General features: G+C 58.8%; 45 protein-coding genes (1 of these 45 running past the window's edge). 14 read left to right on the forward strand and 31 right to left on the reverse strand.

What is annotated here, in order from left to right; all coding sequences use genetic code 11:
- Window positions 1-223: 223 nt before the first annotated feature.
- The 11 genes from ABIE13_RS22450 to ABIE13_RS22500 form a co-directional block, all read right to left on the reverse strand.
- Window positions 224-988, reverse strand: coding sequence for an enoyl-CoA hydratase (locus ABIE13_RS22450; protein WP_354447617.1), 765 nt, complete (start codon window positions 986-988; stop codon window positions 224-226).
- A gap of 215 nt (window positions 989-1,203) precedes the next feature.
- Window positions 1,204-2,073: an acyl-CoA thioesterase gene (locus ABIE13_RS22455; RefSeq protein ID WP_436278458.1), complete on the reverse strand. Its 870-nt coding sequence runs from the start codon at window positions 2,071-2,073 to the stop codon at window positions 1,204-1,206.
- Window positions 2,074-2,147: 74 nt separating this feature from the next.
- Window positions 2,148-3,356, reverse strand: a complete 1,209-nt coding sequence (locus ABIE13_RS22460; protein ID WP_354447619.1) for an acetyl-CoA C-acyltransferase — start codon at window positions 3,354-3,356, stop codon at window positions 2,148-2,150.
- Window positions 3,357-3,382: 26 nt separating this feature from the next.
- Complete coding sequence (locus ABIE13_RS22465; protein ID WP_354447621.1) at window positions 3,383-3,880, reverse strand: endonuclease domain-containing protein; 498 nt, start codon at window positions 3,878-3,880, stop codon at window positions 3,383-3,385.
- Between the two features lie 54 nt (window positions 3,881-3,934).
- The gene (locus ABIE13_RS22470) at window positions 3,935-6,352 is read right to left on the reverse strand and encodes a 3-hydroxyacyl-CoA dehydrogenase/enoyl-CoA hydratase family protein (RefSeq protein WP_354447623.1); all 2,418 of its coding nucleotides are present in this window, start codon (window positions 6,350-6,352) and stop codon (window positions 3,935-3,937) included.
- A gap of 28 nt (window positions 6,353-6,380) precedes the next feature.
- Window positions 6,381-6,755 carry a DUF2147 domain-containing protein gene (locus ABIE13_RS22475; RefSeq protein ID WP_354447948.1) on the reverse strand — a complete coding sequence of 125 codons (375 nt, stop codon included), beginning with the start codon at window positions 6,753-6,755 and terminating at the stop codon, window positions 6,381-6,383.
- A gap of 92 nt (window positions 6,756-6,847) precedes the next feature.
- Window positions 6,848-8,644, reverse strand: a complete 1,797-nt coding sequence (locus ABIE13_RS22480; RefSeq protein ID WP_354447625.1) for an acyl-CoA dehydrogenase C-terminal domain-containing protein — start codon at window positions 8,642-8,644, stop codon at window positions 6,848-6,850.
- 37 nt (window positions 8,645-8,681) lie between these two features.
- Window positions 8,682-9,341, reverse strand: coding sequence for a TetR/AcrR family transcriptional regulator (locus tag ABIE13_RS22485; protein WP_354447627.1), 660 nt, complete (start codon window positions 9,339-9,341; stop codon window positions 8,682-8,684).
- A 269-nt stretch (window positions 9,342-9,610) separates the two neighbouring features.
- A complete protein-coding gene (gene slmA, locus ABIE13_RS22490) occupies window positions 9,611-10,282 on the reverse strand; it encodes a nucleoid occlusion factor SlmA (RefSeq protein ID WP_354447629.1) in 672 nt (223 codons plus the stop codon).
- A gap of 108 nt (window positions 10,283-10,390) precedes the next feature.
- Window positions 10,391-11,284, reverse strand: a complete 894-nt coding sequence (gene argB, locus ABIE13_RS22495) for an acetylglutamate kinase (RefSeq protein WP_354447631.1) — start codon at window positions 11,282-11,284, stop codon at window positions 10,391-10,393.
- 263 nt (window positions 11,285-11,547) lie between these two features.
- Window positions 11,548-12,657: a glycosyltransferase family 4 protein gene (locus ABIE13_RS22500; protein ID WP_354447635.1), complete on the reverse strand. Its 1,110-nt coding sequence runs from the start codon at window positions 12,655-12,657 to the stop codon at window positions 11,548-11,550.
- A gap of 327 nt (window positions 12,658-12,984) precedes the next feature.
- Between ABIE13_RS22500 and ABIE13_RS22505 the strand changes: the two genes are divergently transcribed.
- Window positions 12,985-16,881 carry a methyltransferase domain-containing protein gene (locus tag ABIE13_RS22505; RefSeq protein WP_354447637.1) on the forward strand — a complete coding sequence of 1,299 codons (3,897 nt, stop codon included), beginning with the start codon at window positions 12,985-12,987 and terminating at the stop codon, window positions 16,879-16,881.
- Window positions 16,882-17,041: 160 nt separating this feature from the next.
- Here ABIE13_RS22505 and ABIE13_RS22510 read toward each other — a convergent pair whose 3' ends face one another.
- The 19 genes from ABIE13_RS22510 to ABIE13_RS22600 all read right to left on the reverse strand — a co-directional run bounded on the left by ABIE13_RS22510 (window position 17,042) and on the right by ABIE13_RS22600 (window position 41,634).
- Window positions 17,042-17,605 carry a hypothetical protein gene (locus ABIE13_RS22510; protein ID WP_354447639.1) on the reverse strand — a complete coding sequence of 188 codons (564 nt, stop codon included), beginning with the start codon at window positions 17,603-17,605 and terminating at the stop codon, window positions 17,042-17,044.
- A gap of 273 nt (window positions 17,606-17,878) precedes the next feature.
- Window positions 17,879-18,757 (reverse strand): class I SAM-dependent methyltransferase, encoded by an 879-nt coding sequence (locus ABIE13_RS22515; RefSeq protein WP_354447641.1) that lies wholly within the window; start codon window positions 18,755-18,757, stop codon window positions 17,879-17,881.
- A gap of 62 nt (window positions 18,758-18,819) precedes the next feature.
- Complete coding sequence (locus ABIE13_RS22520) at window positions 18,820-20,124, reverse strand: ABC transporter ATP-binding protein (RefSeq protein WP_354447643.1); 1,305 nt, start codon at window positions 20,122-20,124, stop codon at window positions 18,820-18,822.
- Window positions 20,121-20,921, reverse strand: coding sequence for an ABC transporter permease (locus ABIE13_RS22525; protein WP_354447954.1), 801 nt, complete (start codon window positions 20,919-20,921; stop codon window positions 20,121-20,123). Before ABIE13_RS22525 ends, ABIE13_RS22520 begins: the two co-directional genes overlap by 4 nt.
- A gap of 100 nt (window positions 20,922-21,021) precedes the next feature.
- The gene (locus tag ABIE13_RS22530; RefSeq protein WP_354447645.1) at window positions 21,022-21,960 is read right to left on the reverse strand and encodes a peptidylprolyl isomerase; all 939 of its coding nucleotides are present in this window, start codon (window positions 21,958-21,960) and stop codon (window positions 21,022-21,024) included.
- Between the two features lie 309 nt (window positions 21,961-22,269).
- Entirely contained in the window at window positions 22,270-24,018 is a 1,749-nt protein-coding gene (locus tag ABIE13_RS22535) for a hypothetical protein (protein ID WP_354447647.1), read from the reverse strand.
- A gap of 178 nt (window positions 24,019-24,196) precedes the next feature.
- Window positions 24,197-24,634, reverse strand: coding sequence for a hypothetical protein (locus tag ABIE13_RS22540; protein WP_354447649.1), 438 nt, complete (start codon window positions 24,632-24,634; stop codon window positions 24,197-24,199).
- Between the two features lie 1,775 nt (window positions 24,635-26,409).
- Window positions 26,410-28,863, reverse strand: a complete 2,454-nt coding sequence (gene gspD / locus ABIE13_RS22545) for a type II secretion system secretin GspD (protein WP_354447651.1) — start codon at window positions 28,861-28,863, stop codon at window positions 26,410-26,412.
- A gap of 148 nt (window positions 28,864-29,011) precedes the next feature.
- Window positions 29,012-29,749 carry a hypothetical protein gene (locus ABIE13_RS22550; RefSeq protein ID WP_354447653.1) on the reverse strand — a complete coding sequence of 246 codons (738 nt, stop codon included), beginning with the start codon at window positions 29,747-29,749 and terminating at the stop codon, window positions 29,012-29,014.
- A complete protein-coding gene (gene gspM, locus ABIE13_RS22555) occupies window positions 29,746-30,321 on the reverse strand; it encodes a type II secretion system protein GspM (protein WP_354447655.1) in 576 nt (191 codons plus the stop codon). The genes ABIE13_RS22550 and gspM overlap by 4 nt, the downstream gene beginning before the upstream one ends.
- On the reverse strand, window positions 30,318-31,418 hold the full coding sequence (locus ABIE13_RS22560; RefSeq protein ID WP_354447657.1) for a PilN domain-containing protein: 1,101 nt from the start codon (window positions 31,416-31,418) through the stop codon (window positions 30,318-30,320). The genes gspM and ABIE13_RS22560 overlap by 4 nt, the downstream gene beginning before the upstream one ends.
- 24 nt (window positions 31,419-31,442) lie before the next feature.
- Entirely contained in the window at window positions 31,443-32,282 is an 840-nt protein-coding gene (locus tag ABIE13_RS22565; RefSeq protein WP_354447659.1) for a general secretion pathway protein GspK, read from the reverse strand.
- Window positions 32,279-32,962, reverse strand: a complete 684-nt coding sequence (locus ABIE13_RS22570) for a prepilin-type N-terminal cleavage/methylation domain-containing protein (RefSeq protein ID WP_354447661.1) — start codon at window positions 32,960-32,962, stop codon at window positions 32,279-32,281. Before ABIE13_RS22570 ends, ABIE13_RS22565 begins: the two co-directional genes overlap by 4 nt.
- Window positions 32,959-33,378 carry a type IV pilus modification PilV family protein gene (locus tag ABIE13_RS22575; RefSeq protein WP_354447663.1) on the reverse strand — a complete coding sequence of 140 codons (420 nt, stop codon included), beginning with the start codon at window positions 33,376-33,378 and terminating at the stop codon, window positions 32,959-32,961. The genes ABIE13_RS22570 and ABIE13_RS22575 overlap by 4 nt, the downstream gene beginning before the upstream one ends.
- Window positions 33,375-33,866, reverse strand: coding sequence for a pilus assembly FimT family protein (locus tag ABIE13_RS22580; RefSeq protein ID WP_354447956.1), 492 nt, complete (start codon window positions 33,864-33,866; stop codon window positions 33,375-33,377). The genes ABIE13_RS22575 and ABIE13_RS22580 overlap by 4 nt, the downstream gene beginning before the upstream one ends.
- A 142-nt stretch (window positions 33,867-34,008) precedes the next feature.
- Window positions 34,009-34,473 carry a type II secretion system major pseudopilin GspG gene (gspG, locus tag ABIE13_RS22585; RefSeq protein WP_354447665.1) on the reverse strand — a complete coding sequence of 155 codons (465 nt, stop codon included), beginning with the start codon at window positions 34,471-34,473 and terminating at the stop codon, window positions 34,009-34,011.
- A 24-nt stretch (window positions 34,474-34,497) separates the two neighbouring features.
- Window positions 34,498-35,733, reverse strand: coding sequence for a type II secretion system F family protein (locus ABIE13_RS22590; protein WP_354447667.1), 1,236 nt, complete (start codon window positions 35,731-35,733; stop codon window positions 34,498-34,500).
- Window positions 35,726-37,447 carry a type II secretion system ATPase GspE gene (gene gspE / locus ABIE13_RS22595; RefSeq protein WP_354447668.1) on the reverse strand — a complete coding sequence of 574 codons (1,722 nt, stop codon included), beginning with the start codon at window positions 37,445-37,447 and terminating at the stop codon, window positions 35,726-35,728. Before gspE ends, ABIE13_RS22590 begins: the two co-directional genes overlap by 8 nt.
- A gap of 308 nt (window positions 37,448-37,755) precedes the next feature.
- Entirely contained in the window at window positions 37,756-41,634 is a 3,879-nt protein-coding gene (locus tag ABIE13_RS22600; protein WP_354447958.1) for an FAD/FMN-binding oxidoreductase, read from the reverse strand.
- A 510-nt stretch (window positions 41,635-42,144) separates the two neighbouring features.
- On the opposite strand from ABIE13_RS22600, the gene ugpB reads away from it, so the two are divergent.
- The 5 genes from ugpB (at window position 42,145) to ugpQ (ending at window position 47,520) form a co-directional block, all read left to right on the forward strand.
- The gene (gene ugpB, locus ABIE13_RS22605; protein ID WP_354447670.1) at window positions 42,145-43,461 is read left to right on the forward strand and encodes a sn-glycerol-3-phosphate ABC transporter substrate-binding protein UgpB; all 1,317 of its coding nucleotides are present in this window, start codon (window positions 42,145-42,147) and stop codon (window positions 43,459-43,461) included.
- Between the two features lie 349 nt (window positions 43,462-43,810).
- Window positions 43,811-44,692 carry a sn-glycerol-3-phosphate ABC transporter permease UgpA gene (ugpA, locus tag ABIE13_RS22610; RefSeq protein WP_354447672.1) on the forward strand — a complete coding sequence of 294 codons (882 nt, stop codon included), beginning with the start codon at window positions 43,811-43,813 and terminating at the stop codon, window positions 44,690-44,692.
- A 5-nt stretch (window positions 44,693-44,697) separates the two neighbouring features.
- Window positions 44,698-45,552, forward strand: a complete 855-nt coding sequence (ugpE, locus tag ABIE13_RS22615; RefSeq protein WP_354447960.1) for a sn-glycerol-3-phosphate ABC transporter permease UgpE — start codon at window positions 44,698-44,700, stop codon at window positions 45,550-45,552.
- A gap of 67 nt (window positions 45,553-45,619) precedes the next feature.
- Window positions 45,620-46,642 (forward strand): sn-glycerol-3-phosphate ABC transporter ATP-binding protein UgpC, encoded by a 1,023-nt coding sequence (ugpC, locus tag ABIE13_RS22620; RefSeq protein ID WP_354447674.1) that lies wholly within the window; start codon window positions 45,620-45,622, stop codon window positions 46,640-46,642.
- A gap of 140 nt (window positions 46,643-46,782) precedes the next feature.
- Window positions 46,783-47,520, forward strand: coding sequence for a glycerophosphodiester phosphodiesterase (gene ugpQ, locus ABIE13_RS22625; protein ID WP_354447676.1), 738 nt, complete (start codon window positions 46,783-46,785; stop codon window positions 47,518-47,520).
- A 16-nt stretch (window positions 47,521-47,536) separates the two neighbouring features.
- Here ugpQ and ABIE13_RS22630 read toward each other — a convergent pair whose 3' ends face one another.
- On the reverse strand, window positions 47,537-47,800 hold the full coding sequence (locus ABIE13_RS22630; protein ID WP_354447678.1) for a hypothetical protein: 264 nt from the start codon (window positions 47,798-47,800) through the stop codon (window positions 47,537-47,539).
- A gap of 72 nt (window positions 47,801-47,872) precedes the next feature.
- Between ABIE13_RS22630 and hemA the strand changes: the two genes are divergently transcribed.
- The 8 genes from hemA to prfA all read left to right on the forward strand — a co-directional run.
- A complete protein-coding gene (gene hemA, locus ABIE13_RS22635) occupies window positions 47,873-49,156 on the forward strand; it encodes a glutamyl-tRNA reductase (RefSeq protein ID WP_354447679.1) in 1,284 nt (427 codons plus the stop codon).
- Window positions 49,157-49,251: 95 nt separating this feature from the next.
- Complete coding sequence (pilV, locus tag ABIE13_RS22640) at window positions 49,252-49,887, forward strand: type IV pilus modification protein PilV (RefSeq protein WP_354447681.1); 636 nt, start codon at window positions 49,252-49,254, stop codon at window positions 49,885-49,887.
- Window positions 49,874-50,887, forward strand: a complete 1,014-nt coding sequence (locus tag ABIE13_RS22645; RefSeq protein WP_354447683.1) for a PilW family protein — start codon at window positions 49,874-49,876, stop codon at window positions 50,885-50,887. The genes pilV and ABIE13_RS22645 overlap by 14 nt, the downstream gene beginning before the upstream one ends.
- Before the next feature lie 15 nt (window positions 50,888-50,902).
- Window positions 50,903-51,565, forward strand: a complete 663-nt coding sequence (locus tag ABIE13_RS22650) for a pilus assembly PilX family protein (RefSeq protein WP_354447685.1) — start codon at window positions 50,903-50,905, stop codon at window positions 51,563-51,565.
- An 11-nt stretch (window positions 51,566-51,576) separates the two neighbouring features.
- Window positions 51,577-55,956, forward strand: a complete 4,380-nt coding sequence (locus ABIE13_RS22655) for a pilus assembly protein (protein WP_354447686.1) — start codon at window positions 51,577-51,579, stop codon at window positions 55,954-55,956.
- Between the two features lie 15 nt (window positions 55,957-55,971).
- Window positions 55,972-56,439, forward strand: a complete 468-nt coding sequence (locus ABIE13_RS22660) for a type IV pilin protein (RefSeq protein WP_354447688.1) — start codon at window positions 55,972-55,974, stop codon at window positions 56,437-56,439.
- Window positions 56,439-56,996 (forward strand): GspH/FimT family pseudopilin, encoded by a 558-nt coding sequence (locus tag ABIE13_RS22665; protein WP_354447690.1) that lies wholly within the window; start codon window positions 56,439-56,441, stop codon window positions 56,994-56,996. The genes ABIE13_RS22660 and ABIE13_RS22665 overlap by 1 nt, the downstream gene beginning before the upstream one ends.
- 57 nt (window positions 56,997-57,053) lie before the next feature.
- Window positions 57,054-57,671, forward strand: the 5' portion of a protein-coding gene (prfA, locus tag ABIE13_RS22670; RefSeq protein WP_354447692.1) for a peptide chain release factor 1. It continues 465 nt past the right edge of the window; only the first 618 of its 1,083 coding nucleotides appear in the window; it begins with the start codon at window positions 57,054-57,056; the stop codon falls past the right edge of the window.

The following is a 57,671-nucleotide window of genomic DNA, read 5'->3' on the forward strand; positions in this document are numbered from 1 at the left end:
CGTGGGCGCGCGGCGACCCCCCCCCCCCCCCCCCCCCCCCCGCGCGGGCCCCCCCCGGGCGCCCCCCCGGCTAGGGGAGAGGGCGAAAAACCCCTACGGCCGCGGAGCAGGCCATGCGGGAACGCCATGGACGGACCTGCGCCGGCCATCGGTGTTGTCCCCCCGTGGGGGAAGGCACCGAAGGTGACTCAGGGGGAGACCAATCCAGTGACTCAGGGGGGGATCAAAGTCTGCTGAAATCCGGATACCTTTTTTCCATGAATGCCGTCATAGCTTCCCGTGCTGCGGGTTCGCCCAGCATGCGGCCAAAGCTGGCAGCCTCTTCACCGATGCGCTTGAGCACTTCTTCCTGCTGGGCGCCTTTCATGAGGCGCTTGGTTTCGATCAGGCTGGCCAAAGGCTTGACCGCGAGCTTGCGCGCCTGTGCCTGAGCCAGACCATTGGCCTCCGAAGGCGGCACGATTCGATTGACCAGACCCACCTCCAGCGCGGCTTCCGCAAAGAAGGGTTCGCCCAACAGCAGCGCTTCAGCCGCCCGTTGATAACCGAACAGGCGCGGCGCAAGCAAGCTCGAAGCCGCCTCTGGGCACAGGCCGAGGTTGACAAAAGGCATGGAGAACGCCGCGTTGTCACCTGCATAGACCAGATCGCAATGCATCAGCATCGTGGTGCCGATGCCCACTGCGGGCCCACAAACCGCTGCCAGCAGAGGCTTGGGGAACGTGGCGATGCCTTTGAGGAAGCGGAACACTGGCGCATCCATGCCTTGTGGTTTGTTCGCCAGGAAATCCTGCAGGTCATTGCCTGCCGAAAACACGGTTTCGTGGCCCTGAATAACGACGACGCGGGTTTGGGGATCGCTCGCCGCGGCCTCTATGGCGCTGGCCAGCGCGTCGTACATGGAAGCATTGATGGAATTCTTGCGGTCCAGCCGGTTGAATGTGAGCGTCAATACGCCGGCGTCGTGATGGGAGAGGATTTCGGACATGGAAGAGCTCTTAGGGGTGGTTGAACATACCCGGTCGGGCCGGGCGAAATAGAGGGTATGGGCAGAAAGCCGGGCTGGCGTGGACTGAAGCGAATTGCGCAGCGGTGAAACCGAATACCAATGTCCAGCTCACGACACTGGGTGACCATAACCCAGGCAATCCTAAGCGATTGCGCGAAGAAAATGCGGTCGCGCTGCGTTGCCCCCGAGCAGCCTCACTCCTTGTAATAGACGATCTGGTGCGTGGTGGCCAGAAGATGGCCTGTCTCGCTCCATAACTGGGCGCTTTGATCAAAGAAGCCGTTGAAAAAAGATTGGGAGCGGGCCTGGCCGAACAGAAAACCTTCTCCCGTCGCCGCCAATTCTTCCGGGCCCGCGTGGTAGTAGACCGTCATGGATACGGTGCCGATAGGCGTCATACGCGCCCTGCGTCGCCAGATGCGAGGAAAAAATGCGTCCGCCAACGCCGTGAGGCTGGCATAGTCCAGCGAACGAGGCGGATTGTCACGTAGCCAGAGCTGGGTGAGGCTATCTGCTTCTGCGCCATCCCATTGCTTGGGCAGAGTCCCCGCCACCAAGCGCATGTCGTAGGAACTTACCCAGCGCACGCTGTCCGTGAAAGGTACGCTGGGCACGCTGGAAGGCGGCAGCGCAGACGGCATGGCTTCATCCACAGCGCCCCAGGTAGCCCTTCGAACAGCGGTCACGGCCGTTGCGGTGAGCATGACGGTATCAAGGCCGTCAGTGCCGGTTTGCCATAGAGTCACTGTCCAGTGTTGCGTCGATCGGTTGGTGCGCACTGGTGTCGCTTCGATGCGAAACGGACCATCGGCCAGCCCCGCAGCGAAATTGACCGTGAGCGAGATCGGATCGCCCAGGCGCTGTGGATGGCGAAGCACCGCCTGCAGCGCCTGCGCGGCGGTCACACCCCCAAACGGCCCCACCATGTTGGCGTAGGCCGGATGGGTACGCCCCTCGAACTCTCGAGGCGGTTCGCTGCCATGTTCGTCGGCACGTGGCGCCAGAGGCACCAGCGCCATGGCTTCATCAAATGGATGGCTGCTGGCCTGAGATGCGTGTGCCATGGTGCCCTTTCCGACTTTATGAATATTGAAGTGAGTGAATTACCGGAGATGAGCCATTCTGAGCCTCTTGAATCTCAAACTCTCTCGAAGATACCCGCAGCGCCCTGCCCCATGCCTACACACATGGTGACCATGCCGTATTTCTTGTTATGCCTGCGCAAGGCATGCACCACTGTGGCCGAGCGAATGGCGCCTGTGGCTCCCAGCGGATGACCGAGCGCAATGGCACCGCCCATGGGGTTGACCTTGGTTTTGTCCAAGCCCAGCGAGTTGATGACGGCCAGAGACTGGGCAGCAAAGGCTTCGTTCAATTCGATCCAGTCGATGTCGTCTTGCTTCAGGCCGGCATTGCGCAGTGCTGCTGGAATGGCCTCAATCGGGCCAATGCCCATGATCTGTGGCGGCACGCCTTTGGCAGCAAAACTGACAAAGCGAGCCAGCGGAGTGAGACCAAAGCGCTTGACGGCGGCTTCGCTGGCCAGGATCAGTGCGCCCGCGCCGTCGCTGGTTTGCGAGCTGTTGCCGGCAGTGACAGATCCGCGGGCAGCGAAAACCGTACGCAGTTTGGCCAGGCCTTCACGGCTGGTGTCTGCACGCGGGCCTTCGTCGATGCTGACAGTTCGCTGTACCTTGGAGACTTCGGCCGTCTTGAGGTTCACATTGCTCGAAGTGACTTCCACCGGCAGGATTTCATCTGCGAATTCTCCGGCCTTGATCGCTGCCAAGGCCTTCATGTGTGATTCGTAGGCGAATTCATCTTGCTGATCGCGAGAGACTTTCCACTGCTGCGCGACTTTCTCAGCCGTGAGACCCATGCCGTAGGCAATGCCATAGTTGTCCACGTTGCTGGTGTCCGCAAAAATCGCGGGCGACAGGGAGGGCGAGTTACCCATCATGGGCACCATGCTCATGCTTTCAACACCCGCTGCAATCATCACATCGGCTTCGCCCACGCGAATGCGATCAGCCGCCATCTGAACCGCTGACAGACCAGAGGCGCAGAAACGGTTGACGGTGATGCCTCCCACACCGTGGGGCAGTCCGGCGAGGACGGCGCCAATGCGCGCGATATTCAGGCCTTGCTGGGCTTCCGGGATCGCGCAGCCGCAGATGATGTCTTCGATAGCCGCAGGATCAAGCCCAGGGGTCTGGGCTACCGCGGCACGCAGGACATGACCCAGCAGATCGTCAGGCCGGGTTGATTTGAAGTAACCCTTGTGCGAGCGACCGATGGGGGTACGGGTGGCGGCGACGATATAGGCGTCTTGGATTTGTTTGGTCATGTTGGTCTCGACTATTTGGATTTTCTCTACCGCGTAAGGGAGAGGGAGAGGACACCCGGCTGAGGGGCGAGAGCAGCGGCGCGCATCTCAGCGACTTGCCTGATTTTTTCCATAACGGATTGCGTTTCTCTTAGCACCTCGTTGCTCCAGAATCGAAGCACGTCGAAGTCTTCTTGCGACAGAGCTCTGCTGCGTTTTTGATCACGAAGGACTGCATCAGGAGCGGCATGCTGACCACCGTCGATTTCAATCACAAGACCGATTTCCAAGCAAGCGACGTCGGCGTAATAGCCCACGATGGGGCGCTGGCGCCGAAACTTCAACCCCATTAGACGGCGATCGCGTAATTTGCTCCAAAGCAAGGCTTCTGGGTCGGTTTGAGTGTGGCGCAGCGCGCGAGCGCGCTCCCTCACCCCAACCCTCTCCCGCACGCGGGAGAGGGAGCTTTTTGGCTTCGTTTGAACTTCTTGAACTTCTTGAGCCGTTTGACAGTGGGGCTTGGGCGATCGTTTTGTGGGTTGCATAGAGCCTCCTGCTCCCTCCCCCACTTGTGGGAGAGGGTTGGGGTGAGGGTGCGCTCAATTCCTGACCGGCTTACCCGTCGCCAGCATGCCCATGATCCGCTCATGCGTCTTGGGATGGCCCAGCAATGAGGTGAAGGCTTGGCGTTCGAGCGTCATCAGGTACTCCTCAGTCACCATGGTGCCGGGATCGACATCACCGCCGGTCAGCACATTGGCAATCAGGCTGGAGACATGGAAATCATGTTGGCTGATAAAACCACCGTCTCGCATGTTCACCAATTGCCCCTGGATGGTCGCCTTGCCGTCCCGGCCGGCTACCGCAAACTGTTTCCGGTGTGGAGGCCGGTAACCGGCGCGGTACATGGCCTTGGCTTCATTGGTCGCCACGTAAAGCAGTTCGTCCTTGTTGGGCACCACGATGTCACTCCAGAGCAGGTACCCCAGCTTCCGGCTCTCAAGCGCGCTGGTGCCCACCTTGGCCATCGCGGCGGCGGTAAAGCCTTCGGTCAGGAAGGGCAGCAAATCCTTGCCAGCGCTGGCTTGAGAATTCTCATAGGCGCGGCGCGCGAGATAGGTCAAGCCACCTGCACCGGGGATCAAGCCGACACCTACTTCCACCAAGCCGATATAGCTTTCCATGATGGCCACGCGCCGCGAAGAATGCACTGCCAGTTCGCAGCCACCGCCCAGGGCCATGCCACGAATGGCAGAAATCACCGGCACATTGGCATAGCGGATGCGCAACATCAGGTCCTGCAGTTCCTTTTCCATGGAGTCCACGAGGCCTGCGCCACCAGCCACATAGCCAGGGAGCATGGCTTGAAGATCGGCACCTACCGAGAAGGGGTCATCACCAGGCCAGATGACCAGGCCCTGGTACTGGCTTTCAGCCAGGTCAACCGCCTGCATGAGGCCTTCGCCTGCTTCCGGACTGATGGCCCGCATCTTGGTCTTCAATGTCGCGATGACGACTTCATCATCGAGCGTCCAGATACGAACAGCATCAGTTTCCTGCAAGGTCTTGCCCGCAGTCGCCGGACGGGGACCGCCTTCTCCCAACAGCAACTCGGGAAAGAGCTGCCGCTCATACACAGGCAGTTGGCGACGAGGCTCGAAGCGCGCACTCGAAGGATTCCAGGAACCTTGCTCAGTATGCACGCCACCGGCTTGCGCCACAGGGCCGTTGAAAACCCATTCAGGCAATGGCGCTTTCGATATCGCCTTTCCTGCATCAATGTCTTCCTGGATCATCTTGGCTACTTCAAGCCAGCCCGCTTCTTGCCAGAGTTCGAAAGGACCCTGTTTCATTGCAAAGCCCCAGCGCATCGCCTGGTCGACATCGCGCGCGGTTTCTGCAATGGATTGCAGATGCACCGCCGCATAGTGAAAAGCGTTTCGCAGGATCGCCCAGAGGAACTGACCTTGAGGGCCTTCTGCGTTGCGCAGCAGCTTCAGCCTCTCTCCCGCCGGTTTTTTCAGCATGCGGCCATAAACCTCATCAGCCTTCTGGCCTCCCGGCACGTACTCGCCTCCGGACAGATCAAAACGCAAGATGTCACGACCCACTTTTTTGTAAAAACCTGCACCCGTTTTCTGGCCCAGGTTTTTCAACTCCAGCAGTTTGGCCAGTACAGCCGGTGTGCCATAAGTTTCGTAGAAAGGGTCGGTCTCAGGACTGAGGCTGTCTTGCAAGGTCTTGATGACGTGGCCCACCGTATCGAGGCCCACCACGTCGATGGTGCGGAATGTGCCGCTGGGTGCGCGACCCAGGCGTTTGCCAGTCAGGTCGTCCACGACATCGAAGGTGAGTCCGAATTTGTCGACTTCTTTCATGGTCGCCAGCATGCCGGCGGTACCGATCCGATTGGCGATGAAGTTGGGCGTATCTTTGGCGCGCACGACGCCTTTGCCAAGTGCGGTGGTGACGAAGGCCTCCAGGTCGTCCATGGCCTGAGGTTGGGTTGCGGGCGTGGCGATCAATTCCACCAGGTACATGTACCGTGGGGGATTGAAGAAGTGGATACCGCAGAAACGCGGACGCAAAGCTTCTGGCAGCGCCTCGCTCAGTTTGGTGATGGACAGGCCGGAAGTGTTGCTTGCCAAGATGGCATGCTTGGCTACGAAGGGGGCGATCTTGTGATACAGATCACTCTTCCAATCCATACGCTCAGCAATGGCCTCAATGATCAAATCACAGCCTTTGAGCTTCTTGAGATCATCTTCGTAGTTGGCCACCTCGATGAGATCGGCGTCGTCTGCCAGCCCCAAGGGCGAAGGCTTGAGTTTTTTCAAGTTGGCAATCGCCTTTTCGACGATGCCATTTTTGGAAACCGGCTTGCCGTCCTCACCCGGTTTAGCGGCCAGATCAAACAGGACGACAGGCACTTTGACGTTGACCAGATGCGCAGCTATTTGCGCCCCCATCACACCTGCGCCGAGCACGGCGACTTTTTTCACATTGAATCGGGACATTTTCAGCAATTCTTTCTAAGGTGACGCTTCACTGGACCCTGGTCCAGGTCTGGGTGCGCCCGAATGGACCGATAGAGCCTCGCACCTCCAATTTCTTGCCGGCCTCAATGGGCGTCAGGCGCAGGCCATAGTCGCTGCCTTTCTCAGGGTCAAGAATTCGGCCGCCTTCCCAGACTTCCTTGCCTTCCGCTTTCTTGGCGCCTCGAATGATTTCGAGACCAACCACCGGTTTGTCCTTGCGGTCGCCGCTGCATTTGTCGCAGATACTGTTGGGGTCGGCCTCCTTGCGCAGGAGCTTTTCGATCCTGCCAGTGAGCACGCCAGCAGATTCAGAGATGACGATCTGTGCCTTGGCTTGCCCTGTGGAATCATCAATGCTTTGCCAGGTACCTACGGGCGTCATCTGCGCCCATGCCGTACTGCCTGCAAGTGCGAGGCCAGCAATGAACAACCTGGCGAGCCTGGTTGGCTGAGAGCCGAGTGCGATGGGGGAGCTCATGCCAGCGCCTCATCTGTTTCCAGCAGATTGGCCACGCCCGAACGCGCCGTGCGCATGAGGCTCGCGGTCTCGGGGAACAGGCGCGCGAAGTAAAAGCGCGCGGTCTGCAACTTGGCAGTGTAGAAGGGGTCTGTACTGCCTTCGGCCTGCTTTTTCAGGGCCACACTGGCCATGCGTGCAAAGAAGTATCCGAACACCAGGTGGCCTGCCACGCGCAGATAGTCCACACTGGCACCGCCCACCTCGTCAGGGTTGATAAACCCCTTGAAGCCGATTTCGGTGGTGAACTTGGTCATTTGATCTGCCAGATAGCCCAGCGGATTGATGAACTCGCTCATCTTTTCGTTGACACCCTCTTCCTGAACCAGGGCCGCAATCAACTTGCCGAACTTTTTCAGCGTCGCCCCCTGATTGCCCAGAATCTTGCGGCCCAGCAGATCCAGAGACTGCACAGTGTTGGTGCCTTCATAGATCATGTTGATGCGAGCATCGCGAACGTATTGCTCCATGCCGGTTTCATGGATGTAGCCGTGGCCGCCAAACACCTGCATGGCGTGGTTGGTGGCTGCAAATCCGTTGTCGGTCAGGAAGGCTTTGACGATGGGCGTGAGCAGCGCAACCAGTTCGTCACTGTCCTTTCGCACCTTCTCATCAGGGTGGTAGAGAGCCTTGTCGAGCAGCATGGCGCAGTAGATGGACATGGCTCGACCACCTTCAGCGTAAGCCTTGGCAGTGAGCAACATCTTGCGCACATCAGGGTGCACGATGATGGGGTCTGCAGGCTGGTCTTTGGCTTTGGGGCCTGAGAGGCTGCGCATCTGCAAGCGATCCTTGGCATAGATGAGCGCGTTCTGATAGGCCACTTCGGTCAGGCCCAGGGACTGGTTACCCACCCCCAGACGGGCTGCATTCATCATCACGAACATGGCTTGGAGCCCTTTGTTCGGCTCGCCGACCAGCGTACCCACCGCACCTTCCAGGCTCAGCTGGGCGGTAGAGTTGCCGTGGATGCCCATCTTGTGCTCAAGTCCTGTGCAAAAGACCGGGTTGCGCTCACCCAGGCTTTCGTCGTCGTTGACATGGAATTTGGGAACCAGGAACAGGCTGATGCCTTTGCTGCCTTTTGGCGCATCTGGAAGCCGAGCCAGCACCAAATGGAGGATATTGGACGCCATGTCATGCTCGCCGGCGCTGATGAAGATCTTGTTGCCGGTGATCTTGTAGGTGCCATCGCCCACAGGCTCGGCCTTGGACCGCAAAAGACCCAGGTCTGTGCCGCAATGCGGTTCGGTCAGGCACATGGAGCCGGTCCACTCCCCGCTGGTCAACTTGGGCAGATATTTCTTTTTCTGCTCCGGCGTGCCATGAGCATGCAGGGCTTCGTAGGCGCCATGCGATAGACCGGGGTACATGGTCCACGCCTGGTTGGCAGAGTTGAGCATCTCGTAGACGCATTGGTTGGCCACAATAGGCAAGCCCTGCCCGCCGTACTCTGGATCGCAAGACAGCGCTGCCCAGCCCCCTTCAACATATTGTGCGTAGGCATCTTTGAAGCCCGTGGGGGTTTTGACCTCGTGAGTCGTCTTGTCCAGCACGCAACCCTCGGTGTCTCCACTCAGGTTCAAAGGCTGCAGCACTTGCGAAGCGAACTTCCCACCCTCTTCGATGACTGCGTTCAATGTGTCGGTATCCACGTCAGCATGACGAGGAATTTCCTTGAGTTCATCGACGACGTTGAGCACCTCGTGCATGACGAATTGCATATCGCGCAGAGGGGGGTTGTAGGTGGGCATGGGGACTGGCTCCTTGGAAAATGTCTAGTGAATTAAATTAATTGCTGACGCAATAGCGCGAGAGAATGCTTTCGAAACCCCGTGTCGTACGCTCAATGGCGCCGGGCATCTGCAGGAAGCGCGCCTCGTAATGGAGTGCGAGGATCAAGGCATGGACCTCAAAGGTGACTTGGCGCTCGTCCACCTCTTGGGAGAGATGGTTTTCTTCACGCGCTTGCCGAACGGCACGCGTCATGGCATCCAGCCAGGAGCTCACGGCCTGTGCAAGCGCATCACGCACCGAACCAGGCCTGTCGTCAAATTCGACAGCACCACTGATGAAAATGCAGCCCGAATCGAGTTCGGCGCCGGTATGCCGCATCCAGTTCGCAAACATGGCTCGCAAGCGAGGCAAGCCGCGCGGCTCCTGGAGCGCGGGGTAAAAGACGTCGCGCTCAAAACGCGCGTAGTACTCGTTGACCACCGAGATCTGCAACTCTTCGCGCGAGCCGAAATGAGCAAATACACCAGACTTGCTCATGCCCATGACGTCTGCCAATGTACCGATGGACAGACCTTCCAAGCCGACTTGGGAAGCCATGCGCAGCGCAGCATCGACGATAGCCGCCTTGGTCTGCTGCCCCTTGGGCAAAGCGCGCGCCACCGTCGGCCCCTCTGAAGGGGCCTTTCGCTGGGCAAAAGGAGGAGTGGAGGACATGGGTCAAATAAAACGAACGGTCGTTTTATTTTCTACCATCCCGATGACAACGCCAAGTCAGCCAGACGTGTTTGACGTAAGTATTTACCCGTAAATCTTAAGATTTCTTTTTTACGAGCACTTTTAATCAGGCGAGGTTTGCGCCACCTGACCTGGCAAGCAGAGTGCCCTCCAGCAGGAGCCGCAGGCTCAGCGAACTTGTTTGCCTGACTGTTGGAAACAGCCGAGCGTAAGCGGCTTTGCCAGCCAGGTGCCCTGCTCGAAATCCCTCAAAGGGCCAGAAGACTCAGACTCTCGTCGAGATGCTCAAGTGGAGAGCGCTTGAAATCCGATCGTGCAAAACGTTGCAGACGTCCCAAGACAAAGGAAGAAAGAACCGAGGCTTTCACTTGCGCGTCACGGTCTGGCGTCAGAGCAACACCCGCATCAGCTGCCCCATCGCGAAGCGTCTGGCGCAACGCAGCTTCCAGCTTGTCGAACAGCAAGATCATGCGCCGCTGCAAGCGCTCGTGCTCGTAAACCAGAGCGTCGCCGACCATGACACGGGTCATTCCCGGATTCTTTTCGCCGAACTGCAATATCATGGCCACCATCCGGGCGGCTCTGACCCGCCCCTCAGGTTCGCGCTCAGTGATCTGATTGATCAAGCCGAACAAAGTGGCTTCAATGAAGTCGATCAAGCCCTCGAACATCTGCGCCTTGCTGGCGAAGTGTCTGTAGAGGGCGGCCTCACTCACCTCAAGGCGCGCCGCCAGGGCCGCCGTGGTGATGCGTTCACTCTCTGGACGCTCCAGCATTTGAGCCAGCACTTGCAAGATCTGCACTCGCCTTTCGCCGGGTTTAGGGCGTTTACGAATAAACCCGGCGTGCTTATGCTTAGGCTGATCGGGGTCTTCGGCATCCCGGACAGGCTCTGGTGCGGTTTCGTCAGCTGAGTGCATGATGAATCAATTGTGACTAAATGATTCTCGCACATTGTTCCAATTAAACCTAATACATCAGAAGTCTGACGGAAGTCGCTGCCTCCGCCAGATTACAGAGTCAAGCGCTCAGGCGCTTTTGATCATGGTTCCGAAAGCCTGGTCGGTGAGCACTTCAAGAAGCAGTGCATGCGGTACGCGGCCATCAATGATGTGCACGGCATTGACCCCGCTTTTGGCGGCATCCAGGGCGCCAGCAATCTTGGGCAGCATGCCACCACTGATAGTGCCGTCTGCGATCAGATCGTCAATGCCGGCCGGCGTAAGTTCCGGCAAAAGCTGACCTTGCTTATCCAGCACGCCAGGAATGTTAGTGAGCATCAAGAGCTTTTCCGCTTGCAACTCCATCGCAAGACGGGCCGCCACGACATCGGCATTGATGTTGTAGCTCTCGTTGTCTTCACCAAAGCCGATGGGGCTGACGACTGGGATGAAGGCATCATCCTGTAACGCCTTGACCACGCTTGGATCAATGCGTTCGATATCGCCTACCTGGCCCACATCATGTTCAAGGGTGGGATCTTTCTGATCCACCATCTTGAGCTTGCGAGCGCGGATAAGGCCGCCATCCCTGCCCGTCAGCCCTACAGCCTTGCCACCGGCCTGATTGATCAGACCCACGATGTCCTGCTGCACCTCGCCAGCCAGCACCCATTCGACCACTTCCATGGTCTCCGCATCTGTGACGCGCATGCCCTGGATGAAGCGACCTTGCTTGCCGAGCCGCTTGAGCGCCGCTTCAATCTGCGGGCCGCCTCCGTGAACCACAACGGGGTTGATGCCGACTAATTTGAGCAAAACAACGTCTTCAGCAAAATCCTGCTGCAAACCAGGGTCAGTCATGGCGTTACCGCCATATTTGATGACCATGGTCTTGCCGTGGAACTTACGGATGTAGGGCAAGGCCTGGGCCAGGATCTCGGCCTTGTCTCGCGGAGGAATTTGAACTTCTTCGGTATTCATGGCGGACTCTGATTGGAGAATGAATCGGTGATGATAATTTCACCGGGCTGTTGCTTGTTTGCAGGAGATGGGGGCTGGTAACGCCCACAGGATTTCCCTGGAAACGTAGGCTATTAGAACCTGCTCACGGCACAAATCGGAGAATGCCTGCCCCATAGGCTGCTGCGCATTGGCGGCTACACATTACCCGCTGCTTTTCCTTATGGTTTATTGCTTACTGCTTATGACCTGTCGCCTGCAACCTGTCCCTTAATGCCTAATAGCTATTGCCGCGGCGGCTGCAATACGCGCGGCACCTTGAATCGCACAAGCATCACATAAGCAACTACGTAACTCACGGCAAACAATAAGCAAAACGCCAGCAAGACGCTGCTATAGCGCCAAAACAGCGTAGCCGGCACCACCGTCAGTACGATAAAGCTCCAGAGATAGGGCGACGTGCGGTTGTTGCGCTTGAGCATATTCTTGACTTCATCTTCATGAAGCACACTGCGCACCAGCCGCCGATAAACCAATTGATGGAGATGCAACGCGTCCGCCATACCTGGCGAAACCCCTCGCCAAAGCTTGCGGTAGATCGAGAATATGGTCTCCCAGACCGGGTAGATCAGAAGCAGCAAGGGAAACCAGGGTGAAACTGATGGGTGCCTGTGGACCAACAGCAGGCTGATGGTGGCAATTAACAAGCCCCATACATAGGCACCTGCATCGCCCGCAAAAATGAGCCCACGCGGATAATTCCAGACCAGAAAACCCGCTGTGGCCGCCGCAAGTGCAATGGACATGGCAGCAAGTTCGCGATCACCCACCTGTATGGCCACGTGAGTGAGGGCCAGGCACACGACCAGCGCAACAGCGCCCGCCAGGCCGTTATAGCCATCAATGATGTTGAATGCGTGAGGCAAGCCGGTCACAGCCAACACTGCCAGCCCCACGCCCAGCCAGGGCCAGCGGCTCCAGAATCCATCAACCCAGGCAAATCCCAGGCTGGGTACTGTGGCGCCCAGGAGCCACCATGCGAGCAAACCCGAACTCAAGGTGAGCAGCAGACGCCAGCGCACCGTAAGCCGCTGCGTAAGGTCTTCCAGTACACCCCCAGCCACTGCGGGAAGCAACATGAAGAGCCATCGGTGCAGGCCAGAGTCAAGTTCGATGTTCCCTGCCATACCGGCCCATTGCAACAAAGGCAACGAAGCCAGAGCCAGCGTCCACCCCATCAGCAACCCCACCCCGCCCATGCGGGGAACGTGGCCGACATGAAACCGCTGTGGCGCGTCCGGTGCGTAGTGGGAAAAAGAACGGATAAACACCCTGCGCACCCAGACGGTGAACACAAGGGACATCACGAAAGCGAGCAGCGCAAGGGAAATCATGGGTGTTGATCACCGAATCCGGCGGTGCTCAGTTTAGGCGTGTAGCTGTGCTTTTTTTTAACGATGGACAGCTTTATGTTTTGTAACAAACGATGCGCCAAACTCCCTTGGCTAAATCGCAGGCAAAAAGCCGTGCATGGTAGCATCACGCCCTCATCTTCGGGGAATAAGGCAAGATAGATCGTGAACACGTTCTTAGAAGTCGCCGTGCCCCTAAGAGTCTCACGGAGGAGCCCACAGAGCGACATCGGTACCAGCGATTAGTTTCGCTGGATTGAATATCCCAGGCTCCTGGACGTTCTCCGCTCTTCGGCATTGAAGATTCTCATGGCGCCAACTGCTTCCCCGCTGCATATCTATGAGCGGCATATTGATTCCCGCGAACGAACGTCTTTATCTGTTCTTGCCGGCCACATTCCTCAGAACGCTCGAGTGCTCGACCTCGGCTGTGGAAGTGGCGCGGTCGGAAGGTATTTGAAGGAACAAGATAGCGGCGTCACCATAGATGGACTCACCATCAGTGCGGACGAGGCCCAACTCGCTTCTGCGCACTACCGCCGAGTCGAGGTGGCTGACCTGGACACCGTGAAGCTGGGAGAAGTGTTCGAGGCCGCCAGCTACGACATCATCATTTGCGCGGACGTCCTGGAACATATTCGACACCCGGACCGCGTTCTGGGGGAATGCAAGCAGTTGCTGGCCCCTGGCGGGCGGGCCTTGCTGTCCATCCCGAACGTGGCCTACACCGGCCTGATCGCCGAATTGATGGCTGGGGAATTCCTGTATAGGCCAGAGGGCCTGCTGGATGAAACCCACGTCCATTTCTTCACCCGGCTCAGCCTGCAGAGATTTCTGGCGGAGCAAAACTGGGTGGCCGAGCACCTGGAAACCGTTGATCGCGAGTTGCCGGACTCCGAATTCAGGTCGTCGTTTGATGCCCTGCCGCCCAGTGTGGCGCGGCACCTGCTGGCTCTGCCAGATGCTCTGACCTATCAGTTCATTGCGATTATCCGGCCCCTGGCTGCGGGCGAACAACTGAGCACGGTCAGCCGTGAGGTTCATTCCTCTGCCCTGCCCGCGCGCGCGTTTTTCACCGCCGAGCTTTTCCTCGGAACGGAAGGTGGTGAATCCAGCCATGCTTTCACTCAGGAAGGCAAGATCAGCGCTGCGGGGGTCGTAGGCACTCCGCGCCAGACGCTGCGCTTTGATTTGCCGGCTGCCCCCACAGCCCGCACACTGCGCCTCGATCCGGCGGACCGCCCTGGCTTCGTCCATTTCCACGCCATGAGACTGTATGCCGCGGACGGCACACGCCTTTGGCAATGGCAAGGCCAAGACGGCGCGCTGCTCGCAAGCGCGCCTCATCAGGAAATGCTGTTCCGTCCACTGGGCGATGTTTCATCGACCGTGCTGGCACTGCTGCATGGAAACGACCCCTGGGTGGAGTTGCCTGTCACGGCGCCCGTCGTGGCTGCGGCCGCAGGTGGCCATCTTGAGGTTGACATGGGTTGGCCCATGTCGGCGGACTATCTGGCGCTCGCAAGCGCAGTCACGGAGTTTGAGACTCGAACACAGCTGGCGGAACACCGGATTGCGCGGACCAGGGAAGAGCTGCAGGCGTCCCACCAGCTTGAACTGACACGCCTTCACAGAGAATTAGGCGAACAGATTGAGGGCGAACGACTGGAAGTCGCAGAGCGCCATCATCAGGAACTCAGCCGACTCCATCAGCAATTCGGTGCTCAGCACGATCAACTGGCCGTCAATCATGCGGAGGAGCTGGCCAGATTCCGGCGCGCCCTCGCAGTCCAGTCCAACGACCTTCGCCACCATAAATTGCAGTTGCAAGAGGCCATCCAGCACATTCAATTCCTGGAAAATTCCACCGTCTTTAGAGCCAGCCGACCTCTGGTGCGCGCCAAAATGAAGTTGGATCAATTGCTGGGCCGAGGCCCCGTTTCGGCGGACCCCAGCCAGGTCAAGTTGGCGCAGCCCCTGACTCCACCCGATCACCCCGTTGACGTCATCGTCCCCGTCTACCGGGGTCTGGCTGACACCCAGTGTTGCGTGCTTTCCGTGCTGCGCTCCGAATGCCGCACTCTCTGGCGGCTGATTGTCATCAACGATGCCAGCCCAGAGCCGGAAGTGACGGCCTGGCTGCGCGAGATTGCAAAGACGGATTCGCGGATTGAATTGCTCGAAAACGAAACCAACCTGGGATTCGTGGGCACGGTCAATCGCGGCATGGCGCTTTCGGGCACCCATGACACACTGCTGCTCAACAGCGATGCTGAGGTGGCCAACGACTGGCTCGACCGCATTCGCGCAGCCGCCTATTGCGACCAGAAGGTTGCGTCGGTCACGCCTTTTTCCAATAACGCCACCATCTGCAGCTATCCCCGGTTCTGTGCTGACAACGAACTGCCAGAAGGCTGGGACACTGCGCGGCTTGACGCCCTGTTCGCTCGTACCAGCGCGGGCCAGGTCGTAGATGTTCCCACGGGTATCGGCTTTTGCATGTACATCCGGCGCGACGCTTTGCAGGCCATAGGCTTGTTCGACGTGGAAAATTTTGGCAAAGGCTACGGGGAAGAAAACGATTTCTGTGTCCGTGCCTCCGACGCGGGCTGGCGAAACCTGCACGTGCTGGACACTTTCGTGCGCCACGCCGGCGGCGTCAGCTTCGGCGCGGCCAAGAGCCCCCGCGAGCGCGCTGCCATGGAGACCCTCCGGCGGCTGCACCCCCGCTATGAAGGCGATGTCATGCGCTTCTTGCAGGTCGATCCGGCCCAGCCGGCGCGCCTTGCCGCAGACATCGCTCGCATTCAGGACGGGCACCGGCCGGTCATTCTGGCCATATTGCATGATCGCCAGGGTGGCACCGAGCGGCACGTTCATGAACTGGCGTCCGCTTTGCGAGAGCAGGCGCAGTTCCTGGTGCTCAGACCCCTGCCCGGCCAGCGCGTGAGCATTCGTCTGCCAGACCCTGAAGAGAGCTTTGAGCTGATTTACTCGCTGCCGGGAGAGCAGGCCGTGCTCATCGACACCTTGCTGCGTTTCGGTGTGCAGCACGTGCATTTCCATCATTTACTGGGCAACGGAGAGTTCGTGCGGACGTTGCCCGAGCAACTGGGCGTGAGCTTTGACTTCACAGCGCACGATTACTACACCATCTGCCCTCAGATTTCCCTGACGGACCGGACCAATAGCTATTGCGGCGAGTTGGGACCGGAGCAGTGCGGCAAGTGCCTGGCCAACTCTCCTGCGCCCGAAGGCATGGATATTGCGACCTGGCGCCGTGCGCATGCTGAATTTCTATCCGGCGCCCGATTCTTGATTGCGCCTGCGCGTGACGCCCTTGGCCGCATCGCCAAGATGGTGCCTGGTACGGCGGCGCGAATAGTGCCGCATACCGACATCGATCACAACGCGCAATTACCTGCTCCTCAACCGGCGCGGCTGGAAGGCCATCGGCCACTGAAAATAGCGGTGATAGGCGCCCTCAGCACCATCAAAGGCGCTGATGTGCTTGAAGACGTTGCTGTAGCTGCGGCCAAGCAAAGCGCCAGCATCGAGTTTCACTTGATCGGCTATGGGTATCGGGCACTGCGCACCCAACCGGGCGCACGCTTGACGGTACACGGCAAGTATGAGGACAAAGAGCTGCCGTCTCTGCTGGAGTGGCTTCAACCCGACCTGGTGTGGTTTCCCGCCCAATGGCCAGAGACCTATAGCTATACACTTTCCGCTTGCCTGCAAGGGGGATGGCCGGTGGTCGCTCCAGATCTGGGGGCATTTTCAGAGCGCCTGACAGGCCGTGCCTGGAGCTGGGTCACGCCCTGGCAGAAAACACCCGCTCAGTGGGTATCGTTCTTCGAAGATATCCGCGCACGCCATTTCGCCACGGGTCAAAGCCCTGGCGCGCCTGTGCCAAGCATGGAGTCCAGTGCCCAGCACGAGCTTCTGGCCAATGCCAGTGTGGGTGACTCCGCCAAATGGTATGCGGCAGAGTATCTGCAGGGTCTGGCAGCGCCATCGGGCCCAGGGCCGGAGCTGCAAACGCTTCTACGTCAAGCCGCTTCCACGTCGCCGGTCTCTGAAGGAAGCAAAGGGCTTCTGCTGACGCTGTTGGTGCGCCTGCGCTCCTTACCCGTGCTGTCTGGCGTTGCCAGAGCCATCCCGCTGCGCTGGCAGACACGTGTCAAAAGCTGGTTGAAGAAATAGAGCCGCCACAGCCTCACGCGGGTGGCATCCAGGGGGCCGCTTAAGCCCCTCTGGGTATTCCTGGCGGGCCGCAAAACGCCATTGCAGCAGGTGCTTCTTCCCGGCGATTGGCCACTGGCAGCTCGGCGTCCGCGTCTGGCCTGTACATCTAGACGAAGACTCAGGCTTTGGCCGAGGATTCAGCCAGTACAGAGGCGCAGCCCGTGATGCAGATGTGACAGGACGCCATACCTTCTTGCAGGACCTGATGAAACATTCTGGCTTCGTCCAGGGCGCTCTTGATGACCTGAGCGCACGCTGCGCTCTGATCAGAGCGATCCTGGCCCGAGGTCAGCTGTGAATAATCTGCCTCCAACTCTATACGGCTCGCCGCATTGTCCTGGGCATCCAAGTTGAGAGTCGCCAGCAAGGCCTGCGCCTCAGAGGTAAGCTGGGCCCCGAGCTGCGTTTTTTCTTCCAGGCCCACATCACCACTGGACAGTGCCGCCCACTTGCTCTGCATCGCCGCCAAGCGCTGACCAAGCTCACTGGACTCTGACATCAAACTCAATGTGTAGGCAATAGAGTCTTCGATAGCAGAGCATTCTTCTGTAGGACGCCTGTCCTTGTATTCGTTCTCCAACTCTGCCCATCCTTCCTCCGTGGAAGGCATGGATGAGAACGCCATGTTGCTCAGGTTCGGGGTTTCTGCTGAAAAATGACGCGAGGTGTAGGGAAAGATCATGGAAAATTTAAACCAATCAGGAATGAACCATTAGTTTAAATAGACATTGGAAATTAATCTATAAATGAATACTTTAATATTCTTTTATAGTTTGATCTAATCTACAGGTTCCACTCGTGTCCACCATCGACCATCGACCATCGAGTGATCAGCACTGACGGGGGTGGGGTGGCAGGCGACCAAGCTCTGACCTGTCCAGCCAGAGCCTGAGTGATCAGCTAGTGAACTCCAGGACTTGAAGACCAGCCGAAGTCCGAGCGGCGCAGGCTATCGTCAGGGCTTGGAAATGACCCAAGCGTCTTGATGGTGCCAAAACCAGGTGGGCGCAAAGCGCAGCAGTCGGTCCGCTCCAATGTGCTGAGACACCTGCGCCTGCACGAACTCCGCGCTGGTGAAAGCCGTCCCGTATTCTTGCGCGTCAATGGCGTTGGATTCGCTGGAAGGCGCGAAAAAGAATCCTTCGTCATCCAGCACCACGCCCTGGCGGCGTACAGCTTCTGCCCCGTGGGTGGTGAACACCAGCAAGCCACCTGGCGCAACACTCTCATACAGCCTGGTCAACCAGCGCGTCCAACTGCTTTTGGGCAAATGGCTGAACAGTGAAAGCACGAACACGACGTCGTACCGCCCTGGAGTCACCAGTTCCTCGGGTCGGGAAGCAGAAGCAAAAGCGCGCACACCCAAGGTATCACGAGCAAAATCCACGGCGTCTGTGACGACATCGGAGGCGGTGACATTCTGCGCGCCAATGGCTTTCACCAGATGGCGTGTGAATCGGCCATGGCCACTGGCAAACTCCAGGAAGCTTTTCACCCCGAGCAAGGGGCGGCCCGCTGACTCCAGCAGCAGCATCAGTTCAGCCAGCGTTCGCCAGCCATCGGCCATGTAGTCACGCAGGGGATTGATAGAAGTGGGATGCCCGTCGAAGAAACGGAAAATGTCGTCTTGCGGAGATATCTCACAATTCACGCCCATCCAATGGCAGAAGGCGTCGTCAAGCTGATGACGCTCGATCAGGTTGTGCGCAGCCAGGCGTGTACGGGTGTCGCCTCGTGCTGCGGTGAGTGCCTTGCTCGCCGCGAGGAGGTCGCCGGCTGCCAGGAGCGCTTCGCCTTGCTGCAGGAGAAGAATGGGATCTTGTTCTTGGGTCATAACTTTTGTTTTTTCGAAGTTCCAATACCGAGCTGCGTTTACCTCAGCCCGAACCGCTGTCATCACGCCCAATGATGCGGCAGCTTCACCAAGCCGGGCATCAGTGTCGGCATGACGAACCTGAAATGCATGAACTGGAACCACTGGTCGTAAACCACCAACCCACTCTCGTCGAACAGAAAAGCGCTGATCACGTATTCACCGCTGTGCAGAGGCAATTTGGGGAACGTGAGCACTGAGCGCCAGATGCCTGGTTCAATCTCCACGGGCTTGGCGTCTTCTTCGTGCGTGGCGAGAGAAGTAATTCCCACCCCACGAGACTGCTCAATCATGAAGCCAATATTGGGCCGCTCCTGCCCATGCCCACGCACCGTGATCGTGGCAACCAGGTCGCGGCTGTCCAGAAGCGGAGGATCGCCTTCGCCCAGGTCCGCTATGTCTACCGAGATGATGGTGGCCGGGGTGTCTGGCGAGGGGGTCCGACGAGCCGCAGGTGAGCCGGCAGTGGTATTGGTTGCGTTATCAGCCGTTGTTTCAAGGGTCTCGGAAGCAGGCTGGACCTGTTCGTGTTTCCCTGGCGACTCCTCCGCAGAATCTTCCGACGAGCTGGAAAGCAAGCGCGTGTGCATTTCATAGGCGCCGAGCACGGGCTCGGTCTCGCCAAATTGCATGACTCTGCCACCATCCAGCCACAGTGCGACATCGCACAGCTGGCGTATGTGATAGGGACTGTGAGAGCAGAACAGGATCGTGCAGCCATTGCGCCTGAATTCTTCGATGCGCCTGATGCATTTTTTCTGGAAATGCTGATCGCCCACTGCCAGGGCTTCATCGATGATGAGCACGTCGGGCTCGACCGCCGTGACAAGGGCAAACGCCAGCCGCACCACCATGCCAGATGAATAGGTCTTGACGGGGCGATCAATCGCCTCGCCAATCTCTGCAAACGCCAGAATCTCGGATTCGACCCTGGCCATCTCTGCGTGCGTAATGCCAATCAGGCTGCCGCCGAAGTACAGGTTCTGACGGCCCGTGAAATCAGGGTGAAAGCCGGCGCCCAGCTCCAGGATGGCCGTGATACGCCCGGTTCGGACAACTTGCCCCTGCGAGGGCTGCAAGGTTCCGGTGATCAGCTTGAGCAGTGTGCTCTTGCCCGCGCCATTGGCCCCCACAACCCCCAGGCACTGCCCGCGCTGGAGCTCAAAGGAAACATCTCGCAAGGCCCAGTGGCTGCGATGTGTGGCACGCCCCGTGATCAAGGACTTGAAACGGGCGCGGGGGGAGTCATAGATCAGATATTCCTTGCCCAGATTGCTCAGCCGCAAAGGAGTGGGATCTGCATGAACCACTGCGGGAGTCGCGCTCATAGCCAATCCACCAACTGGTCGCGGCTGCGAGACAGCGCCATGTTGAGCACCAACGTCAACCCGACCAGCCATATCGCAATGACACCCCATATCTCAATCGGTGGCCAGGCGCCCTGAAGCAAGGCGGACTGATAGCCCATCACAAGGGCTGACATGGGATTGAGCCAAAGAACCCAGCGCCAGGGCTCGGGGAACATCGTGGCCGGAAAAAGAACCGGTGAGAGAAAGATCCCGATGGACAGCAAGAAGCCGACAACCTGCACCACGTCACGCAGCGCTGCCGCCAACACGGCAAGAAGGTAGCCCAATAGAAAGCACAACAGCAGTTGGAGCGCGTAGAGAGGAAACACCGCCACAACCCCCCAGGAGAAATGGTGTGCGGGCGTATAGATGGGAATCAACAGCAAGATGAGGGGTGAAAACACCAGGCTACTGGCGAGTACAGAGCGCGCAGGAAAAATGGCTGGTGGAAGCGGGTTTTTCTGCAACATGCCGCCTGCATCCAGCAAGCTGCTCATGCCGCGCTGCGTGGCGTCCGCAAAAGCCATCCAAGGCAGCATGCCGACGATCAAATAGGCCCCTACTCGGCTCGTGGGCGCGTGCTCTCCCAGGCGCATGGAAAAGACGACATCGAACACCAGATAGTATGCAAACACCGTGAGCAGCGGCGGCAGCCAGGCCCACACAATGCCGCCGACAGAGCCCGCATTGCGCGCCTCAAATTCCCGGCGCGTGAGAACACCCACCAGGCGACGCAGACTCCACAGTGCGCGGAGATCTTCACTCAGGCTGCTCATTAGTTGCATGATGATTGGAATCTCGCCTCTTCTGGGGGGAGGCGTTTGTGCGTTGACCCAGGGCTGGGCTCCTGAGCTTGGTGGGGAATGGCTGGCTCAGTTACTTGGCCGCGGGAGAGCGCACGAGGGCTGATATAGCTTCCTCGTTCGGTTCGGCCCCTGCCTGGGCACCCCGTAGCACATCGGCACGGGCTTTCGCGGTCAACTGCACCTTGGACTGCTCTACGATTTCATCACGGCGCCGGTCGAATCCGGAGAGCGTCTTGCGCTCAATCAATTGAATGATGTGATAGGCCGCATTGGACTTGACAACTTCACTCGTCTGGCCGGGTTTCGTGAGAGCAGCTGCGGCAACTTCGAAAGCGGATCGATCTGAGCCCAGCTCCATGGGTTGCAGCAACTCTCCGCCACGCGGAGCGCTTCCCTTGTCGGTAGACTCCGCGCGTGCCAGTTGTTGGAATTCTGCCCCAGCCTTGATTTGGGCGAGCAGGCTCTCGGCCTTAGCCTTGGCTTGGTCGTCGGGCAAGGAGGGCGAGATCCCAATCATGATGTGGCGCACCCGGAGCTGAGTTGTTTCACGCGTGGCAGAGCTTTGCGACTCATACACGGAACGTGCGTACTGCTCCAGTTGCTGTGGCGATGGAAGTTTGGCTTCCGCTTGGTTTGTAAGCCACAGATCCGAGAGGGTCTGCTGCTGCGCAATAGCCGTCACGCGCTCCACTTCTGGTTTGCGATCAAACCCCTGTTGGCGCGCCTGGGCAGCCAAGGTTTGGCGGGAATAAATGGACAGCGCCAACTGTTCTATGTTGTTCGGGTTAGAAAAAAAGCTTTCACGCTGATTAAGCGGAACGAGCTGCTCCACAGCAGCTAGAAATTGCGCAGTCGTGACTTCGCCACCTGGGCCTCGAATGAGAACCGTGTTGTCGGTGTTCGGTGCCACAGCACCGGGGTTTGTGGCTGACTGGGCCCAAAGTGTCGCCGGCAACATAGCTGCGGCGACAAGCACGATGGAAGAAAGGCTTCGAGAAACAGATTTCACAGTGTCGACTTCAGGGGGTAGAGCCGGATCATTTAGCCATTGCTCGGGGCTAGACCAAGGAGCTTCCGCATGGAGGGAACGACCTGGCTGGAACGCCAAGCGCAAGCTACGATCAGCTTCGTTGATCAGATCCACGCTTCGGTTGGAATAGGCCAAGTATACGCGTGACACCCCAAACTGAATGTTCTGTATTCGTAATACATTGACAACCAAAAAAAAAGCGGAGGTTTCCCTCCGCTTTTACTAAAAGTTCTGAATTTAGAACCCCCAGCAAGCTGGAGGCGTTTCATTCAAGAAACTTTTATGGCATCACTCGGACACAGGTGGCCGAACGATAGCTGGTGCTGGACCAGATGGACGCTTGTAGCGGTGCGTGATCGCATCGCCGAAGTTACCAGTACCCGCTGAGTTTGCAGCCTTGAAGGTATTGGCAGCGTAACCGATCACTGGCAGACCTGCAGCGTAAGTCGTACCGTTGACAGTTCTAGAAGCTGGCAGGTTCACAGACATCCAACCAGCGCCGCCACCAGGCAAGCTGGCGTTAGCGATGTTGTAAGTTGTCAGCGAAGCGTTCAGTGCGCGCACGGATGCGTCACCGAATGTCAAGACAGCAACTTCACCGCAGAAGCCAGGTGCTTTGCCCACTGGTGCGCCTGGTGAGAATTCACCGTTGAACACTGGAACAATGGTCGATTCTTCACGGTTGTAGGCGTTGTAAGTTGCAACACCGTCGCTCAAGCACAGCATAGAACCGAAGAACAAGCCACCGGAAGTACGCGTTTTGAGCTGGACCGAGCCTTCTGGGTAGAAGAATGGTGCCGAGTAGAAGTTGAAGACTGGCTTCGACTCTACGCCGCCGCCCAGCTTAGGCGAGTTGTAGTTCACCACTGCTTGGTAACGACGTGTTGGCTGAGAGAACACCCAGTCAGTAGAGAAGTCAACACCGTTGTCGGTGCCAGCAGTCCACTCGTTCATCACTGCCGAAGTAGCCAGCGAAGCGCTCAACGCAGCCGCTTGAGTCGGCGCGTATTGGTACGTGCTGACGTAAGGCGTAGACAGGTCAGGCAAGTCGAAAGGCAACATTTCGACCAGCGGAGGCGTAGTGCCACCACCAGCAGCGTTGGTCAACAGCGGATCAGCTGTTTCGCCGAAACGGCTACGAACGCCAGCGATCTCTTCAGACCACACCAACTTAGCATCGGCAGGGAATGTTGGGTTCGAAGCGCCGATTTGCGGTGCGAAGAACAGACGAGCTGCTGCTGGCACAGGCGAACCAACTGATTGAGACTGCAGAGCCACAATCGCGGAGTTAGGACCACCGTAGGAGGTCACGTTCTGCGCGTTGTAGATGGACCAGTTACCCATCAGACCGCCAGTAGGAGCTGTCAGACCAAAGGTCGAAGCTTCAGCGACGCTCAGTGCGATCTCTGGGTTCATCAGCTTAGCCAAGACCGTAGCACCGGATGCTGTGGATCCGCAAGGAGCCACGCCATTCTTGTGCTTGATAGTCTCGTAAACTTCGGAACCTGGACGGATGTCGGCCATGTTCAGCCACTCAACGTAACCTTCTTGAGTGTGAGCTGCACGTGCTTCCACGGTCAGAGCTGCATCCAGACGAGTGTCAGTGAAAGGAACGCCACCGGGGGTGTTGGTTGCGTTAGGAATCAGTGGCAGCACGCAAGAATTGTCAGGCGTCAACAGGCGTGAGTAGCCGTCAGGACCTTGCGAGACCGATGCGGTCCACACGTCATAAGGCGACAGCAGGACTGTAAAGTCAAGAATATCGTCAGAGTTAGCAGCGCCACGGAAACGGACCTTAACAGCCTTACCGTTGGTAGTGTCGGTGTTCACCACAGACAACAGCGTGCCAGTTTGATTGGCAGTGTTGAAGTAAGGAGTGACCAGAATGTGGCCAACACCGGTGTCAGTCGACGCGCTCAGCGTTTGAGCTGGTGCGGCTGTGACATCTTGAACGACCCACACAGCGTGTGCAGCACCAGAGAACCCCAGGCCCCCAAGAGCGGCTACAGCGCCGAGTGCCAATAAGCTTTTCTTCATAGCTATGACTCCATTAAAAAGGTAATTGCAAGGACCAAGCCAGTTCTTGGAATGCTCGGTGATCGTAGCACGGCTTGAGATTTCGATTCAATCGGATTCTATGGCTCGTCAACGTACTGTTTTGTTTATGCAACATATGCACGATCCCAAGTGCGTAGACCCGCTTGACAAAAGGACTTCAGAGCTTCTCAAAGAACCACCACTGCCCTTCGTCACGAACCCACACCTCGTCATGATAACCCACGACTTCGGGAATACTGCGTGCAAATCTAGGAATATTGATAGCGGTTGTCAGTCTGACTCGAACAGTGCAGCGTGCGGCCTCGCAAGTGGCTTCGTGAATTTGCGCGCCTTTCCAGGTACCTGCAGTGCCAAATCGCTGCTTATAGGCCTCAGGCTTGACCACTGCACGAAATCCCGGCTGCGCAAAGTTGTAGGCCTTGTCAAAGTCGCGCTTGACCAGCGCATCCCAGCGGGCTTCAGCGCGGGCCTGCACCTCTTGCTCTGGCGTTTTGGCGGTCATGGAAGCGCAGCCTGCCAGCAAAGCGCCCGCAAGAATGGCACTTGTCGCCAACAGCGTGCGGCGCGGCAAGAACGAAGAAAAGACTGATGTCATGGAGAAAAAGCTCCTCAGGGAGAATATTTAACAGGGCTGGATCGCCCAACTGGAAGAACCAGCGGCGGTAAGACCAGCTTTGCGGCCACTAAGTTCACTCGATGCGGCATGTCGCATGCTATACCTACTTCGTACTGCGCCGCACCGAGACTCGGCTGCGACCCGCTTCAGCGTACCCGTCAGATATTGGTTTGTATGCTGGGCGGCCCGCCAACGGCGCAAAGTCGCTCGACAATTGAGCAGCTTACCATTACCAAATGTAGCCGAAAGAAGGCGCCTCCCCTGTCTCTATTAACGCCTTGAGGCCAACTTTGGCTGCTCAACGCCATCTGAAGGTGCCCCTCTTCACTGGTTACCCAGTCTTCAAGAGGATGCGGAACAGATAAGGGTAATTTCCGCTGTGACGCGATTAAGGCCTTATTGCAAGAAACCTATCGTTGGATTGCTATATGTATGTTCAGACGGGGCCTCTATGACCCTTGGGACCCTTATATATAAGGGCTTAAGCGTGCCGCGACCTGAATGGAGCAAGCATTCCAGCAAGAAGCCTAAGCCCTGCTCAGTACGCAACGTACCCTCTACTTTAGGTCCAGTGGTAAGGCGCACCACTATTCAAACGGATGAGCCATCATCCGCGTCGGGCCCAGCTCATTGAGGTTTGGAGTGCGCGCTTATCGGCTCGGTCGCGTCAATGGAAACGGGACATTGACTGGCCGACCTGCTCTAAAGGCCGTAACACGTGTTGCACTTCATTTTCAAAGCCAATCAACAGTTTTTGAGACCTCGAAATGCTGAAAAGCTGCCGCAGGAGCCAGCCATCGGATTGGGCCGGGCGCGCAAGATCTCCATTTTTTGACCTTTGTTTTTGCCCGCAGTACAGCCGTTCACAAGGAACGTGTCTACGCTCCGCATACGGTTTCGACGCCTCAACCTGAACGACATATAGTTGTTTCAATGCCACTCATCGCCTCACCAACACCATTGCCCCCCAATCCGTGCAGGTTTCAAGAAGGCATCTTGGCTTGTCTGGGTCTTTTTTCGGATCCTTTAAATTTCCGCGCTGCCTATTTCACGACCTCCGCCGGTGTGCTTGGTATAGAAGTTTGGCCCGCTGAGCGCTAAGAATCTCACGCCTGGCCATGCTCCAACCTTCAGGCGCGACCGCTCCCGGCAAAGAGCTACGTGCGGGCCATTGCAGCTCGGCCTTGCTGGTCTCGTCCCTAGCCCCTCAGTTCGTTTCCTCCGAGCTGGGACGACTCAGGCAACGGTCTCAAGACGCAGTTGTTACAGGACGAGGTGGCGCCAGACTTGGAAATGCCTGAAGCAGGGGGCCGCCCATCGGATCGCGAAGTTCGCGACTTACTTCACGAATATCCTCATCCGATCAATCCATCTGAGGCGCCAAGACAAGCAGCAATTCGGTTCGCCGGCTGTTTTTGACCTATGTACCGAACAATCCCCCAATAATTGAAATGGAAATAAGTAGGGGTAGGCCAGTGCTGCTATTGCTCGCGCGGCCCCTTTACAAGAAGCCTCTGGGTGAGTAACTTTTTTGGCTAGGGGCGAATGCTCATTACTACTTGTGCCAGATAAGCACTTGAACAACTTTAATGCCAAACTCCGCCGAGCGTGAGCACCACAAAAGGTGATGCTCCACGCAACGCTCCGAAATCTCCAGCCCTTCAACTCAGTGTGGAGCGAATAAATTTGCAGGGCCAATGCAAGTTCCCCCTGCATTGGCCCTGGTCAAGGTCGGAGCGACTCAGGCAGCGGTATCAGGGCGCGGTAGTTGCAGGACGGGGTGGCGCAAGATTTGAAATGCCCGAAGCAGTGAGGCCGCCCATCCGATCGCGAAGCTCGCGACTTACTGCACGAATATCCTCATCCGATCGAACCACGCGAGGTGTAAAGACCACAAGCAACTCAGTGCGGGTCGTGTTCTTCCTCTGCGTACCAAAAAGGCCCCCAATCACAGGAATGGATGAGAGCACAGGCAACCCGCTTCTGCCAGATGATGAATTGTCTTTGATTAGGCCGCCTAGCACCACGGTTTCACCAGACCGTACAGCCACCTGCGACTGGATCTGCCGCTGCGTAAAGGTAGGCTGCCCGGTCACGGTATCTCCAGTTCCAACGTCGGTCACCTGCTGATTAATATCAAGGGTAACGAGATCTCCCGCATTGACTGAGGGAGTTACACCCAGCATGACGCCGGTATCTCTGTACTGAATGTTCCCCGTCGTGGTGACATTTCCAGTGACGATGGCACCGCCAACGTTAACAGGTTGCTGGGTTCCCACGCTGATGTTGGCAGCGTGGTTGTCAAGCACCAAAAGCGAAGGACTTGAGATGACTTTGACAAGCGATTTGCCAGCCAGGGCGCTCAAGACCGCCATGATGTTGCCTGCGCCATTGCCAATGGCATAGGTAAAACCTGTACCTGCAGTAACGGTAGGAAAGTTGAAGGCGGTGGACCCAGAGGCCAGCGGAATCCCGGAATTGTTGCCGGTAGCATTGTTGAGAATGCCGGTACCCCGAACATTCCCTCCGAAACCATTATTGAAAGCCCATTGAAGACCGTATTGCAGACTGTCGTCCAGCATGACCTCCACAATGGTGGCTTCAATGAGCACCTGGGCGCGCTGGACATCCAGGCGCTTGAGAGTGGCTTCTATGCGCTCATATTCAGAGGGCTTGGCGTGGATAAGCAGCGTATTGTTGATGCGGTCGGCCATGACGCGAACCGATTGGCCGAGCATGGTGGTGCCGCTGACGGTGGCGCGTTGCTGGTTGGTGGGCACATTGCGGTTGAGCTGGTTAGAGCCAAATGCGGTGCCCCCCAGGGAAGAGCCGCCGAATCCGCCTCCTCCACCGAAGCCGCTGCCTCCTCCGAACCCGCTGCCGCCGAAGCCACCGGAGGATGTGTTGCTGACTGTGCCCAGCCCAGGTGCCACGCCGGTGGCGCCAGTGCCTGGGGTCCCAGACGCCGAAGTCCCGCCATAAATACCGTTGAGCAGTTCAGCCAGGTGGTCGGAGGATCCGTTTTGCACCTTGTAGACAAACAGCTGAGGTTCGGCGCTGTTCATGTTGGGACGGTCGAACTGCTCGATCCAGTAACGGATTTCATCCAGGTACGCCGAGCGAGGGGTTACCACGAGCACGGCGTTGATGCGTTCAACGGCCATGACGCGCACAGCGCCAAACAGGGGGCTGCCCTCGCCCAGCGCATTGGCACCAATGGCCGGGGCATTCGGGGCCGCCGCAGCGCCTGCCGCTGCATTCGCCCCGCCCGCACGAGCCGCATTGGCCTGAGGCGCATTGCCTCGATTGGCCGCAGTACTGCCCAACCTGGCTGAAGCCATGCCAGAGGGCACAGCTCCGGCAGCAGGCATGGTTCCGGAGAGCATCTGCAGGGCGGCCTGGACCTCTTCCGGAGTCGTGTGCTTGAGGGGGAACATGCCGACAGACATTCCGCGAAGAATGTTGACGTCGAAGGTATTGACCAGGTCAAGCCAGCCTTCAGCTTCAGCCCTGGTGCCTTTCATGACCAGCACGTTGCGCATGGTGTCCACACGCACGATGGAGCCTTGTTTCACCAAAGGCTGCAGGATATTGGCCATTTCCTGCGCGCCAAGATACTCAAGCGGGATCACGATGGCGCCGTAGCCCGGAGGCAACGTGCCATTACCCGCCAGGCGCGGAGCCGCAACGATGGAGCTCAATGCATCTGGCGTGCCGACATGGTAGGTTCCGCGGGCATCGCGTGCCAGGACTACCCCATTGATCTGCAGGGCGCTTTCCAGCAGGTTGAAGGCTTTATCGGCATTGATTGGCCCCCGTGTGACGAGTGTGATGGTGCCAGGCAATGGGGGATGCGCTACGTAATCAACCTTGAGCAGGTCGCGCAGCATGACTTGGACCACCTCCGCCGTGGGAGCATCCTGGAAGTTGAAACTGGTGGGCTGCCCCTTGATGGTGCTGGGCCCAGCGTTCACACCTTTCAGCATTTGATCATTGCCACGAATAATGACGGGCTCGATGTCAGACGCGTCTTGAAGAGGCTTGGGCGCGGCCCTGCGTGCCGAAGAGGCAGCAGGCCACTGAGGCAGCGGTGCGGCGGCCAGTTCCGCTTGGCTGAGAGTTGCGCTGGAAGGCGACACTGGCTGCGTCACGCAACCTGCCAGCAGCGTGAGCACGAGCAAGGAGAGGGTGGAGCGTTGTGGATGCATCTGTGAACCTATTGACAACGGGGGCCGCACGCTGGGAGCCCTGTAAACCGGGGTGAAACCAGCAGGCAAACCTGAAACGGCCCTGCGTCCGCTTCTATTTGGGCCTTCTTCAGAAGGCTCGCGAAGCTTGAGTGAAATATGGAAAACCTCATGGACCGAACGACCCTTTTATGGCAGGAGGAGAGTCGCCGGTGGACGGATTTGTCGGTGCAGCGGACGGTGGCGCTGCAGGACGAGGGGAAACTTGAGGCATCGTACCAAGCGGTGTTGAAACCGCTGGGGGCGTGGCTCGAGCAGGTGCTGGGCCTGCAGGGGCAGCACGGGCTGGCGCCGGCCGCGGAGCTGCAGCATTCGTTCGAGCGGCACCCCCCCTGGCATTGTTGCCTGCAGCCGCAGGTGCTGCGCCTGAAGCCAGAGGCAACGGAATGACGCGTTCTTCGTCGCCTTTTTCAAACACGGCTTCGCTGCTGCGTATGGTGCGCAGAGTCCATTCGCCTATCTTGTCGCCACTGCGGACAAAGCGTGATTTGCCTTCGACTTCAGCCAGTACACCCCGCAGGGCAGGCCCATTGATGGTGCCAAACATCTTGATTTTGTCGAGTTCAACGGGAGGTACTTCAGGCGCGGACGCCGGTGCCTCTGGAGCAGGCGGTGGCGGTGGGCGCCGGGTAGCAGAAAACAGTGGCCGATCAACGATTTCTGCAAATGCGGCACCGGCCTCGGGATGTGTGCGAAGCAATGCCGCGCGCGAGTCATCAAGGTTAGGGCGCTGGGCCGCAGGTGGCGACCAATGATTGGTGCCTCCGATACCAGACCATAACAAGGCAAGGACAACGACCAACAGCACGTTCAGTGCTAGCAGCATAGGTGTGATGCGGCGATTCATTGGCGCACCTTCAGCACGAACAGACTGAGCTGCGCAATGATGTTGTGAGGGCGCCCCTGCACCGGCTGTGGTGTCAGTTGGGTGTTTTCACTGAATATGATGGGCGACTTGGACATGGCCGCCATATCACGAAGAAAGTCGCGCAGAGCAGGAAGTTCACCTTCCACACGCAGGTTGAGGCCGATGCGCAAAAAATCTCCGTCCTCACGCGCAGCCAATACCTGGCTGCTGGCCACTTGAAGGCCCCGCGCGGTCATGGCTGTGCGCAACTCTTGCAACGCCGAGTTTCCAGCCTGAGCCGGATCTCCGTCAGCGCCGTAGGCGAGCCGCGACAGATTGGCGGAAAGAGTGCTTTCAGTAGTGCGTAACCGCTCGCCGTCGGCGCGCAAGCCTGCCAGACGCGCATACCGAGGCTCGAGTTGCTCAATCAGGGTCGCGGCTTGATGGTGCTTGGCAGCGACGTAGCTGACACCGACGATCAAGAGGGCGACAAGCAATGCGCCGCCTGCCAACAGCCAGGCGTGCTCAGGGCGCAGGACTCTGCGTTTGATGACAGATCCCTCCCCGCTCATGGCTGGACTCCTGCGCGCAACAACCCGTAGACGGCGGGATCAAGCGTGAGCTCGAGAGAAAAGGCCTCTTTATTACTGTTACCCACGCGAGTGGCGGGGGACGGCGAACGCACACCCGACACACCAGGCTGGCTGCCCAAAAGGCGCACCAAGGCAGCAGCGTCATCGGCAATACCGTTGATAGTTACCTTGGCGCCTTCTTGCCGCAGGTTGGAAAGCCAGACACTGTCAGGCAAGGTTTTTGTGAGCATATCCAGAACAGGTAGAGGTGCCAGTTGCTGTTCGGCGAGCTTGGCGATGGTCTGCAGGCGCTCCGTGCGTTGCACCACTTGTTCTCGTTGTGTGAGTTGCGGTTTGGCCTGGGCATTCAATTGATCAAAAGCCTGCTGTGCCTCCAAAGCTCTCATTCTGGTTTGCACAGTGGGCGTGATGGCCACTGCAACCAATAGTAAGAGGGCTACGGCCAGCAACACCGCCCGCAAACTGAGTACTCGCGAAACTCGCCGCTTGCGTTCGGCACCCCCATATCCTCCGAAGACCAGCGGGACACAGGTTTCGTGAGCGTTGGCGCGAGGGCCTGGCAGTACCCACACTTCTGCCGTGACATTGTCAGAGGCGCCTGTGCCTAATACTTGTTGCAAGCGCTTTTCGATTTCCTGGGTGGAAGTCAGTGCCACATCTACGGCCAGGGTGTCGCCGGCCCCGGGCCTGGCAGCAAACGCGCTCGCAGTACGCTCAGGCGGGAACGGCGATATGGCTGCGACCTCAAGCGCCACTGCCCGGGCAAGATCAGCTCGCGCGAGCTGGGGCAAAACCAGTTGCCGACGCAGTACCTGCTCCGGCAGGAGTTCTATAGCCCGAATACTGGCCTCCTGCTCGGAACTCGCGCCCTCTTGCGCAAGGTGGGCAGTACCTTGCACCATGTCCCAGGTGCTGCTTTGGCCGTTAGCCTGGATCAGCTCGACACGAACGGTAGGTGCCAGCCAGCGAAACGCGCGGGAACTGAGAAGCAAATCTCCCGCCGCAGACCATTGGCTGGGCCACTGGGAGACATCCAGGCCAAAAAAGCGACGTTGATCAGGGCTTGATGCAAGCATGTTGAAAAATTAGCGCGCCCCGGTTCAGGGCGATGATGCGGACAGGATTCGGCGCGAAGCGGAAAATACGCGCCAAGGCTCGCCGGTAGGCGTAAAGGTCAGGCCAATATCTCGCGTCAGGAGCAGCATTTTGCCTTCTTCCAGCGGAACCTTGACCGAAATTCGATATTCATCTGAGTTGGCACGGGATACGAGGCCCTGATTAAGCAAACTGGTATCGACATTGGCACCGGGGGTGGAACGCCGACCGGCGATGTCCGCAGCTTGCGCCAGATTTCCGTCCGTCAGCACTGCCAGAACCTCTGGCGGTGCTGACAGGGGATCTACCCCCCCAGTGCGAGTGACGGCGGTGAAAAGCGAACTCACTCGCTCGTACAGGGCGTAGTCGAAGCCGGGCACAAGCAGCAGGTCTTCCACGGACTCGAACCAGCGTTTGTCGCTTCCCTCGGCCCGTTCGTCACGCCATTGGACTACGGTATTGGCCATGGCATCAGCAGCGGACAGGTTCAGCCCGCCCGCCACCCGAAGTACGTTCGAAAGCATAGGCGCGCCTGCGCCGTTGAGCGACACCAAACCGTTGAGCGGCATGACTTCCACTTGCATGTCCACCCCATCGAAGCGCTGGCTACCCTGCACCATGCCGCGTGGGCGCTGTGGGCTGATTTGTATTTCCTGCAGCGTCAACGCGACAGCGGCTTCTCCCAGGGCTTGCCCGACGATTTCATCGCGTTGCGTTCCTGCAACAAGAATTTGCTGCCGCACCGTTTGAGACATGCCTGTGACCAACAGACTCAAGGCCGCGACGATCCACAGGACGGCGATCAGCGCCATGCCAGAAGTGTGATGAGGACGACTGCGTTTCATGGGCCCCAAGAGCCTCTCATGACGGAAGGGTCCGTGGCTGCCAGTCCGCGCATGGATGTCACCAAAGGAGGCCAAGGGGGATCTACCCCATGTATGGTGGCTTCGACGGCCGAGGGCAGAACGATGTTCGGTCGCAAATTCTGCGGTGGCCAAGCGGGCAACCATTGCAGAGTGTCAGGCTCCAGGTACCGCAGATCGAAGCCCGTTACGGGCTCGGCCAATACCTGCGCGCTGGCACTACCCCATGCTGAGAAAACTGGAGCGCCTGTCCAGGGAGCATAGCGAAGCACTACCTGCGAGCCCTCCAGCGCCAGACGCATGTAGTGGCGACCCCCAACGCCATAACGAGCCGGCATGACGCCTATCCACGCCAGTGAGTTTGGAGTAGCTTCAAAAAAAATGGCTTGCGCAGTCCCAGTGGAGCCTCCGCCCGGCAAGCGCCGAACAGATGCCGAGCCAAGCACCGAATTGAGCAAGGCGCCTGTCACACGCAGGCGATCTGAAGAGTCAATACGCCGTTCGATGCTTTCGCTGGTCTGACTCATGGCACGCATGGCACCCGTGAGACCCAGCATCAGCAAAGACAGCAGTGCGAGTGCGATCAGGACTTCGACCAGCGTAAAGCCGGCGACCTGACGCCCGTTCCGGACAGTCAACCCATATGAGCAACGGAGCGTCATGAGCGCCCCCCTGCCTGAGGCCTGCGTTCCGGGCGCACACTGGCCAACGCATAGCTGCGCTGCATGGTGCCATCCATCCATTGAATGCTGATTCGCAGTTCATGCAGGCGAGCCGCGCGTGGCTGGTCGTTTGCAGGCGTGGGAAACGGTGCGCTTTGCACTGTCCAGCCGTAGCCGGCCGTTTCCCCGCTGGCCTGAATACCTTCAGCCGGAGCGACCTGATAGGCCGCCAAGAGGGACTGTGCCAGCACCATGGCCCGCTCCTGCCCTGCAAGTTGACCCGTGTGGCGGGCGTTATTGCCCATCACGCGATAGAGCATGCCCAGCGCGATGGCCATGATGGCAAAAGCCACAAGGATTTCAAGCAACGAAAAGCCTTGCACTCGACCCCTTGGCGATCGTGAACGGAAACTCATGGCCCGACGGGCTCCTGCTCGACCCGGCCAGAAAACCAATCCACGCGCAACCTGACCCCTCCGCCCGAAGGGCGAAGCAGATCCACACTGCCGCCGCTAGCTCCTCCGGAGGACAGAAAGCGGATGGCCATATCGCCATCGGCGCCGGATTCCTGCTGGGCCATGACGGCGCGGATCTGCAAAGGTTCAGGCACAGTATGACGCTTGCGCCCTTCCACGCCGAAACTGCGCTGGTTGAGATTGACGGCAAACCGGACATCGGAACCACCGCTTTGCGCAAGGTACCTGGCAGTGCGCATGTCAGTAAGAATGGCACGCACGGTTTCGCGGTACTGCGCGGATTCGCTCAAGCGGCCAAAGGCGATAGGGACCAGGCCGACCAGCAAGGCCATCAAGGCCATGACGACCATGATTTCGATCAAGGTAAAGCCGCTGGTCCTGAGGGAGCGTCCTGCATGGGTTGCATGGGCATCACCCGGAGGCAACATCAAAGCGGGGCGTCTGGCGCAGGACTGCTCTCGCCTTCCCTGGGAAGAGGAAGGGGCAGGACGGGCCCGAGGGGAGCTCCCCTCAACGCCGCCAGCCCTCCATGAGCGCTGCATCGCCAGTTGTTCCAAGAGCGGAGAAAACTCAGTTGACGTTCCGGACGTCGGCGTTTTCACCTTCACCGCCGGGCGCGCTGTCCCCGCCTAGTGAAAGGATTTCAATGCCACCGTTGGGGCCGGGGTTGGCGTAGCGGTACGGACTGCCCCATGGGTCATTGGGTACGCCGCCCTTCAGATAGGGGCCGTTCCAGCCGTTCGCCGAACCTGGCTTGGTGATAAGGGCCTGCAAGCCTTCTGCATTGGAAGGGTAGCGGCCGGTATCGAGCTTGTAGATTTCAAGCGCCTTGTCGATGTCGGAAATCTGCAGTGCAGCGGTCTTGGACTTGGCGCCGCCCAATTGGTTAAGCACGCGAGGGCCCACAATGCCTGCGAGCAGGGTCAGAATGGCCAACACCACCAACAATTCGATCAGGGTAAAACCCCTGCTACGACGCGGGTGGGATGAAGACGATGACAGGGACAGACGCTGGCGTAGCGCGGAAGTTTTCATGGCGCTTTTCTCTCTTTACAGGGTTTATTGGGCAAGGTCGTTGACAGACAGGATGCCGAGCAAGATAGACACAATGATGGCGGCGATCAATACGCCCAGCACCAAAATAAGAATGGGTTCCAGTAAAGTCAGCGCACGCTTGATGCCGGTTTCGACTTCTCGGTTCAGGATGTCGGCCAATTCGGTCATCATGTGCCCAATACGGCCAGTCTCTTCTCCCACTCTGACCAGGTTGATGGCCAAAGGTTCAAATACCTTCGTGGATTGCATGGCGACAACCATGCGCGTGCCCTCTTTCACCATGGGCGCCATCTTGGACAGCGGCTCGCGCAGTCGCGCATTTCCTACAGTTTCAGTCGCGATATGCAAGGCCGTCAATAGCGGCACGCCGTTGCCCAGCAGGGTGCCTAGCGAACGCGAAAAAAGTGTAAGTTCGTACTTGTGCAGCAAGGGACCGAGCACCGGCAGCCCCAATATCCAGTTCTGCCATTTGGCACGTCCTGAAGGCGAGCGCAACCAGCGCAGAAAAAGCCAGCCCACCAGTACGATGACCGGAATCAACACCGGCCCGTAGCTGCGGAAAACATGGCCCAGCACCATGACAACGCGTGTGGGCATGGGCAGTGCGTCCCCCATGTCCTTGAAAAGCTGTTCGAACTGCGGCACCACGAAGCCCAGCATGGCCACGAGCGAGATCACCGCCACACCTAGCAAAATGGCCGGATACAGCGTGGCAGAAACCACGCTTTCTCGAAGGGCGCGCAGCCTCTCCATGTGAGAGACCAGGCGCTCGAGCACCTGGGACATCTGACCGCTGGCCTCGCCTGAACGCACCATATTGATGTAGAAATCACCGAAATGCTCGCGGTGCACAGTCAACGCACGGCTGAACGGGGCACCGCCTTTCACATCCTCAAGGATTGCCTCCAGCAAGACACGGACACTGGGCTTGTGGCTCATCTCGATCAAAACGCGCAAAGCATTGTCAAGCGCCAGGCCAGCGCGCAGCATGATGGAAAGCTCGGTGGTCAGCGTCAGGATGTCGGCTGCCTTGACCGGGCTTTTGTCTATCCGGGTATTTACGCGCAAACCCGGCACGCTCTTGGCCGTGGCGGGGTTCAGCGCAGCGTCTTCTACATGGATAGGCGTGAGTCCGCGCTCGCGCAACTGACGCAGGACGGCAGCGCTTGCGGCCGCTTCGGTGCGGCCTTCGACGAGTTGGCCATTGGCCTGCGCCGCGCGCCAGACGAACTCAGGCATCTGTGTGATCCTGGGTGACGCGCAAGACTTCGTCGAGGCTGGTCACCCCGGAGGCCACCTTGCGCAAGCCGTCGTCATAGAGCGTGTACATACCAGCCTGAATGGCCAGATTCTGCAAGGCACTGGCGTCCAGGCCCCTCAGGATACCGCTGCGCATGTCTTCGTCGACCACCAGCAACTCATGGATACCCGCGCGCCCCTGATAGCCCGTTCCGCGGCAATGATCACACCCTTTAGCTTCATAAATGGGGGCGCCGGGGGACAGGAATCGGGAGAGGCCGGAGCTTTCCACCAATTCAGGCGCCGGTTGCACAGGCGCGCGGCAGTGCCTGCAAAGCCGGCGGACCAGCCGCTGCGCCAACACGCCGTTGACAGTGGAAGTAATCAGGTAGCGCTCCACGCCCATGTCCTGCATACGTACCACGGCACTGGCAGCTGTATTGGTGTGCAAGGTGGAAAGTACAAGGTGACCCGTGAGTGAAGATTGCACGGCGATCTGCGCCGTTTCCCCGTCACGCATTTCACCGATCATGATGATGTCGGGATCTTGCCGCAGGATGGAGCGCAGCGCGTTACCGAAAGTCAGATTGATCTGGGAATGCACCTGGATCTGGTTGATACCTTCCAGCTGATATTCAACTGGATCTTCAACCGTGATGATTTTCTGCGTGGTCGAATCGAGCTTGGCCAATGCGGCATAGAGCGTCGTGGTTTTGCCAGAGCCCGTGGGGCCTGTGACCAACAGGATGCCGTGTGGCCGCGATACGAGTTGATTGAATCGTGAGAGCGTATCTTTCTCGAATCCCATGTCTTCGAGGCTGAAACGCACGCTGGCGCGGTCCAGCACACGCATGACCACGCTTTCGCCGTGCACGGTGGGCACCGTCGATACACGCAGATCCAGCTCGCGCCCCTTCACACGGGTCTTGATGCGACCATCTTGCGGCAGGCGACGCTCTGCAATGTCGAGATGCGCCATGAGCTTCACGCGTGAGCTGACAGCCGCGCCCAGACGCGCTGGCACCATTTCCCCAGGAAGTAAGACGCCATCGACCCGGTAGCGCACATGCAAGCCATCGTCGAATGGTTCGAGGTGGATGTCCGAGGCACGAAGCTCGATGACGCGGCCGATGATGGCGTTCACCAGGCGGATCACGGGCGCTTCACTGGCCAGATCTCGCAGGTGCTCTACGAAATCGCCAGAGTCGCCTTCCAGCTCAGCGCTTTCTTCGTCATCTTCACTGGCGGGCGCTTCATCGAGAAAGCGTGTGAGCGCCTTTTCAATATCGCTGGGCACGCCGACGCTTGGATGCACGGCCAGGCCGGAAGTCAATCGCAAGGCCTGCAGCACGAAAGAGTCCTGGGGCGCCGCCATGACGACTTGCAACTGGCCATCTTCGGCACGAAGCGGCAGCACTCGATTGGCCTTCAGAAACTCGGGCAACAAGCCTTCGGTTTCCGGCAGTTGATCAGGAAAGGCATCTGCCGTGACAAAAGGCAGTTCCAGATGCTCCGAAAGGGCGCGCGCGGCATCCACTTCAGAGACGAGGCCGAGGCTGACCAGCACCCGGTCCAGCGAGCCGCCCATCTCCCGCTGCGCGGCCATGGCGCGTTCCATGTCTCGCGCGCTGAGCTTGCCAGCACGCACCAGGAGACTGCCAAAACGATGCCACGGGTCGGCAAGTGTGCTGGCAGACTCCAGGGTGGGCTCCATAGCCGGGGACTCAAGGGAGGATGGACTGTTCATGCAACAAAAGAGAGCGTGCCTGGCGGCAAAACACCCGATCCTAGCACCCTAAGAGCCTGTTCAAAGTCTTTTCGGGGCCGCGCAAGTGCCATTGCGGGCGCCCGGCTTCCGGGATGGGAGCCAACCAGGGCTGCACTGCACTGGCGGACTCCTGGGCCCACTCGGCGGGCGGCACCTGGCCTTTTCAGTGGCAGCAATGCCGCACTGACGCTCAAATGCAACGCCCCATCATCCCTGGATGGGGTCATCCAGGCTGACGGCGACCGAGCTACCGATCAAACCAGCACGCGCTCAATACCGCCAGAGTTGGCTTGCGACACGTAGGTTGGCAGCCAATTTTCCCCAAGGATATGGCGGGCCATCTCAATGACGATGTAGTCTGCTTCCAGCAAGCCGTTCTGCAAATCCCCCTCATAGCGCTTGAGGCCTTGCAGGCAACTTGGGCAGCTGGTGAGGATTTTGACGTTGGCCTTTTCTGGCACGGCGCCCGTCGCGCGCAATTCGGCCTCACCCTTGCGGATCTCTTCTTCCTTGCGGAAGCGAACCTGAGTCGACACGTCAGGCCTGGTCACCCCTAGCGTGCCGCTTTCCCCGCAGCAGCGGTTGTTTTTAAGCACATTGTCACCAATCAGTGCCTTCACCGTCTTGGTGGAGTCCTGCAGCTTCATGGGGTTGTGGCAAGGTTCGTGATACAGGTAAGACCCTTGCTGCTCCACCGGCAGGGTGATTCCTTTTTCAAGCAGGAATTCGTGAATGTCGATGATGCGGCTGCCGGGGAAGATCTTTTCGAATTCGTAACCCGCCAGCTGGTCATAGCACGTACCGCACGAGACCACCACCGTCTTGATCTCCAGGTAGTTGAGCGTGGTGGCCACGCGATGGAACAACACCCGGTTATCGGTGATCATTTTCTCGGCTTTGTCGAACTGCCCCGAGCCACGTTGAGGGTAGCCACAGCAGACATAGCCTGGCGGCAGCACGGTTTGGACGCCGGCATGCCACAACATGGCCTGAGTGGCCAATCCCACCTGCGAGAACAGGCGCTCCGACCCGCAGCCCGGGAAATAGAACACCGCTTCGCTGTCCGCCGTGGTGGCCTTGGGGTTGCGGATCACAGGCACGTAGTCACGGTCTTCGATGTCGAGGAGCGCACGCGCGGTCTTGCTTGGCAAGCCAGCGGGCAGCTTCTTGTTGACGAAGTGGATGACTTCCTCGCGCAGGGGCGGCTTGCCCAAGGTAGCGGGAGGGTGCTGGGTCTGCTTGCGGCCGGCGGGGCGCAACAGGTCCACCGCTGCGCGCTGCGCCTTGAATGCCACGCCGGTCATCACTGCACGGGTTGCGTTGATGACGGCCGGATTGGTGGCGTTCAGGAAGAACATGGCCGCCGCGTTGCCAGGGCGGAAGGTCTTCTTGCCCATCTTGCGCAGCAGGTTGCGCATATTCATGGTGACGTCGCCAAAATCGATCTTCACCGGGCAGGGCGAAAGACATTTGTGGCACACGGTGCAGTGATCCGCAACGTCTTCGAACTCTTCCCAGTGTTTGATCGAGACGCCTCGCCGGGTTTGCTCTTCATAGAGGAAAGCCTCTACCAGCAGCGAAGTAGCCAGAATCTTGTTGCGTGGGCTATACAGCAGGTTGGCGCGCGGTACATGGGTCGAGCATTCGGGCTTGCATTTGCCGCAGCGCAGGCAATCCTTGATCGAATCGGCAATGGCGCCGATGTCGCTTTGCTGCATGATGATGGATTCATGCCCCATGAGCCCAAAGCTCGGCGTATAGGCATTGCCCAGATCTGCCCGCAGGCGTCTGCCGGGTTGATCAGGCAACGCTGTGTCGCGCAGCAACTTGCCGCGGTTGAAGCGGCCTTCAGGATCCACCCGACGCTTGTACTCGGCAAACGGTGCCAGCTCAGCGTCGCTCAAGTACTCAAGCTTGGTAATGCCGATGCCGTGCTCACCCGAGATCACGCCGTCCAGATGGCGTGCGAGCGCCATCACGCGGTCAACCGCCTCGTGCGCGGTCTGCAGCATGGCGTAGTTGTCGCTATGCACGGGAATGTTGGTGTGCACGTTGCCATCGCCGGCGTGCATGTGCAGCGCAATCCAGACACGCCCTTTGAGCACGCGCTGCTGGACGGCATTCAGCGCCGCCAGCAGAGGCTCGAAATCGGTGCCCGTAAAGATGTCGCGCAAGGGTGCGCGGATCTGCGTCTTCCAGCTGGCGCGAAGGCTGTGGTCCTGCAATTGGGGAAAGAGGGTGTCCACATCGTCCAGCCAGCCCTGCCACAGGCTACGGACTTCCCGCACCACCACCAAGGCCTGCTGGACCTTCTCAGCCAGCAACTCGGGCGAAACGACGCCCTCGCTGCTTTCTCCCAGAGGCAGGTTACCGCGCTCCAGGAAAACTTCCAGCTCATCGGCCAGCTCGATCTTGTTGCGCAGCGACAGCTCGATATTGATGCGTTCGATGCCGTCGGTGTACTCGGCCATGCGAGGCAGCGGGATCACCACGTCTTCATTGATCTTGAAAGCGTTGGTGTGGCGGCTGATGGCCGCCGTTTTCTTGCGGTCTGCCCAGAATTTCTTGCGTGCGTCCGCGCTGACGGCAATGAAACCCTCGCCCGAACGCGAGTTGGCCAGGCGCACGACCTCACTGGTAGCGCGTGCCACGGCGTCTGCGTCATCACCGGCGATATCGCCCAACAAGACCATCTTGGGCAAACCACCCCGGCGCGATTTGGTGCTGTAACCCACAGCACGCAAATAGCGGTCATCAAGGTGTTCGAGACCCGCCAGCACGACGCCGGTGCGATTGGCCTCTGCGAACATGAAGTCCTTGATGTCGACGATGCTGGGCACGGCATCCTTGGCATGGCCGAAAAATTCCAGGCACACGGTGCGCGTGTGCTCCGGCATGCGGTGCAGCACCCAGCGCGCGCTGGTGATCAGGCCGTCACAGCCTTCTTTCTGGATACCTGGAAGACCGGCAAGAAACTTGTCCGTTACGTCTTTGCCCAGGCCTTCCTTGCGGAAAGTGGAGCCCGGAATGTCCAGACGTTCGGTTTTCAACAGCTTTTTACCGCTGGCGTCGAAGGTTTTGAGCTCAAAACTGGCCACCGCCACATCATGGATCTTGCCCATGTTGTGATCGATCCGGGTCACCTCCAGCCATTGGGCGTCGGGCGTCACCATGCGCCAGCTGGCGAGGTTATCCAGCGCTGTACCCCAGAGAACCGCCTTCTTGCCGCCTGCATTCATGGCAATGTTGCCGCCTATGCAACTGGCCTCTGCGCTGGTCGGGTCGCAGGCGAACACCAGGCCAGCAGCCTCGGCGGCATTGGCCACGCGCTGGGTAACCACCCCGGCTTCGGTGTGGATGGTGGCAACGTCCCTGTCGAGACCAGGCAACCTGAGCCATTCGATCTGGCCCAGCGCTTCCAGCTTTTCCGTGTTGATGACGGCGGTTTTCCAGTCCAGCGGAATCGCGCCGCCAGTGTAGCCCGTGCCGCCCCCCCGTGGGATGATGGTCAGACCCAACTCGATGCAACCCTTGACCAGCCCTGCCATTTCGGCCTCGGTATCAGGTGTCAGCACAACCAGCGGGAATTCGACCCGCCAGTCCGTGGCATCGGTGACATGGCTCACCCGCGAAAGGCCATCAAACTTGATGTTGTCCTTGGCGGTGTAGTGACCAAGCGCCTTGGCGGCGCGGCGGCGCAGTGCCGCCACGTTGTCGAAAGAGCGGTCAAATGCCGCCACCACGCGGCGGGCAGACACCAGTAGCTCGCCCACCAGAGCGTCGCGGCTGGCGTCGTTGTCCGGTGTGCGGCGCTTGTCGATTTCGGTCAGGCGGTGGTTGAGGGCTTCAACCAGTTGCTTGCGCCGACGTGGGTTGTCGAGCAGATCGTCTTGCAGATACGGGTTACGCCGCACTACCCAGATGTCCCCCAGAACCTCATAGAGCATGCGAGCAGACCGGCCCGTGTGGCGTTCACCGCGCAGACTCCCCAGAAGCTCCCAGGCGCGTTCGCCGAGCAGGCGCAACACGATCTCCCGGTCAGAGAAACTGGTGTAGTTGTACGGGATCTCGCGCAACCGCGGGGCCGCATCAGCGGCTGCAAGCAAGTGATTTAGCGTGGCAGGAGCATTCATAAGCTTCAGGCCCAGCGCGGCGTGGGATTTATGAGGCAAGACGCGAGAGACAGTGTCCGGCTGGGCAGCAATTTTACTGCGGCGCAGCATTCACACATGGAATGCAAGGTCAGCCGCTGGAATCGACCTCCCCTATGGCGCTTCGCGCCTTCCCCCAGGGGACGCAGCCAGCGGCCTGGCAAAGCCAGCTCCGCGGCTACTCACTTATGGCCTGCTCCGCGGCCGTCTGGTTTTTTGTTGCCGGGCCGCCCCAAAACAAAAAAAGCGCCCCATGGGGGGCAGCGTACTACGCGCAGCTAGGGAGCGTGGGGGCTAGTTTTTGAACTCCTGCATTGAGGGCGTTCGGAGGGGTGCAATAAGTCCATCGTAACGGGGAAGTGAGCGCCTTGGAACATCGCCAGCGCGTTTAGGGCGCGTTCGTACAAACCCCCTTGTCATTCAACGGAAATAATTCTTCAATTCTTTCGTCACAAATAGCGAATATCCTCGCGCGATATTTCTGGAGTCAATATGAAAGTTTTCCGTCGCCTTCCCCTTGCAGCAGTCGCCATGGCCGCCGCACTGGCCTTGCCCGCTCAAGCCCAGACCGAAATCCAGTGGTGGCATTCAATGGGTGGTGCGCTAGGTGAATGGGTGAATGACCTCGCCAAGGAATTCAATGCCAGTCAGACCCAATACAAGATCGTTCCCACTTTCAAGGGCGGCTACGATGAATCCATGACCTCAGCCATTGCGGCATTTCGTGCCGGCAATGCGCCGCATATTCTGCAGGTCTTTGAGGTGGGCACAGCCACGATGATGGCCAGCAAAGGCGCGGTCAAGCCAGTCGCAGAAGTCATGAAACAAGCAGGTGTGACCTTCAATCAAGGCGCCTATATTCCCGCTGTGGCTGGTTACTACACCGCACCGAACGGGCAAATGCTGTCGTTCCCGTTCAATAGCTCCACCACCATATTCCACTACAACAAGGACGCCTTCAAGGCCGCTGGCCTGGACCCCGAGAAACCGCCAACGACCTGGCCAGAAGTGGCCTCCGCGGCTGCCAAGCTCAAGGCTTCCGGCCATAAGTGCCCCTTTACTACCAGCTGGGTAAGCTGGACACAGCTGGAAAGCTTCAGTGCCTGGCACAACGTGCTGTACGCCACGCAGAACAACGGCTTTGGCGGCCTGAATACCCGCCTGGCGATCAATACACCGCTGCATGTCCGCCACATGGAGAACCTGGGCAACATGGCCAAGCAGGGGCTGTTCATCTACAAGGGCCGCAATAACTCCGCAGACGCCACCTTTGTCTCCGGCGAGTGCGCCATGATGACCGGATCCTCCGGCCTGTACGGAAACGTCGTGCGCAATGGCAAGTTCGGCTACGGTATTGGCACCCTGCCCTACTACCCAGACGTACCAGGTGCGCCACAAAACACCGTGATCGGCGGCGCCAGCTTGTGGGTCATGGCAGGCAAGAAGCCCGACGAATACAAAGGTATTGGCCAGTTTTTTGCCTATCTGTCCAAGCCTGAAGTGGCTGCTGCCAGCCATCAGCGGACGGGTTACCTGCCGGTGACGACCGCCTCCTTCGAGTTGACGGAAAAATCAGGCTTCTACAAGAAGAACCCTGGCGCCGACGTAGCGGTCACACAAATGATCCGCAAGACCACTGAAAAATCACGCGGCGTTCGTCTGGGCAACTTCGTGCAGATCCGAACCATCATCGACGAAGAGATGGAGGGCCTGTGGGCCGGCAAGAAGACTGCCAAAGAAGCCCTGGACGCAGCGGTCAAGCGCGGAAACGAGCAACTCGAGCGCTTCCAGAAGGCCAACAAGGGTTGAATCCCTGCATCAGCGCCCGTTGGGAGTCATCTCTCGGGCTCAAGATACCTTCGGGCGCGGATGCCGTGACATATAAGTAAACACAACATAAGACTCAGGGCGAGGGGCAATTTCTAGCCCCTCCCCGCTCGCCGCTGCGAAAAAGTCAGGCGAAGAATAATCAGAGCGCGAAGCAGCGAAACGCGCGTTGGAGAACGTGGAGGCAACCCCCGATATCCTTGCAACTTCCCCGTAGCCGATGATCAGAACATCGCGGCACGAGAACCAACCCTGGGCGGAGCCGATACTGGCGTAATCCCTGAATTGACACCCCCCTTGCTGCCCTTTGCGGCAGCTATGATCGTTGCCCATGGAAAAACGAGTTCGTTTCAAGTCTGCATGGCTGCCGTGGTTGCTGGTCGCGCCGCAAATGGCGGTGGTGCTGGTGTTTTTTTTCTGGCCTGCTTCTCAGGCGCTCTACCAGAGCCTATTGCAGGAAGACGCCTTCGGCACCAGTCGGGAGTTCGTGGGACTGGCCAACTTCGAGCGGCTCTTCAATGACCCCAGCTACCTGAACTCATTCAAGATCACAGCGGTGTTTTCAGTGCTGGTGGCGGTGCTGGGCATCAGTGTGGCGCTGCTGCTCGCGGTGATGGCCAACCGGGTCGTTCGCGGAGCTTCAGTTTACAAAACCCTGCTGATATGGCCCTATGCGGTGGCACCCGTGGTGGCGGGCGTTCTTTGGTTGATGATGTTCGCGTCCCCCTGGGGCGTGATTTCCTATGCACTGAAGGCCATGGGGCTGGAGTGGAACCACCTGCTCAATCCCAACCATGCCATGTCACTCATTGTGATTGCCGCCGTCTGGAAGCAGATCTCCTACAACTTCCTGTTTTTCCTGGCGGGCCTGCAATCCATTCCCAACGCGGTAATTGAAGCGGCCACCATTGACGGCGCCACGCCCTGGCGGCGATTCTGGACCATTGTGTTCCCTCTTCTCTCGCCCACCACGTTCTTCCTGCTTGTGATGAACGTGATCTACGCATTCTTTGAAACCTTTGCCATCGTGGATGCGGCCACCCACGGTGGTCCGGGCAAGGACACCTCCATCCTGGTCTACCGGGTTTATTACGACGGTTTCAAAGCGCTCGACATGGGCGGCTCTGCAGCCCAATCCGTGGTCCTGATGGCGATTGTCATCCTGCTCACGGTATTTCAGTTCCGCTTCGTCGAGAAGAAAGTGCAGTACTGATCATGATGATTGAACGCCGCCCCGTGCTGGACGCCGTGGCCCATGCTGTGCTGATCCTGGGCGTGGCCATCGTGGCCTTTCCCGTGCTCGTGGCCCTGATCATGTCCACGCAAACAGCCGAGCAGATCGCTGGCAGCTACCCGCTGTCCCTGGTTCCGGGCAGCAACTTTGCCTATACCTACAAGCTCGCCCTGCTGGGCGGAAAGACGGCCAACGGCGCGACCATTGCCGCTGGCTGGCCCATGCTCTGGGTGAGTTTTGTGACCGCCATGGTCATTGCACTGGGCAAGATCGCTATTTCCTTGCTGTCGGCATTTGCGCTGGTTTACTTTCGCTTCCCTTTCCGTGGGCTGATGTTCTGGATGATTTTCATCACCTTGATGCTGCCCGTGGAAGTGCGTATCGGTCCGACCTATGAAGTCATCTCGGACCTGAAAATGCTCAACAGCTACGCAGGCCTGACAGTGCCCTTGATCGCTTCAGCCACCGCCACCTTCCTTTTCCGTCAATTTTTTCTGACGGTGCCCGATGAACTGGCGGAGGCCGCACGCATCGACGGCGCCGGACCTATGCGCTTTTTCAAGGACATCCTGCTGCCCCTGTCAAAAACCAGCATGGCAGCGCTGTTCGTGATCCAGTTCATCTACGGCTGGAACCAATATCTCTGGCCCCTCATAGTGACCACCAGCGAAGACATGTATCCCATCGTTCTGGGCATCAAGCGGGCTATCTTTGGCGAAATCTATGTTGAATGGAACGTCGTCATGGCGACGGCCATCCTGGCCATGCTGCCCCCGGCCCTGGTGGTGATCCTGATGCAAAAATGGTTCGTGAAGGGCCTTGTCGACACCGAGAAATGACACGCAGCCACCCCGGTCAGCCGACCCCGGCCGATGGCTTTAACCCCGCATAACGAACAACACCAACATGGCTTCCATCGAATTCAACAACGTCATCAAGCGCTACGGCATAGGACCGAAGGCCAACCAGGTCATCCATGGCGTCAACGCGGGGGTCCAGGATGGTGAATTCGTGGTCATCGTCGGCCCTTCGGGCTGCGGTAAATCCACCCTGCTGCGAATGGTCGCAGGGCTGGAAGAAATCTCTGACGGCACCATCAGCATCGGCAACCGCGTGGTGAACAACCTGGAGCCTGCCGAGCGCGATATCGCCATGGTGTTTCAGAACTATGCGCTCTACCCCCACATGACCGTGTTCGACAACATGGCCTACGGGTTGAAGATCAAGAAGGTGCCGGTCGATGAAATCAAGGCCCGGGTCGACAAGGCCGCCGGCATTCTGGAGCTCGGTGCACTGCTGCAACGCAAGCCCCGCGAGCTGTCTGGGGGCCAGCGACAACGCGTGGCCATGGGACGGGCTATCGTGCGACAGCCGCAGGTGTTTCTTTTCGATGAACCGCTCTCCAACCTGGACGCCAAACTGCGCGCCCATACGCGGCTTGAGATCGAAAAGCTGCACCGTGAGCTGGGCATCACCAGCTTGTTCGTGACGCACGATCAGGTGGAAGCCATGACCCTGGCTCAGCGGATGATGGTAATGAATGCTGGGCGCATGGAGCAGTTTGGTACGCCTGAAGAGGTCTATCACAGGCCCGCCACTGCGTTCGTGGCCACCTTTATTGGCTCGCCGCCCATGAACCTGCTCAAAGGCGTGGAAGGCGTGCGCGATGGCGTGTTGCTGGGCATTCGGCCTGAGCACTTGCGTGTGGTCGATTCTGGCGGCTGGCAAGTCGTCGTGGAAACGGTAGAAATGCTGGGAGCTGAGCGCCTGGTCTATGGCCACATGGGAGGCGAGCAGGGCCCGCTGACCATTTTGCGCATGCATGAGACCGAGATGCCACCCGCGATCGGACAAACGCTGAATGTCGTGCCGCTGGAGGACCGCATTCATGGTTTTGATGAAGCCACCGGCAACCGGATCGAGCAATAGCCCCAGTCTGGTTGTTTGGTCACCGGTGAGCCAATAATCCGCTAAAACCAGGCGAGGTGAGCATGGACGCTGCGCCCTCGTCGGCTGACCGGCCCCGCCCGTTTGGAGCTGCCCCTCGACCTGCCCCTGCCGTACATCCCATGACCGCTGACTGGCCCTACCCCTTCTGGATTGCGCACCGCGGCGCGGGCAAATTAGCCCCCGAAAACACCCTGGCGGCTTTTCGCCTGGGCGCACAACATGGCTGGCGCATGTTCGAATGCGACGCGAAATTGAGCGCCGATGGCGTGCCTTTTCTTCTGCACGACAGCACCTTGGATAGAACCACAAGCGGCCAAGGCACTGCAGGCGACTCCCCCTGGGGTGAGCTGTCCGGGCTCGACGCAGGCGGCTGGCATTCCAGAACCTTCGCCGGAGAGCCCCTTCCAACCCTTGAGAACGTTGCCCGCTGGTGCCTTGCCAACGGTCACTTCCTGGACATTGAGATCAAACCCACGCCCGGTCAAGAAGAGCGCACGGGCCAAGTGGTCGCAGCGCTGGCAGCCCGTCTCTGGGCCAAGGCTGCCACCCCCCCGTTTCTGACTTCATTCCGGCCAGAGGCTCTTGCCGGAGCGATGAAAGCAGCGCCGGACTTGCCGCGCGGCTTGCTGCTGGACACCTTGTGGGGAGGCTGGGCAGACCATGCTCAGAATCTAGAATGCGCGGCCATCATCTGCCAACACGAACTCTGGGGAGAAGCCTTGGTGGCGCGCGTCAAGGCCATGGGCATGCGCTGCCTCTCCTACACAGTCAATGATGAAGTGGCCGCCAAACGCTTGATCGCCTTGGGAACAGACGGCATAGTGAGCGACCGGGTGGACCTGTTCGTTCCGGACTAGGGCGTGCGAAGACGCGCTACCCGAGCGCCCATTGGCTGGTCGCCACCATCAGCACCAGCGCGGCATAGGTCCACATCCGCCCGTCGTGGCCAGTGATCACCAATCCGGCCACGCACACTGCCAAGCCGACCGCGAAATTGATCGCAAACTGCCGAGAAATCCCCCGGGTAGAAAGCTTGGTCTTCATGAACAGTCTGGCCAGCAAAGTGACACCCAGCGCCACAAAAAGGGCGGGCGCCATGAAGCCGGCAGCGTGCAGAATCAGGTCAATGACATTCATATTCTTGATGTTGATCAAGCCCTCTCGCAATAGAAAAGCAAGAGTGCCGCCACAAATTTTATAATCGCACCCATGGCCGTATGGGCACTTGGACTTAATCACAACACCGCGCCGCTAGATCTGCGCGGTCGTTTCGCGTTCGCGCTCGATCAACTGGCCCCTGCACTCACGGGCCTGCGGCACTCGCACAGCCGTCATCCAGAAGCGGCCATCCTCTCCACTTGCAACCGTACAGAGGTCTACTGTGCCAGCGAGCGGGTGCAAATTGATCATACGTTGGGGTGGCTGGCCCAGGCCGGCAATGTGTCTGCTGAGGCGTTGCGTGACCATACCTATGTATTGGAAAACGGCCACGCCGCGCGCCACGCCTTCCGGGTGGCCAGCGGGCTCGACTCCATGGTCCTGGGAGAACCGCAGATCCTGGGGCAGATGAAAAGCGCGGTGCGCGCTGCCGAGAACGCTGGCGCACTGGGTACCACCCTGAACCAGCTGTTCCAACGCAGCTTCTCGGTTGCGAAACAAGTCAGAAGCTCGACTGAGATCGGCGCTCACAGCATCAGCATGGCCGCAGCGGCCGTGCGCCTGGCCGGCAACCTGTTCGAAGACATGCGGCAGGTCAAGATCTTGTTTGTGGGCGCAGGCGAAATGATTGAGTTGGCGGCCACTCACTTCGCTGCCAAGCAGCCAAAATCCATGGCTATTGCCAACCGCACATTGGAGCGGGGAGAAAAACTGGCCACGCGCATGGGGGCTGAAGTCATGCGTTTGGCCGATCTTCCCGATCGCCTTCATGAGTTCGATGCCGTCATCAGTTGCACAGCCAGCACCCTGCCCATCATCGGCCTGGGGGCCATAGAACGCGCGCTGAAAAAGCGCCGCCATCGGCCCATTTTCATGGTCGACTTGGCCGTGCCCCGCGATATAGAACCTGAAGTTCGGGATCTGGACGACGTTTACCTCTACACCGTGGACGATCTGGCCCAAGTCGTTCAAACCGGGCAAGCCAACCGCCAGGCAGCCGTGGCTCAGGCTGAAGCCATCATTGATGCCGGCGTGCAAAGCTTCATGCATTGGGTCGATCAGCGCGATCCAGCGGCGGGCATCGTCCCCTTGATCCGTCAACTCAACGACCAGACGGACGAGTGGCGCGCGCTCGAACTCGATCGCGCCCGCAGGCGTCTTGCCAAGGGTGAGGACCTTGAGGAAGTGCTTGAGGCCTTCAGCCGTGGCCTGACGCAGAAAATGCTCCATGGCGCGATGGCCGAATTGCGTTCGGCAGATCCAGAACATAGAGAGCAGACCTCTCAGGCTATCACGCGCCTGTTTCTGCGCTCACAAAGCTCCTCCAGCCGCTAAACCCGCCCAAGCCTTCGAAACCGTTCATCGGAGAATCTCTACCGCTTGGCGCGTTCCAGATGCCCAGGTGGAGGGCTCCAGGCAAACTTGCGGCTATGAAAATCGGCCGCATTTCTGCGCAACGAGGCGTCACGCTACTGGAAGTTCTGGTGGCGCTGGTCATATTTGCTTTTGGCCTGCTCGCCGCGGCGGGCTTGCAGCTGTCCTCGCTGCAGGCGGCCCAGTACTCAGCCAACTCCGGTGTAGCCACCAGCATGGCGCGGGAGTATGGCGAATTGATGCAGATGGTGCCTTCTGGCGTCAAGGCCACCTTTAACGCTGAAAGCACCACCACCGACAGCCTTTTGTTCGACTCCAAGACGCTCGATATCAGTTCCCCAGATGCCAATGCCTGTGTCGGTACCGGGGCATCCTGTAACACCAATACCGATGACGGTATGAAGAAATTTGTCAATGCCATGCGCAATGACTGGGCAACGCGGGTGCAGTCGACTCAAATGCTTCCTGCAGGCCGGGCTGAAGTCTGCAGGGATTCTTCACCGCGCGACGCCTCCGGCAACCTCGAATGGGGAGGCTGTGATGAAGCGGGCGAAATGGTGATCGTCAAGATGGGCTGGCTGGGCAAGCCGTTGGCGGGCACCACCGACACCCCGCCCGACTGGATGACGGCGGATCGTCCCCGGTTTGCGATTTCAGTCATGGCCAACCTCAAGGACTATGTCGAAAATTAAGCTCAACCGCCTTCTGCGTGCAAGGCAAAGCTCACGCCAGCGCCACCGCGGTCTGACCCTGGTTGAGGTTCTGGTCGCCATCACGCTGATGCTGCTCATCACCGTGGCGACGGTCTCCTTGTACAGCGTGAATGCTTCCAGCAAGCGAACTGTCGACGGCTCTCAGCAATTGGACGATGTTGCACGTTTCGCTTTCCACCTGATAGGCGAAGCCGCAAGAAATGCCGGCTATGCCAACGTCGCGCTGCTGTCTCGCGGCATAGAAAGCGGTGGTGGCTTGGCCGTTCCAGGCGGAACCGTGAGCAACCTCTTCGATCTTTGCGAAACCACGGCCAACACCATACCTTGCCCCGTGCTGGGGTTCGACAATTCCACGGTCACCAGCTCCAACTTCGGCAGCAGGAATAGCAACGCACCAAATGCCAGCGACAGCCTGGGGATTCGGTTCTATGGGTCTGGAGCCGATGGACGCACAGGGAAACCTCTGGCGGATGGGACCATGCGCACCTGCAATGGAACGGCGGTGGCAGCGTCCAGTCCAGGCATGCCCACGACGGTCGGGGAACTGGGCTTGAGTATTTTCTACGTAGACACCGACAGTAATGAGCCCAGTCTCTACTGCTACAGTGATCCGGGAACGGCGTCACGGGATAAGAATGCCATTGTGCGAGGTGTCGAGTCCATGCAGATCATGTATGGGGTCGATCTGTGCCTGCCTCTGGCCGATCCCGCCTGCTCACGTGACGGCGTTCCGGACCGCTGGGTGAGTGCGGCAGATGTCGGCGATGCCAATTGGCGCTTCGTCAAGGCCATACGGGTCGGCCTGGTCGTGAGAGGTGCGCCCGGAAGCGCTCAGGTTTCAAGCACAGCTGCCCTCTTTCCTTTGGGAGCGGATTTCAGCAACGGGAACACCGAAGCCGGGCTTAGCTTCACGCCCCCTGCGGATGGTCGTCTTCGCAGAACCTATGTCACGACTTTTTTGCTGCGCAACTCCGCATAACCGCCCAGAACGATCATGAAGCCCCTCGCACATCCGACTCGGCAGCATGGCATCGCACTGGTTTTTGTGCTGCTCATGATGACCATTGCCATCACCGCCGCCCTCTTCAGTGCCCGTCTCACACTGCTGGGTGACAAGGCCTCCAGAAACGACCGAGATCGCCAGGTCGCATTTCAAGCTGCTGAACTGGCCCTGAACGACGCCGAGCTGGACATCATGGACGCAAATCTGCCTACCACCGTGACCGAGGCTCGCGGGTGCAAGTTCGGCAATCCCTCTTCCGGCCTCGTGGCCGAGCCAGGCTGTAGCAAGAGTTCATTCAGCCGCGGCTTTTGCGGTCTGGACGCATCCAAGATAACCCCAGTCTACAAGCAGATCAACTGGGAAGAAACTGACGACAGCAAACGGGCTTACGTCAAATTCGGTGAATTCACAGGTCGAGCTTCCCAGCTCGCCACGGGCGCAGATGGCACGCCGGCACCTTCGCCTGCCAAGCCCCCCAAATACATCATCGTGCAAACGCCAGCGGCCCCTCAGATCATGCTGGGAAGTTCCAAAACCTTCAAAGTGGAAGCTGCCTACAAGGTCTACGCCATGGGATATGGTGTGGATGGGAATACCAAGGTGATGCTGGAGGGCGAAATCTACAAGCCCATGCTGGAGAAAAAATGCGGCTGAAGGACTACTCCATGAAATCCGGTTCAACGCGACTTCGCTCCTTTTTGAGCCCACGCTGGCTCCGTGCGGGTGGGGCCTTGGCCGTGGTGGCCGCAGGACTGGCTCTGGGGGTCGCCGTCTCTCAACAGACGCCCCCAGTACTGCCCAAAGCGGTCGATCTGAACTCCAGTCCCAACACCGTCATCCAGGAGGTTCCGAATATTGCCTTGGCATTGTCGGTGGAGTTTCCTACGGTAGGCGCCGCCTACCGAAACTCCACCTACGACCCAGGCACGACTTACCTGGGCTATTGGGACTCCACGGGCTGCTATACCTACAAGGAAACTTCCGACACATCCTCTGCCAACCTCAATGGCGAATACTTTGTCCGAAGTGGCACCGTCACCGGGACAGGAAGCAATGCAACCTGTGGCGGCAGCGCCTACAGCGGCAATTTGCTCAATTACGTGGCGACCTCTGCCATTGACATTCTTCGCCTGGGCTTGACCGGGGGCCACCGGTCAATCGACACCTCTACGCGCACGGTGCTTGAAAGGGCTTATCTCTATAGTGGCTGGGCACTGAATGATGCGACCTATTTCCCGGCGCGGCAGATCCCCATAGCACTGGTGGGCAAGGTGATGCCCACGGATCCTACGCCGCGCAGCGGAGCAGCCTTCGTCTACGCTGGCAGTTGCAAGGACAAATTGTGGTTCGGACGCCAAACGGCCAATGGTGCGAACTGCGACAACCCTTCCACCTCAGTCACCAACAACGTCGCAGTCGATGTGGCCGTGCCAGACACGACCTGCCAGTGGCCAAATGGAACCGCAGGCTGGTACTGCACCAGCAACGCAGGCCACGACAACACCAACGGCGTGGGAACCTGTGGTGCTCAGATCACCTCAGGCGGTGGTTCTGGAAAACCACCGAAGAATACCAAGGTCTATCCCTGCACGACCAATCTGAAGCACATCCAACAACAGCAAGCGGTCACGACCACCACGTACTACGGCGACCTCAATCCCGAGCGGAACGCCAGCAATGTGCCTCTACCCATGTACACGCGCGTCAAGGTGTGCGAGGGTACAGAAACCTCTACTCGCACGGATTTGTGCCAGCGCTACCCTTCGGGCAATTACAAACCAGTTGGTCAGATCCAGTTGAAGTCGGATGGCGCCAAACTAGCCGTGTTTGGCTACCTCGCTGAAAACGGGAACGGCCGTAATGGCGGCGTTCTGCGCGCACCGATGGATTTTCTGGGCCCCACGAAGCTGAGCAACACCGGGACCGTCACAAACAACGCCAACAAGGAATGGGATCTGAGCACAGGGGTGTTCACCACCAACCCACGAAATGCCACAGGCTACACCTACAGCGGAGCCATCAACTACATCAACCGGTTTGGAACAACCGGAACTGCCGGTTACTATAAATCCAACGACCCGGTGGGTGAGCTGTATTACGAAGCACTGCGTTATTTCATGGGCCTAGGTCCTTCGGCAAATGCCGTCTCCACGCCCATGCAAGACGATGGCTACCCTGTCTATACCTCGTGGACCGACCCCATCTCCAGTTCTTGTCAACGCAAAAATTACGTCCTGACCATCGGTGACGTCAACACGCACTACGACAAGCGCCTGCCCGGGCACCGCACTTCCTCCACCACCAGTGTGAATGAATCGAGTACGGATACTTCGCGTGCACTGGAAACACTGACAGGCGGTGGCACCCTGGATACCCCCTACTGGGCCAAGGTCATCGCTGATTTTGAAACGAATACGGAAAGGGATGTCACCAATTCGCTTGGCGCCACCATCAAGACCATAGGCAATCCCAATCCCAATCCCAATAATGACAACCTCAATGGCAAGGGGACGGGATCATCGTCTTCTTCCGCCTATTACTGGTCGGGCGCAGCCTACTGGGCGAACACGCAGCCCATCCGAAACGACAACGACGCGCAAGGGAAAAGCAAGAGCAAGGTCCGCGTGAGAACTTTCACCATCGACGTGGACGAAGGCGGGAATGGATCCATCGAAGACACTAACCCGCGCGGCATCAAGCCCAGGCGCAGCAGCTTCTATCTCGCGGGTAAGTACGGCTGGTTTGAAAACACAGATGGTGCGGGACAAACACTCAAACCTGTGAACAACCCTTCAGGGGTGAGCGTGGCCCTGGACGGGCACCCGTTTCGCAACATGCTTACCGGAGCTGAGGACAATTCTCGTTGGGAATATTCAGCCATCCCCAACACGCCCAATGGGTACGTAATCGCCAGCCGGGCGCAGCAGTTGCTGGACGGAATCAAGAGATTCTTCGATATTCCCATCGACACCATAGGCACGCCTACGGTCACCGCCTTGAGTTCATTGCGGTTTAGCTCGACCTCTCCTGACGGAGACACCTTCTTGCCCCAGTTCAATGCCAAGACCTGGGCCGGCAATCTTCTCAAAGCCAGGGTCAGCTTCGATACGACCACTGCGCAGGTTCAGGTAGTCTCCACCACCTGGGACGCAGGAAAAATTCTGACGGACGCCTCAGTGGCAGCGACAGTGCCTGCAGACAGTCCCATGGTATTGCCCGCCAATCGCAAAATTTTCACTTTCTCGCGCGATGCGGGCAAGGTGGGCGGTCAAGCCTTTACTGTGACGAACAAGGGCAATCTGGATACGGCCGTCATGACCGCCTTGCAAACCAAGCCGACCACCGCGCCGGGGGCACTTTCTGCGTCGGACATGGCCGACGCGCACATCAATTGGCTCCGCGGCGTGCGCACCAATGAGGTTTCAAGCACGTCCGGCACAGGTTATCTGCGCTTGCGTTACTCCGTGCTCGGCGACATCATCAATTCCGGCACCATCTACAAAAAAGAGGCTGACCCGCAAGTCACGGGCGTGGGTTACGGTGCTTTTGCCAACACCCATAAGACTCGAACAGCGGTGGTCTATGTGGGAGCCAACGATGGCATGCTGCACGCCTTTTCTGCCGACACCGGAAAAGAGCTGTTTGCCTACATTCCGCGCGCAGTGGCGCCCTATATCAATACATTGGCCGATCCCTACTATGTGCACCGGCCATTCGTCGATGCCGTCCCCGCCGTCGGTGAAGCGCAGGTGTCCGATAGCGACGGAAATGCAAACTGGAAAACTCTGCTGGTCTCAGGCATGGGCGGTGGCGCCCAGGGTGTGTTCGCATTGGATGTCACCAACCCCGACAGCTTCGATGCCAGCAAGGTGATGTTCGAGTTCACCGACAGCGATGACCCTGACATGGGCAATGTGGTGACCCCTCCAAAGCTGGTAAAAGTCAGGATGGCAGGTACTGGAGCCCCCGTATACAAATGGTTCGTGGCGGTCAGTAGCGGCTACAACAACTATCAGGCTGACGGCCATGCCAGCGCCGACGGCGCACAAGCCCTGTTTCTGCTTAGCGTGGACAAATCAGCCAGCGATGCCTGGACGCTGGGAACCAACTACTTCAAGATGAAGGTCGCCGTGCCTGCAGCCGACAACACCAAAACCGCGGCCTTGGCAAACCCTGGTTTTGCCAAGGGCTTGGAAGGTGATGCCATCATTTTCTATGCAGGTGACACCCAGGGTAATCTTTGGAAGTTTGACCTTCAGCTCGGCCTGAGTGCTGACAATGCCGAGGCGGCGCTGCAGAAGGCGGGCGGTCAACCCATACCCATGGCGATCTTGCAGGATTCTGACGGCAGGCGCCGCCCTGTGACTACGGCGCCTATGGTGGCTCCGGGTCTGTCCTATGGCTTTATGGTGATCGCAGGAACGGGCAAGTACATTGAACGAACCGACTCTACAGACACCACCGTTCAGGCGATCTATGGCGTCTGGGACAACCTCTCCACGACTGCGACGGACTACCAGATCGGCACTTCCAAGCTCTTCCAGCGAAGCTTGAACACAAGCACCGGGCTGCTGGACGGAGCAGCAACCTTCAACTATGGTGTCGGTACCGGTACAGGTGCCAACCGGACCTACCGCGGTTGGTACTTCGAACTTCCTGCGGCTGGAGAGCGCGTTTCCGTAGACGGAGACAACCGGTTTGGGTATTCGGCCATCAACTCGATGATTCCGCCGCCCGACTGCAACGTGATTGGAACCAGTCGCTCCATCACGGCGGACAATATCTACGGCTCGTCCGTAGGGGCAGCGGTGGAAATCACCTCTGGTTTCCTGGGGCAGCCGCACATTGTCTTGCTGGACGATTCGGCAGGCGTTTACTCGTACACTGCGCGCTCGGCGGTAGGCCGCCGCGACCTTGTCATCAAGTCTGCCCCCATCAGCTCTACCAGCGAAGCCAAGCCCAGAGTGGTTCAAGGCAGCACGGTGGCCGTCAAGGTCCCGGCAGGCCGGGTGGGCTGGCGAGAAATCAAGGATTTCGAGGATTAAAGCGCAGTGATCTTCATGAAAAACACCCCCCTTAAACAGCACGGCTTTACGCTGATCGAGGTCATGATCGTCGTGGCCGTGATCGGGGTACTGGCCGCCATTGCCTACCCTTCTTACATAGATCAAATTGCCAAGGGCAAGCGAACCGAATGCCGTGCTGGCGCCATGCAGGCCATGCAGCAACAGGAGCGCTACTTTTCGCAGATGAATAGGTATATTGAGGTGGCTAGCGATGCGACCAACCCTGCCGTTAAAGTATTTTCAGGTGACAACCTGAATGCCAGTGCGTGCACGATTTCTTCAGACCTTTGCGAGGACGACGCGGCAGGAAACGCACGCACGGCGGCACAATGTATTGAAGTGCGTGCCACCATTCGCGGCACTGACCCCAAGAAGATCAGCTACCTCTATCTAACCAGCGAAGGGCAGCGAGGCTGTAAGGTAGGCAGTGCCCGCACCACAACCGAGAAGGCTTGCTGGTAATGACGCTGCCTTCGTCATCGCGGCAACCCCGTGGGTTCACGGTGATCGAGCTTCTCGTGGTGGTGGCCCTGGTCGCCGTTCTGGCCGTGTTGGCGACACCCAGCCTTCGTTCGTTTGCAGCCAATCAAGCGCTGTCTTCCACAGTGTCTGATTTACTCTCCGCCACCATGACTGCCCGCGCCACAGCCATCAGCCGCAACCGGCAGACCATCGTCGAGCCCATGGACACCACAGTGGGTTGGGCTTCAGGCTGGCGCGTGTACGTGGATACCGATGGCAGCGGAGATTTCGACGCCACCAAGGACGAGCAGGTTTCAGAGAGCAGCGCGCTCCCCCAAGGCATCGTGCTGTCTTCAGACACGAGCAATTGCACACCACGTGATTACTTTGCCTATCGCGCAGACGGATTTCTCAAACAGGATTCGTCTGCTGGGATTGGCAATGGCGGTATTCGATTCCAGTCGGAGGTGACCGCCCGTGAACGCTGCGTCGTCATCAACAAGATCGGCCGCGCACGGATTTGCGGCGCCGGCATGGATGCCTGCTCAACGATCTGACGCCGAACACGGCGTGGTGGTGAGATAGCCTTGTAAACCAGCGACAATGTCGCCTCCATGCAAGTTTTCGTCCGCCAACAACTCAGCCGCTACGCCGAACGCCTCTCGGAACTCGACTTCCTGCTTTCCCGGCAGGACATCATGTCGGACATGCCGGCATTTCTCAAGCTCTCGCGTGAGCATACCGATGTATCGGCACTGGCCAGCCGCTGGCAGCGCTACCAGCAAAGAGAAGCTGATCTGGCCTCGGCCCGCGAAATGCTGGCTGATCCTGACATGGCAGAAATGGCGCAGGAAGAAATCGCCACTTGCGAAGCTGAAATGCTGGAACTGGACGCGGAACTGCAGCGCATGCTGCTGCCCAAGGACCCGCAAGATGCCCGCAATGCCTTCATAGAAGTCCGTGCCGGTACCGGCGGAGACGAATCAGCTCTGTTCGCCGGTGATCTGGCGCGCATGTATACCCGCTATGCAGAACGCCAAGGCTGGCGCTGCGAGATCATGAGCGAGTCGCCTAGCGAAATTGGCGGCTACAAGGAAATCGTGATCAAGATCGAGGGCGATGGCGCTTATGGTCAGCTGCGCTTTGAGTCTGGCGGGCACCGGGTGCAACGGGTGCCCGTCACCGAGACCCAGGGCCGCATTCACACCAGCGCGGCCACGGTGGCAGTGATG

Source organism: Ottowia thiooxydans (genome assembly GCF_040548795.1).
Lineage (GTDB): Bacteria > Pseudomonadota > Gammaproteobacteria > Burkholderiales > Burkholderiaceae_C > Ottowia > Ottowia thiooxydans_A.

Excerpts from the sequence above, each read along its gene's own strand:
- ABIE13_RS22450 (WP_354447617.1), bottom strand. The coding sequence starts at position 988 with ATGTCCGAAATCCTCTCCCATCACGACGCCGGCGTATTGACGCTCACA.
- ABIE13_RS22455 (WP_436278458.1), bottom strand. The coding sequence starts at position 2,073 with ATGGCACACGCATCTCAGGCCAGCAGCCATCCATTTGATGAAGCCATG.
- ABIE13_RS22460 (WP_354447619.1), bottom strand. The coding sequence starts at position 3,356 with ATGACCAAACAAATCCAAGACGCCTATATCGTCGCCGCCACCCGTACC.
- ABIE13_RS22465 (WP_354447621.1), bottom strand. The coding sequence starts at position 3,880 with ATGCAACCCACAAAACGATCGCCCAAGCCCCACTGTCAAACGGCTCAA.
- ABIE13_RS22470 (WP_354447623.1), bottom strand. The coding sequence starts at position 6,352 with ATGTCCCGATTCAATGTGAAAAAAGTCGCCGTGCTCGGCGCAGGTGTG.
- ABIE13_RS22475 (WP_354447948.1), bottom strand. The coding sequence starts at position 6,755 with ATGACGCCCGTAGGTACCTGGCAAAGCATTGATGATTCCACAGGGCAA.
- ABIE13_RS22480 (WP_354447625.1), bottom strand. The coding sequence starts at position 8,644 with ATGCCCACCTACAACCCCCCTCTGCGCGATATGCAATTCGTCATGCAC.
- ABIE13_RS22485 (WP_354447627.1), bottom strand. The coding sequence starts at position 9,341 with ATGTCCTCCACTCCTCCTTTTGCCCAGCGAAAGGCCCCTTCAGAGGGG.
- slmA (WP_354447629.1), bottom strand. The coding sequence starts at position 10,282 with ATGCACTCAGCTGACGAAACCGCACCAGAGCCTGTCCGGGATGCCGAA.
- argB (WP_354447631.1), bottom strand. The coding sequence starts at position 11,284 with ATGAATACCGAAGAAGTTCAAATTCCTCCGCGAGACAAGGCCGAGATC.
- ABIE13_RS22500 (WP_354447635.1), bottom strand. The coding sequence starts at position 12,657 with ATGATTTCCCTTGCGCTGCTCGCTTTCGTGATGTCCCTTGTGTTCACC.
- ABIE13_RS22505 (WP_354447637.1), top strand. The coding sequence starts at position 12,985 with ATGGCGCCAACTGCTTCCCCGCTGCATATCTATGAGCGGCATATTGAT.
- ABIE13_RS22510 (WP_354447639.1), bottom strand. The coding sequence starts at position 17,605 with ATGATCTTTCCCTACACCTCGCGTCATTTTTCAGCAGAAACCCCGAAC.
- ABIE13_RS22515 (WP_354447641.1), bottom strand. The coding sequence starts at position 18,757 with ATGACCCAAGAACAAGATCCCATTCTTCTCCTGCAGCAAGGCGAAGCG.
- ABIE13_RS22520 (WP_354447643.1), bottom strand. The coding sequence starts at position 20,124 with ATGAGCGCGACTCCCGCAGTGGTTCATGCAGATCCCACTCCTTTGCGG.
- ABIE13_RS22525 (WP_354447954.1), bottom strand. The coding sequence starts at position 20,921 with ATGAGCAGCCTGAGTGAAGATCTCCGCGCACTGTGGAGTCTGCGTCGC.
- ABIE13_RS22535 (WP_354447647.1), bottom strand. The coding sequence starts at position 24,018 with ATGAAGAAAAGCTTATTGGCACTCGGCGCTGTAGCCGCTCTTGGGGGC.
- ABIE13_RS22540 (WP_354447649.1), bottom strand. The coding sequence starts at position 24,634 with ATGACATCAGTCTTTTCTTCGTTCTTGCCGCGCCGCACGCTGTTGGCG.
- gspD (WP_354447651.1), bottom strand. The coding sequence starts at position 28,863 with ATGCATCCACAACGCTCCACCCTCTCCTTGCTCGTGCTCACGCTGCTG.
- ABIE13_RS22550 (WP_354447653.1), bottom strand. The coding sequence starts at position 29,749 with ATGAATCGCCGCATCACACCTATGCTGCTAGCACTGAACGTGCTGTTG.
- gspM (WP_354447655.1), bottom strand. The coding sequence starts at position 30,321 with ATGAGCGGGGAGGGATCTGTCATCAAACGCAGAGTCCTGCGCCCTGAG.
- ABIE13_RS22560 (WP_354447657.1), bottom strand. The coding sequence starts at position 31,418 with ATGCTTGCATCAAGCCCTGATCAACGTCGCTTTTTTGGCCTGGATGTC.
- ABIE13_RS22565 (WP_354447659.1), bottom strand. The coding sequence starts at position 32,282 with ATGAAACGCAGTCGTCCTCATCACACTTCTGGCATGGCGCTGATCGCC.
- ABIE13_RS22570 (WP_354447661.1), bottom strand. The coding sequence starts at position 32,962 with ATGACGCTCCGTTGCTCATATGGGTTGACTGTCCGGAACGGGCGTCAG.
- ABIE13_RS22575 (WP_354447663.1), bottom strand. The coding sequence starts at position 33,378 with ATGAGTTTCCGTTCACGATCGCCAAGGGGTCGAGTGCAAGGCTTTTCG.
- ABIE13_RS22580 (WP_354447956.1), bottom strand. The coding sequence starts at position 33,866 with ATGTTGCCTCCGGGTGATGCCCATGCAACCCATGCAGGACGCTCCCTC.
- gspG (WP_354447665.1), bottom strand. The coding sequence starts at position 34,473 with ATGAAAACTTCCGCGCTACGCCAGCGTCTGTCCCTGTCATCGTCTTCA.
- ABIE13_RS22590 (WP_354447667.1), bottom strand. The coding sequence starts at position 35,733 with ATGCCTGAGTTCGTCTGGCGCGCGGCGCAGGCCAATGGCCAACTCGTC.
- gspE (WP_354447668.1), bottom strand. The coding sequence starts at position 37,447 with ATGGAGCCCACCCTGGAGTCTGCCAGCACACTTGCCGACCCGTGGCAT.
- ABIE13_RS22600 (WP_354447958.1), bottom strand. The coding sequence starts at position 41,634 with ATGAATGCTCCTGCCACGCTAAATCACTTGCTTGCAGCCGCTGATGCG.
- ugpB (WP_354447670.1), top strand. The coding sequence starts at position 42,145 with ATGAAAGTTTTCCGTCGCCTTCCCCTTGCAGCAGTCGCCATGGCCGCC.
- ugpA (WP_354447672.1), top strand. The coding sequence starts at position 43,811 with ATGGAAAAACGAGTTCGTTTCAAGTCTGCATGGCTGCCGTGGTTGCTG.
- ugpE (WP_354447960.1), top strand. The coding sequence starts at position 44,698 with ATGATTGAACGCCGCCCCGTGCTGGACGCCGTGGCCCATGCTGTGCTG.
- ugpC (WP_354447674.1), top strand. The coding sequence starts at position 45,620 with ATGGCTTCCATCGAATTCAACAACGTCATCAAGCGCTACGGCATAGGA.
- ugpQ (WP_354447676.1), top strand. The coding sequence starts at position 46,783 with ATGACCGCTGACTGGCCCTACCCCTTCTGGATTGCGCACCGCGGCGCG.
- ABIE13_RS22630 (WP_354447678.1), bottom strand. The coding sequence starts at position 47,800 with ATGAATGTCATTGACCTGATTCTGCACGCTGCCGGCTTCATGGCGCCC.
- hemA (WP_354447679.1), top strand. The coding sequence starts at position 47,873 with ATGGCCGTATGGGCACTTGGACTTAATCACAACACCGCGCCGCTAGAT.
- pilV (WP_354447681.1), top strand. The coding sequence starts at position 49,252 with ATGAAAATCGGCCGCATTTCTGCGCAACGAGGCGTCACGCTACTGGAA.
- ABIE13_RS22645 (WP_354447683.1), top strand. The coding sequence starts at position 49,874 with ATGTCGAAAATTAAGCTCAACCGCCTTCTGCGTGCAAGGCAAAGCTCA.
- ABIE13_RS22650 (WP_354447685.1), top strand. The coding sequence starts at position 50,903 with ATGAAGCCCCTCGCACATCCGACTCGGCAGCATGGCATCGCACTGGTT.
- ABIE13_RS22655 (WP_354447686.1), top strand. The coding sequence starts at position 51,577 with ATGAAATCCGGTTCAACGCGACTTCGCTCCTTTTTGAGCCCACGCTGG.
- ABIE13_RS22660 (WP_354447688.1), top strand. The coding sequence starts at position 55,972 with ATGAAAAACACCCCCCTTAAACAGCACGGCTTTACGCTGATCGAGGTC.
- ABIE13_RS22665 (WP_354447690.1), top strand. The coding sequence starts at position 56,439 with ATGACGCTGCCTTCGTCATCGCGGCAACCCCGTGGGTTCACGGTGATC.